Genomic DNA, 57,671 nt, shown 5'->3' with positions numbered 1-57,671 from the left:
CGCGCTGCTGCTCCCCGTCACTCTGTGGTACGACGATTCCCCCGTCATGAAGGGCCGCGTCCACCCGCCCGTCGAGGTCCCCGAGACAGGCAACCGGGTCGAGAAGACGTCCGTCATGACACAGGCGCTGGCCGACGCCTTCGCCACCGGTATCGCCGACCACCCGGAGGACTGGCACATGCTGCAGCGTCTGTGGCTCGACGACCTGGAGCCCCGCGCCGGGACGGACCGGGCGGGGGAGTCCCGTTGAGGATCGGCATCGTCTGCCCGTACTCCTGGGACGTGCCGGGCGGCGTCCAGTTCCACATCCGCGATCTGGCGGAGCACCTCATCCGCCTCGGGCACGAGGTCTCCGTCCTCGCCCCGGCCGACGACGAGACCCCGCTCCCGTCGTACGTGGTGTCGGCGGGACGCGCCGTTCCCGTCCCGTACAACGGCTCCGTGGCCCGCCTCAACTTCGGCTTCCTGTCGGCCGCTCGGGTGCGGCGCTGGCTGCACGACGGCACCTTCGACGTCATCCACATCCACGAGCCCGCCTCGCCCTCCCTCGGCCTGCTCACCTGCTGGGCCGCGCAGGGCCCGATCGTCGCGACGTTCCACACGTCCAACCCGCGCTCGCGGGCGATGATCGCCGCGTACCCCATCCTGCAGCCCGCCCTGGAGAAGATCAGCGCGCGCATCGCGGTCAGCGAGTACGCCCGCCGTACCCTCGTCGAACATCTGGGCGGTGACGCGGTCGTCATCCCCAACGGCGTCGACGTCGACTTCTTCGCCGACGCCGAGCCGAGGCCCGAGTGGCAGGGGGAGACGATCGGCTTCATCGGCCGCATCGACGAGCCCCGCAAGGGCCTGCCGGTCCTCATGAAGGCCCTCCCGCAGATCTTCGCCGAGCGCCCGAACGCCCGCCTGCTGGTGGCGGGCCGCGGCGACGAGGAGGAGGCGGTGGCCTCACTCCCCGCCGAACTCCGCTCCCGGGTCGAGTTCCTCGGCATGGTCAGCGACGAGGACAAGGCGCGGCTGCTGCGCAGCGTCGACCTGTACGTGGCGCCGAACACCGGCGGCGAGAGCTTCGGCATCATCCTGGTCGAGGCGATGTCCGCGGGCGCGCCGGTGCTGGCCAGCGACCTGGACGCGTTCGCCCAGGTCCTGGACCAGGGCGCGGCGGGCGACCTCTTCACCAACGAGGACGCGGAGTCCCTCGCCAAGTCGGCGATCCGCCTCCTGTCCGACCCCGAACGCCGCGAGGGCCTGCGCGAACGAGGCAGCGCCCACGTACGCCGCTTCGACTGGACGACGGTAGGCGCGGACATCCTCGCGGTCTACGAAACGGTGACGGACGGCGCGGCGTCGGTCGCGGAGGACGACAGGGCGGGCCTGCGGGCGAGGTTCGGGCTGGCGCAGAGGGGCTGAGGGGGCTTCGACGGCCGGCTTGGTTTTTCAGCCCGTCCGGCGTTTGAGGACGAGCGCGCAGCGCGACTGCGGTGCGGAGGTGCGGGGTACGTGTCCCAGCCCGTCCGGCGTTTGAGGACGAGCGCGCAGCGCGATGGGCGGTACGGGGGCGGGTGGGCGCACCATGTCAGCCCGTCCGGCGCTTGAGGACACGCGCGGAGCGCGCCAGGGGGCTCGGGGGCGAGGCCCCCGAAGACGGCACCTTGGACCACCGCGCCCCGAGACTCCCCAAGGCGCCCCCGCCCGCTAACGCGCCCCCGCCCGATACCCTTGCCGCCCGTGACCTCGACACTGATCTGGATCGCCGCCGCCCTCTTCGCGATCGGCCTCTACCTGAGCTGGACCGCCGGCCGGCTCGACCGCCTGCACGCCCGCATCGACGCGGCCCGCGCCGCCCTCGACGCGCAACTGCTGCGCCGCGCCTCGGTCGCCCAGGAACTGGCCACCTCCGGCGTCCTCGACCCCGCCGCGTCGATCGTGCTCTACGAGGCGGCGCACGCGGCCCGGCAGTCCGAGGAGGAGCACCGCGAGGTCGCCGAGAGCGAGCTCAGCCAGGCGTTGCGGGCCATCTTCGGCGAGGTCCAGCAGGTCGAGGCCGTACGCGATGCGCCGGGCGGCGACGAGGCGGCCACCGAGCTCGCCGCGGCCGTCCGCAGGGTCCCGATGGCCCGCCGCTTCCACAACGATGCCGTACGCGCCGCCCGCGCCCTGCGCCGCCACCGCACGGTGCGCTGGTTCCGGCTCGCCGGCCACGCACCGTTCCCGCTGGCCTTCGAGATGGACGACGAACCCCCGGTGGCCCTGGCCGACCGCGCGGGCGGCTGACCCGGCGGCCCCCACCCGTACCCCCTCCACGCCCCTGACCTGCCACATCACAAAAAAATGAGCCACCGGTGACCCATTGGCCCTTGCTGTGGCCTGGTGGCCGGGCGTTTCCTCGTGGACGTAGCAGCCGTCTCCGTCGAGTGAGGTCAACCCCGTGTCCAGCACCCCCGCCAGCAGCAACCAGACGCCCGAGACCGGCACCGCACGCGTGAAGCGCGGCATGGCCGAGCAGCTCAAGGGCGGCGTGATCATGGACGTCGTCAACGCCGAGCAGGCGAAGACAGCCGAGGACGCCGGCGCGGTCGCCGTCATGGCGCTGGAGCGGGTGCCCGCCGACATCCGCAAGGACGGCGGCGTGGCCCGGATGTCCGACCCGAACATGATCGAAGAGATCATCGAGGCCGTCTCGATCCCGGTCATGGCCAAGTCCCGCATCGGCCACTTCGTCGAGGCCCAGGTCCTGCAGTCCCTCGGCGTCGACTACATCGACGAGTCCGAGGTCCTCACCCCGGCCGACGAGGTCAACCACAGCGACAAGTTCGCCTTCACGACCCCGTTCGTGTGCGGCGCCACCAACCTGGGCGAGGCCCTGCGCCGCATCGCCGAGGGCGCGGCCATGATCCGCTCCAAGGGCGAGGCCGGCACCGGAAACGTCGTCGAGGCCGTCCGCCACCTGCGCCAGATCAAGAACGAGATCGCCCGCCTGCGCGGCTACGACAACAACGAGCTGTACGCCGCCGCCAAGGAGCTCCGCGCCCCCTACGAGCTGGTCAAGGAGACCGCCGAGCTGGGCAAGCTCCCGGTGGTCCTCTTCTCCGCCGGCGGCGTCGCCACCCCCGCCGACGCCGCCCTGATGCGCCAGCTCGGCGCCGAGGGCGTCTTCGTCGGCTCCGGCATCTTCAAGTCCGGCGACCCGGCCGCCCGCGCCGCCGCCATCGTGAAGGCCACCACCTTCTTCGACGACCCGAAGGTCATCGCGGACGCCTCCCGCAACCTCGGCGAGGCCATGGTCGGCATCAACTGCGACACCCTGCCCGAGGCCGAGCGCTACGCGAACCGGGGCTGGTGATGACCGCTCCCGGAGCCACCCCCGTCGTGGGCGTCCTCGCCCTCCAGGGGGACGTACGGGAGCACCTGATCGCCCTGGCCTCGGCGGACGCCGTGGCCAGGCCGGTCCGGCGCCCCGAGGAGCTCGCCGAGGTCGACGGCCTGGTCATCCCCGGCGGCGAGTCCACCACCATCTCCAAACTGGCCACCCTCTTCGGCCTGATGGAGCCCCTTCGCGCGCGCGTGCGTGACGGCATGCCGGTCTACGGCAGCTGCGCGGGCATGATCATGCTCGCCGACAAGATCCTCGACCCGCGCTCGGGCCAGGAGACGGTGGGCGGCATCGACATGATCGTGCGGCGCAACGCCTTCGGGCGGCAGAACGAGTCCTTCGAGGCGGCCGTCGACGTCTCGGGCGTCGAGGGCGCCCCCGTGGAGGGCGTCTTCATCCGCGCGCCCTGGGTCGAGTCGGTCGGCGCCCGGGTCGAGGTGCTCGCCGAGCACGAGGGCCACATCGTCGCCGTGCGCCAGGGCAACGCGCTCGCCACGTCGTTCCACCCCGAACTGACGGGTGACCATCGCGTCCACGCGCTGTTCGTGGAGATGGCGCGGGGGAACGCGCGCGCGGGATCCTTGTAGGATCTCCGGGGACCGTCCCGGGGCCTTAAGGTCTGGGAGAGTTCTTACTGGTTGTTGGGTAACGCGAAGGAGACAGGCAGATGTCCGGCCACTCTAAATGGGCTACGACGAAGCACAAGAAGGCCGTGATCGACGCCAAGCGCGGCAAGCTCTTCGCGAAGATGATCAAGAACATCGAGGTCGCGGCCCGCACCGGCGGCGCCGACGTCTCGGGTAACCCGACCCTCTTCGACGCCATCCAGAAGGCCAAGAAGAGCTCGGTCCCGAACAAGAACATCGACTCCGCGGTCAAGCGCGGCGCCGGTCTCGAGGCCGGTGGCGCCGACTACGAGACGATCATGTACGAGGGTTACGGCCCGAACGGCGTCGCGGTGCTCATCGAGTGCCTCACCGACAACCGCAACCGTGCCGCGTCCGACGTCCGCGTCGCCATGACCCGCAACGGCGGCTCGATGGCCGACCCGGGCTCCGTCTCGTACCTGTTCCACCGCAAGGGCGTCGTGATCGTGCCCAAGGGCGAGCTGGGCGAGGACGACGTGCTCGGCGCCGTCCTGGACGCGGGCGCCGAAGAGGTCAACGACCTCGGCGACACCTTCGAGGTGCTCAGCGAGGCCACCGACCTGGTCGCGGTCCGCACCGCCCTCCAGGAAGCCGGCATCGACTACGACTCGGCCGACGCCAACTTCGTCCCGACCATGCAGGTCGAGCTGGACGAAGAGGGCGCCCGCAAGATCTTCAAGCTGATCGACGCCCTGGAGGACAGCGACGACGTGCAGAACGTCTTCGCCAACTTCGACGTCTCCGACGAGGTCATGGCGAAGGTCGACGCGTAGGCGCTCCGCACAGACCTGCGCCCCGTGCGGGGTGCGAACGGGCCGACGGGACACACCCCCGTCGGCCCGTCGCGTTGTCAGAGGGACCCGATAGCCTGCACGGACAGGCGATGGGAGGGGCTAACGTGCGCGTGCTGGGGGTCGACCCGGGACTCACCCGGTGCGGTGTCGGGGTGGTCGAAGGAGTGGCGGGCAGGCCGCTCGCGATGCGCGGCGTCGGCGTCGTCCGCACGCCCGCCGACGCCGAGTTGGGCCATCGGCTCGTCGCCATCGAGCAGGGCATCGAGCAGTGGCTCGACGAGCACCGGCCCGAAGTCGTCGCCGTGGAGCGCGTGTTCAGCCAGCACAACGTCCGTACGGTGATGGGCACCGCCCAGGCCAGCGCCGTCGCCATGCTCTGCGCCTCGCGCCGCGGCATCCCCGTCGCCCTGCACACCCCCAGCGAGGTCAAGGCCGCCGTCACCGGCAGCGGCCGCGCCGACAAGGCCCAGGTGGGCGCGATGGTCACCCGCCTCCTGCGGCTCGACGCGCCGCCCAAGCCCGCCGACGCCGCGGACGCCCTGGCCCTGGCCATCTGCCACATCTGGCGCGCCCCCGCACAGAGCCGTCTGCAGCAGGCGGTCGCCCAGAACCGCCTCCAGCAGGCCGTGGCCCGGCACGCCGCACAGACCGCCGGAACCACCCCCGCGCCGACCACCCCCACCCGGAACCCCAGGGCCACGGCCCCGACAGCACAGAAAGGCCGTACCCCATGATCGCCTTCGTCAGCGGCCCGGTCGCCGCCCTCGCCCCCGATGCGGCGGTGCTCGAAGTGGGCGGCATCGGCATGGCCGTCCAGTGCACGCCGAACACGCTCTCCACGCTCCGCGTCGGCCAGCAGGCCAAGCTCGCCACCTCCCTGGTCGTCCGCGAGGACTCCCTCACGCTCTACGGCTTCGCGGACGACGACGAGCGCCAGACCTTCGAGCTGCTGCAGACCGCGAGCGGCGTCGGCCCGCGCCTGGCCCAGGCCATGCTTGCCGTGCACAGCCCGGACGCCCTGCGCCGCGCGGTCTCCACCGGTGACGAGAAGGCGCTCACCGCCGTCCCCGGCATCGGCAAGAAGGGCGCCCAGAAGCTCCTCCTGGAGTACAAGGACCGCCTCGGCGAGCCCCTCGGCACCGGCGGCCCCGCCATCGGCACCGCCGTCACCTCCGGCTGGCGCGACCAGCTGCACGCCGCCCTGATCGGCCTCGGGTACGCCACGCGCGAGGCCGACGAGGCCGTCGCCGCCGTCACCCCGCAGGCCGAGGCCACCGAAGGCACCCCGCAGGTCGGCCAGCTCCTCAAGGCCGCGCTCCAGACCCTGAACCGCACCCGCTAGCCCCGGGCACGCACACCCGCCAGCCCCTAGAACCGCATCGCGAGGCACACCGCATGAACTGGGACGACACGACCGACGACGCCGACGCCACGGCCGACCGGCTCGTCGGGCCCGCCGCGGAGCGGCTGGTGGAATCCGTCGCCGACGGCGAGGACCAGGCGGTCGAGGCCGCCCTGCGCCCCAAGGACCTGGGCGAGTTCATCGGGCAGGAGAAGGTCCGCGAACAGCTCGACCTCGTCCTGCGCGCGGCCCGCGCGCGCGGCGCCACCGCCGACCACGTGCTGCTCTCCGGCGCGCCCGGCCTCGGCAAGACGACCCTCTCGATGATCATCGCCGCCGAGATGGGCGCCCCGATCCGCATTACCAGCGGCCCCGCCATCCAGCACGCGGGCGACCTCGCCGCGATCCTCTCCTCCCTCCAGGAGGGCGAGGTCCTCTTCCTCGACGAGATCCACCGGATGTCGCGGCCCGCCGAGGAGATGCTCTACATGGCGATGGAGGACTTCCGCGTCGACGTCATCGTGGGCAAGGGCCCCGGCGCCACCGCCATCCCCCTGGAGCTGCCGCCCTTCACCCTGGTCGGCGCCACCACGCGCGCGGGCCTGCTGCCCCCGCCGCTGCGCGACCGCTTCGGCTTCACCGCCCACATGGAGTTCTACGAACCGGCCGAGCTGGAGCGGGTCGTGCACCGCTCCGCCCAGCTGCTCGATGTGGAGATCGACCCCGACGGCGCCGCCGAGATCGCGGGCCGCTCGCGCGGCACGCCCCGTATCGCCAACCGTCTGCTGCGCCGCGTCCGGGACTACGCCCAGGTCAAGGCCGACGGATCGATCGACAGGGACATCGCGGGCGCGGCCCTCGCGGTCTACGAGGTCGACGGGCGCGGCCTGGACCGCCTCGACCGCGCCGTCCTGGAGGCCCTGCTCAAACTGTTCGGCGGCGGGCCCGTCGGTCTGTCGACGCTCGCGGTCGCGGTGGGGGAGGAGCGCGAGACGGTCGAGGAGGTGGCGGAGCCCTTCCTCGTACGGGAAGGACTGCTCGCCCGCACCCCGCGCGGCCGCGTCGGCACCCCCGCGGCGTGGGCGCACCTCGGCCTCGTCCCCCCGCGTCAGGCGGGCGGAAAGGGACAACAGGACCTGTTCGGGACGTGATAAGGACGGTAGGGCACCGCGGGCGAGAGGCAACGGCGCGGAGAGTCGACCCCTCAGGAACTGCGGTGCCATGCTGAGCGTTGTTCGTTAGGTGCGGACTCGCTTAGACTCCGCCGATGCCGCCCTTGCGGGTGGCGTACCCACCCCCATCCCCATGGCCGCTTACCTGCGCGGTCTGCGAAGGAAACTCCGTCCCGTGAATATCGTGACCCTCCTCCCCTTCATCGTGCTCATCGGGGCCATGTTCCTGATGACCCGGTCTGCCAAGAAGAAGCAGCAGGCCGCCGCGCAGATGCGTAACGAAATGCATCCCGGCACCGGCATCCGCACGATCGGGGGCATGTACGCCACCGTCAAGGAGGTTCACGACGAAGCCGTCCTCCTTGAGGTGGCCCCCGGTGTCCACGCCGTTTACGCGAAGAACTCGATCGGTGCCGTCCTCGACGACGACGAGTACAACCGCATCGTGCACGGCACCGAGGACGACCTGAAAGAGGACACCCCCGTCGTTCCGGACGACGCCTCTTCCCTGACCGAGACCGACGAGCCCGCCGACGCTTCCGACGACTCGCCCATCGACCTCGGCAAGAAGGACGCGGCCGCCGGGGCCGACGACGCGGAGCCGAAGAAGACCGACGGCGAGTCCGACGCGAAGTAGTCACGACCGGGGCCCGTGGGGCGCGCCGCTCGCGCTCCTCGGGCCCCGGATCACGTGCATTTCGCGCCGAATCTCGACACCACTTCATGGCCGCCCGCCCGGACCTCCGACGCTTACGGGGGAAGACCGGACGCCGGGCGGTTGGACAGGGAGAACGAGAAGGTGGCAGCACCGAAGAAGGGCCGAAGGCAGAGCGCCCCGGGCAAGCCGGGACGCTCTCTGGTCTTCATCCTGATCGCCCTCGTGGCGCTGACCGGGGGAATGTTCCTCTCCGGGCACACCACGCCGCGCCTGGGCATCGACCTCGCCGGCGGCACGAGCATCACGCTCGAGGCCAAGAACGAGCCGGGCCAGAAGGACGCGATCAACCCGACCAACATGAACACCGCGGTTGACATCATCAACAACCGCGTCAACGGTCTGGGTGTCTCCGAGGCCGAGGTTCAGACCCAGGGCGACAAGAACATCATCGTCAACATCCCCAAGGGTTCGAACGAGAAGCAGGCGCGCGAGCAGGTCGGCACGACCGCTCAGCTCTACTTCCGTCCGGTGATCACGCAGGCCCCCGGCCAGCCCCAGCCCGACCCCTCCGCCAGCCCCTCGTCCGGTACGGACAAGGAGAAGGGCAAGGACAAGGGCAAGGACGAGGCCACCGACAAGGCCACGGACAAGGCGAACTCCCCGTCCGGCGACCCGTCGCCGCAGGGCCGCGCCGTCAGCGAGGCCCTGAAGGCCGACCCGACGCCGTCGGACAAGGCCAAGGACGGCCAGGACGGCAAGAAGAACGACAAGGCGCCGACGCCGGACCCGGCCACCGCCAAGCTGCAGGAGAAGTTCACCAAGCTCGACTGCACGGACAAGAAGGCCCGCGCCGAGGCCGGCCGCGGCGTGAAGCCCTCCGACCCGACGGTCGCCTGCGGCAAGAGCCCCGACGGCAAGACGTGGGACAAGTTCATCCTCGCCCCCGCCGAGCTGAACGGTAAGGACGTCGACGACGCCAAGGCGGCCATCAGGCAGGAGACCGGTGCCTGGGTCGTCAACATGGAGTTCACGAAGGGTGGCTCCAAGAAGTTCTCCGAGGTCACCAGCAAGATCAAGACGCAGCAGCCGCCGCAGAACCAGTTCGCGATCGTCCTCGACGGCGAAGTGGCCTCGGCGCCCAGCGTCAGCACGACCCTGAACAGCAACGCCGAGATCTCCGGCAGCTTCGACCAGGAGTCGGCGAAGGACCTCGCCAACATCCTGTCGTACGGCGCCCTGCCCCTCACCTTCCACGAGCAGAGCGTCACGACGGTCAGCCCCGCCCTCGGCGGCGAGCAGCTCCAGGCCGGCCTCATCGCGGGCGCCATCGGCCTCGCGCTCGTCATCATCTACCTGGTGGCGTACTACCGCGGCCTGTCGCTCATCGCCATCGCGAGCCTCCTGGTCTCCGCGGCGCTGACGTACACGATCATGACGCTGCTCGGCCCGACCATTAAGTTCGCGCTGAACCTGCCCGCGGTGTGTGGTGCGATCGTCGCCATCGGCATCACGGCGGACTCGTTCATCGTGTTCTTCGAACGCATCCGTGACGAGATCCGCGAGGGCCGCACGCTGCGTCCCGCCGTCGAGCGGGCCTGGCCGCGCGCCCGGCGCACCATCCTGGTCTCCGACTTCGTGTCGTTCCTCGCCGCCGCCGTGCTCTTCGTCGTCACGGTCGGCAAGGTGCAGGGCTTCGCGTTCACGCTCGGCCTGACCACCCTGCTCGACGTCGTGGTGGTCTTCTTCTTCACCAAGCCGCTGATGACGCTCATGGCGCGCAAGAAGTTCTTCGCGAGCGGCCACAAGTGGTCCGGCCTCGACCCGAAGCGGCTCGGCGCCAAGCCCCCGCTGCGCCGGTCCCGCCGCACCGCTCCCCCCGCCGGCCCTGTCGACCCGAAGGAGGCGTGAGATGTCGAAGCTCGGCAATCTCGGCGCCAGGCTCTACCGCGGTGAGGTCGGCTACGACTTCGTCGGCAAGCGCAAGATCTGGTACGGCATCTCGATACTGATCACCATCACGGCCATCGTCGGCCTGGCGGTGCGCGGCCTGAACATGGGCATCGAGTTCGAGGGTGGCGCCGTCTTCAACACCCCGAAGACCAGCGTCTCGGTGGCGCAGGCCGAGGAGTCGGCGGAGAAGGCGTCCGGTCACGACGCGATCGTCCAGAAGCTGGGCGGCGACAAGCTCCGCATCCAGATCGCGGGCGTGGACATCAAGAAGTCCGACCAGATCAAGCGGGCGCTGGCCGAGGACCTGGACGTGAAGGCCGGCGACATCGACGCCGACCTGGTGGGCCCCAGCTGGGGCGAGCAGATCGCCAACAAGGCCTGGCAGGGCCTGGCGATCTTCATGGTCCTGGTGGTGATCTACCTGGCCATCGCCTTCGAGTGGCGCATGGCCCTGGCGGCGCTCATCGCGCTCATCCACGACATCACCATCACCGTGGGTGTGTACGCACTGGTCGGCTTCGAGGTCACCCCCGGCACGGTGATCGGTCTGCTGACCATCCTCGGTTATTCGCTCTACGACACGGTCGTGGTCTTCGACAGCTTGAAGGAGCAGTCGAAGGACATCACCAAGCAGACCCGGTGGACGTACAGCGAACTCGCCAACCGCAGCATCAACGGCACCCTGGTGCGCTCCATCAACACCACGGTCGTCGCGCTGCTCCCGGTGGCGGGCCTGCTCTTCATCGGTGGCGGCGTGCTCGGCGCCGGCATGCTCAACGACATCTCGCTGTCGCTGTTCGTCGGCCTCGCGGCCGGTGCGTACTCCTCGATCTTCATCGCCACGCCGCTCGTCGCCGACTTCAAGGAGCGCGAGCCGCAGATGAAGGCCCTCAAGAAGCGGGTGCTCGCCAAGCGCGCGGCGGCCGCGGCCAAGGGCGAGTCGGCGGAGGCGCCGGAGTCCGCCGCTGACGAGTACGCGCGGGACGAGGAGCTCGGTGACGCCGCTCCGGCGGTCGTCGGGCCCCGTACGCAGCCGCCGTCCCGCAACCGCGGCAAGGGCCGCCCCTCGGGGAAGCGCCGATGACCGAGCTCGCAGACGTCACGGAGCTGCTCGTCAGCCGCATCCGTGACGTGCCGGACTACCCCAAGCCGGGCGTGATGTTCAAGGACATCACCCCGCTCCTTGCGGACCCGGCCGCGTTCTCGGCGCTCACGGACACGCTGACCGACCTCAGCGTGCGGCACGGCGCCACGAAGATCGTCGGTCTGGAGGCCCGGGGCTTCATCCTCGGCGCCCCGGTCGCGGTCCGCGCCGGGCTCGGCTTCGTCCCCGTACGCAAGGCGGGCAAGCTGCCCGGAGCGACGCTCAAGCAGGCCTACGACCTGGAGTACGGCAGCGCCGAGATCGAGGTGCACGCCGAGGACCTGGCCGCGGGCGACCGCGTCATGGTCATCGACGACGTCCTCGCCACCGGCGGCACCGCGGCGGCCTCGGTGGAGCTCATCCGCCGCTCGGGCGCCGAGGTGGCCGGGGTCGCGGTTCTCATGGAGCTCGGTTTCCTCGACGGCCGGCAGCGGCTCGAGCCCGCCCTCGCCGGGGCGCCGCTGGAGGCGCTGATCACCGTCTGAGACGGCTCGCGGCACGACGCGACGGGCGCCCCGGTACCTGCCGGGGCGCCCGTCGCCGTTTCGGCCGGTTCCCGCTCTGGACCCGGCCCACGCGGGGACCCGGACCGCGACGGGCACCGCACCGGGCGGACCGACGGACGCCGGCGGCGGTGACCGCGGGAATCCACCGATCGTCCCGCACGTTTCTCCAGTACAGAGGCGTCCCACCGGCCGAAGGCGACCCTGCGGCCCAGGATCGATACCATGGGTTCTTCGGGGCCTGACCGGGGGACCCGGATCGCGCACAGGGAGCGCTCTTGCCAGACGAGTCCCAGCCACTCACCGCCGCCAAGGCCGCGCAGAAGGCCCAGCAGGCCTCGGCGGGCACCGGCGCGTCCGCGAACAAGGCAGACGGCGCGCAGGCCGGCACGTCCGCGCAGCGCGCCAAGGGAGAGGTCTCCCGGGGCGACAAACCGGCCGAGCAGCCCCGCCCGAAGCCGCCCGCCGACCACCATCCGACGGCCCCCGCCGTCCGGCCCGCCACCGGCCAGCCCGCGCGCTCGGGCTCCTCCAACCGCGTGCGGGCCCGCCTCGCCCGGCTCGGCGTCCAGCGCTCCAACCCGTACAACCCGGTCCTGGAGCCCCTGCTGCGCATAGTGCGGAGCAACGACCCCAAGATCGAGACGGCGACGCTGCGCCAGATCGAGCGGGCCTACCAGGTCGCCGAGCGCTGGCACCGCGGCCAGAAGCGCAAGAGCGGCGACCCGTACATCACGCACCCGCTCGCCGTGACGACCATCCTCGCCGAGCTCGGCATGGACCCGGCCACCCTGATGGCCGGGCTCCTGCACGACACCGTCGAGGACACCGAGTACGGCCTGGACACCCTCAAGCGCGACTTCGGCGACCAGGTCGCCCTGCTCGTCGACGGCGTCACCAAGCTGGACAAGGTCAAGTTCGGCGAGGCCGCGCAGGCCGAGACCGTGCGCAAGATGGTCGTCGCCATGGCCAAGGACCCGCGCGTCCTGGTCATCAAGCTCGCCGACCGCCTGCACAACATGCGCACCATGCGCTACCTCAAGCGCGAGAAGCAGGAGAAGAAGGCCCGCGAGACCCTGGAGATCTACGCTCCGCTGGCGCACCGCCTGGGCATGAACACCATCAAGTGGGAGCTGGAGGACCTCGCCTTCGCGATCCTCTACCCCAAGATGTACGACGAGATCGTGCGCCTGGTCGCCGAGCGCGCCCCCAAGCGCGACGAGTACCTGGCCATAGTGACCGACGAGGTCCAGGCCGACCTGCGCGCCGCCCGCATCAAGGCCACCGTCACCGGACGCCCCAAGCACTACTACAGCGTCTACCAGAAGATGATCGTCCGCGGCCGCGACTTCGCGGAGATCTACGACCTGGTGGGCATCCGCGTCCTGGTCGACACGGTCCGCGACTGCTACGCCGCCCTCGGCACCGTGCACGCGCGATGGAACCCGGTCCCCGGCCGGTTCAAGGACTACATCGCGATGCCGAAGTTCAACATGTACCAGTCGCTGCACACGACGGTCATCGGCCCCAACGGCAAGCCCGTCGAGCTGCAGATCCGCACCTTCGACATGCACCGCCGCGCCGAGTACGGCATCGCCGCGCACTGGAAGTACAAGCAGGAGGCCGTCGCCGGCGCCTCCAAGGTGCGCACCGACGTGCCGAAGAAGACCGGCAAGGACGACCACCTCAACGACATGGCGTGGCTGCGCCAGCTGCTCGACTGGCAGAAGGAGACCGAAGACCCCAGCGAGTTCCTCGAATCGCTGCGCTTCGACCTCTCGCGCAACGAGGTCTTCGTCTTCACGCCCAAGGGCGACGTCATAGCGCTGCCCGCGGGCGCGACCCCGGTCGACTTCTCGTACGCGGTGCACACCGAGGTCGGCCACCGCACCATAGGCGCACGGGTCAACGGCCGCCTCGTACCGCTCGAATCCACCCTGGACAACGGCGACTTGGTGGAGGTCTTCACCTCCAAGGCGGCCGGCGCGGGCCCCTCCCGCGACTGGCTCGGCTTCGTCAAGTCGCCCCGGGCGCGCAACAAGATCCGCGCGTGGTTCTCCAAGGAGCGCCGCGACGAGGCGATCGAGCAGGGCAAGGACGCCATCGCGCGGGCCATGCGCAAGCAGAACCTGCCGATCCAGCGCATCCTCACCGGCGACTCCCTGGTCACCCTCGCGCACGAGATGCGCTACCCCGACATCTCCTCGCTCTACGCGGCGATCGGCGAGGGCCACGTCACCGCGCAGTCCGTCGTGCAGAAGCTCGTGCAGGCCCTGGGCGGCGAGGAGGCCGCCAACGAGGACATCGCCGAGAGCGCGCCGCCCTCGCGCGGGCGCAGCAAGCGCCGCTCCAACGCCGACCCGGGCGTCGTGGTCAAGGGCGTCGAGGACGTGTGGGTCAAGCTGGCCCGCTGCTGCACGCCCGTCCCCGGCGACCCCATCATCGGCTTCGTCACCCGCGGCAGCGGCGTATCGGTGCACCGCAGCGACTGCGTCAACGTGGACTCGCTCTCGCGTGAGCCCGAGCGGATCCTGGAGGTCGAGTGGGCGCCCACCCAGTCCTCGGTCTTCCTGGTCGCCATCCAGGTCGAGGCCCTGGACCGCTCGCGGCTGCTCTCCGACGTCACGCGCATCCTCTCGGACCAGCACGTGAACATCCTGTCGGCGGCCGTCCAGACCTCCCGCGACCGCGTCGCCACCTCCCGCTTCACCTTCGAGATGGGCGACCCCAAGCACCTGGGGCACGTCCTCAAGGCGGTCAGGGGGGTGGAGGGCGTCTACGACGTCTACCGGGTCACCTCGACGCGCAGGCCCTGAGGCCGACGCGCGGACCCTGCCGCCCGTCACACATGGGTCCGCCCCCGACGCTTCGCGCCGGGGGCGGACCCATGTGCCGTGCGGGCCGTGTCAGCCGCCGAACTCGTGCAGACCCTTGAGGGCCTGGTCGAGGAGCGCCTGGCGGCCGTCGAGCTCCTTCTGGAGCTTGTCGGCCTTGGCGTCGTTGCCCGCGGCGCGAGCCTTCTCGATCTGCTCCGTCAGCTTGTCCACCGCCGCCTGCAGCTGCCCCGTCAGGCCCGCGGCCCGAGCCCGTGCCTCCGGGTTCGTCCGGCGCCACTCGGCCTCCTCGGACTCCTGCAGCGCCCGCTCCACGGCGTGCATCCGGCCCTCGACCTTCGGGCGGGCGTCCCGCGGGACGTGGCCGATGGCCTCCCAGCGCTCGTTGATGGAACGGAACGCGGCACGGGCCGCCTTCAGATCCGTCACCGGGACGAGCTTCTCGGCCTCGTCGGCCAGCTCCTCCTTGAGCTTGAGGTTCTCGCCCTGCTCCGCGTCGCGCTCGGCGAAGACCGAGCTGCGCGCCGCGAAGAACACGTCCTGGGCGCCGCGGAAGCGGTTCCACAGGTCGTCCTCGTGCTCGCGCTGGGCGCGGCCCGCGGCCTTCCAGTCGGCCATCAGCTCGCGGTAACGCGCCGCCGTCGGACCCCAGTCCGTCGACTTCGACAGCGCCTCGGCCTCGCCGACCAGCTTCTCCTTGGCCTTGCGGGCGTCCTCGCGCTGCGCGTCGAGGGACGCGAAGTGCGCCTTGCGCCGCTTGGAGAACGCCGAGCGGGCGTGCGAGAAGCGGTGCCACAACTCGTCGTCCGACTTGCGGTCGAGCCGCGGCAGACCCTTCCAGGTGTCCACCAGGGCCCGCAGCCGCTCGCCGGCCGCCCGCCACTGCTCGCTCTGGGCCAGCTCCTCGGCCTCGGTGACCAGGGCCTCCTTCGCGTGCCGCGCCTCGTCGGACTGCTTGGCCTTCTGGACCTTGCGCTCCTCGCGGCGCGACTCGACGCTCTCCACGAGCTTGTCGAGCCGCTTGCCCAGGGCGTCCAGATCGCCGACCGCGTGCGCCTCGTCGACCTGCTGGCGCAGATGGCCGATGGCGGTCATGGCGTCCTTGGCGGACAGGTCGGTCGTCTTCACCCGGCGCTCGAGAAGTCCGATTTCGACGACCAGACCGTCGTACTTGCGCTCGAAATAGGCGAGGGCCTCGTCCGGAGATCCTGCCTGCCACGAACCGACCACTCGCTCGCCGCCGTCGGCCGTACGCACGTACACGGTCCCCGTCTCGTCGACGCGGCCCCACGGGTCGCTGCTCACAGCGCCTCCTCCACATGATGCCTGCGCAGGGCCTTCGGGCCCCCGGCATCGTCCACAGTTTCGTCACCGCCAACATAGGCGACCGGCGGGGCGGCTGTCCGCATCCCGCGCGTTTGAAGTTTGCCCACCGGGCCTCAGGATTTGGTGACGGTGGCCTTGTCCACGACGACCGTCGCGTTGGGTGCGCCGTCGCCCCGACCACTGCTCTCGCCGGCGGCCGCGATCTTCTTCAGGACCTTCATCCCGGAATCGGAAATGGTCCCGAACGGTGTGTAGTCGGGCGGCAGCTGACTGTCCTGGTAGACCAGGAAGAACTGGCTGCCGCCGGTGTTCCGGCCCTTCTTCTTCGCGGCGTCGTACTGGTTCGCCATGGCGACCGTGCCCGCCGGATACACGTTGTCCTTCAGGCGCTTGTCCTTGAGGTTCTCGTCCGGGATCGAGTAGCCGGGGCCGCCCTCGCCGGTGCCCTTGGGGTCACCGCACTGCAGGACGTAGATGCCGCCGGTGGTCAGGCGGTGGCACTTGGTGTGGTCGAGGTAGCCCTTGTTCACCAGGAAGTCGAACGAGTTGACGGTGTGCGGGGCCTTCGCCGCGTCCAGATCGAGGCCGATGTCGCCGCACGTCGTCGCGAGGTTCATCCGGTACTTTGCCGACTTGTCGATGGTGAGCGCCGGCTCCTTCTTGAAGCTCAGCGGCTTCACGGCGCCGGGCGCCGCCTTCTTGCAGGGATCCTTCGGCTGCGCGGCCGCGTCGTCCTTCGCCGCCTCGTCGCCGTCGAAGGCGCCCGCCGCGTACGACACCGCGGCACCGGCCACGACCACCGCGAGCGCCCCCGCGATCACCGCGTTGCGCATCCGGGCCCGGCGCCGCGCGGCCTCCCGCCGCTCCTGCTGGCGCGCGAACTTCTCCCGGGCGAGCTGCCGCCGCCGCTGCTCGTTGCTGACCACCGGGTCTCTCCCCTTGTCCTGGGACCCATTCCGGGACCACCTGAATGTGCCCCGTACCGTATATGGGTTACCTGTGGAATCGGCAGCGCCGGTAGGCTCTGATCTGCCGCGTTCTCCCGCCGGGGGCCGCGGTTCCCCCGCCGGACGACGAACGAAGGACGATCGTGCTCATTGCCGGGTTCCCCGCCGGGGCCTGGGGCACCAACTGCTATGTGGTCGCCCCCGCCGCAGGCGAGGAGTGCGTGATCATCGACCCGGGCCACCAGGCCGCCCAGGGAGTCGAGGACGCACTCGAGAAGCATCGGCTCAAGCCCGTCGCGGTCATCCTCACCCACGGCCACATCGACCATGTCGCCTCGGTCGTCCCGGTGTGCGGAGCGCACGACGTCCCCGCGTGGATCCACCCCTCGGACCGGTACATGATGAGCGACCCCGAGAAGGCGCTCGGCCGCTCCATCGGGATGCCGCTGATGGGCGAGCTGACCGTGGGGGAGCCCGACGACCTGCGGGAGCTGTCCGACGGCGCCGACCTGAAGCTGGCGGGCCTCGACTTCTCCGTCGCGCACGCGCCGGGCCATACGAAGGGGTCGGTGACCTTCCGGATGCCCGAGACGTCCGAGGTCCCCTCGGTCTTCTTCTCGGGCGATCTGCTCTTCGCCGGCTCCATCGGACGCACCGACCTGCCCGGCGGCAGCCACACCGAGATCCTCGAGTCACTGGGCCGCGTGTGCCTGCCGCTCGACGACTCGACCGTGGTGCTGTCCGGCCACGGCCCCCAGACATCCATCGGCCAGGAGCGCGCCACCAACCCGTATCTGCGGCAGGTGGCCGCCGGCTTGGGCGCGGACGACATGTCCGCCCCGCGACGAGGAATGTGACGAGAGAAATTCCGTGAGCACCTTCAAGGCCCCCAAGGGCACCTACGACCTGCTGCCGCCCGACTCCGCGAAGTTCCTCGCGGTGCGCGAGGCCATCGCGGCGCCGCTGCGTGACTCCGGCTACGGCTACATCGAGACGCCCGGGTTCGAGAACGTCGAGCTCTTCGCCCGCGGTGTCGGTGAGTCCACCGACATCGTCACCAAGGAGATGTACGCCTTCACCACCAAGGGCGGCGACGAACTCGCGCTGCGCCCCGAAGGCACCGCCTCCGTGCTGCGCGCCGCCCTGGAGGGCAACCTCCACAAGGCCGGCAACCTCCCGGTCAAGCTCTGGTACTCGGGCTCGTACTACCGCTACGAGCGCCCCCAGAAGGGCCGCTACCGCCACTTCTCCCAGGTGGGCGCCGAGGCCATCGGTGCCGAGGACCCGGCGCTCGACGCGGAGCTGATCATCCTGGCCGACCAGGCGTACCGCGCCCTGGGCCTGCGCAACTTCCGCATCCTGCTCAACTCGCTGGGCGACAAGGAGTGCCGTCCCCTCTACCGGGCCGCGCTGCAGGAGTTCCTGCGCGGGCTCGACCTGGACGAGGAGACACGTCGACGTGTCGACATCAACCCGCTCCGCGTCCTCGACGACAAGCGTCCCGACGTCCAGAAGCAGCTGGTGGGCGCGCCCTCGCTGCGCGACCACCTCTGCGACGCCTGCAAGGCGTACCACGAGGAGGTCCGCGAGCTGATCACGGCGGCGGGCGTCGTCTTCGAGGACGACGAGAAGCTGGTCCGCGGCCTGGACTACTACACGCGCACCACCTTCGAGTTCGTCCACGACGGCCTCGGCTCGCAGTCCGCGGTGGGCGGCGGCGGCCGCTACGACGGTCTGTCCGAGATGATCGGCGGCCCCTCGCTGCCCTCGGTCGGCTGGGCGCTCGGCGTGGACCGCACGGTGCTGGCCCTGGAGGCGGAGGGCGTCGAGCTCGAACTCCCCGCGTCCACCAGCGTGTTCGCGGTGCCGCTCGGCGAGGAGGCGCGCCGCGTCCTGTTCGCCAAGGTGACGGAGTTGCGCAAGGCCGGCGTCGCGGCGGACTTCAGCTTCGGCGGCAAGGGCCTCAAGGGCGCGATGAAGAACGCGAACCGCAGCGGCGCGCGCTTCACCGTCGTCGCGGGCGAGCGCGACCTCGCCGAGGGCGTCGTCCAGCTCAAGGACATGGAGTCCGGGGAGCAGGACGCGGTCGCGGTGGACGACCTCGTGGCGACGCTGAAGGCGAAGCTGGGCAAGTAGAAGGGCCTCTGCGGCGCTTGGGGAGCGGGGCCGTCCGGGGCAGAGGCCCCGGCACCTCGCTCCAGGGCCTCGCGATCTCGCTCCGGGGGGGCGGGGCTCAGTCCAAGAGGCCGAGGCGCAGAGCAGTCGTCACCGCTGCGGTGCGGTCGTCGACGTCCAACTTGCCGAAGGCGCGCAGCAGATGCGTCTTCACCGTGGATTCGGCGACGTACAGCCGACGCCCGATCTCCGCGTTCGTACAGCCCTCGGCGACGAGCCGCAGCACGGCCGTCTCCCGCCCGGAGAGCCGCGGCCGCTCGGGCCGGGCGCGCAACTGGTCCACCAGGCGCGCCGCGACCGACGGCGCGAGGACGGTCTCGCCCCGCGCGGCGGCCCGCACGGCGTCGGCCAGTTCACCGCGGGCCAGGTCCTTGAGCAGATAGCCCGCGGCGCCCGCCTCCACGGCACGCAGGATGTCGCGGTCGGTCTCGTACGTCGTGAGCACGATGACCCGGCACGCGAGCCCCGCGGCGGCCATCCGCTCGATGGAGTCGACGCCGCCCCCGCCGGGCATCCGCAGGTCCATCAGGACGATGTCGGGGCGCAGTTCGGCCACCAGCGCCTCCGCGCACGGGCCGCTCGACGCCTCCCCGACGACCGCGAGACCGGGCTCGGCGCTGAGCATGGCGCGCAGCCCCTCGCGTACGACGGGATGGTCGTCGGAGAGCACGACACGGATCACGGGGCGCTCCTCTCCGGTACGGGGGCGGGGACGGGCAGCACCACGGCGACCGTCGTACCCTCCCGGGGGCCGCTGGTCACCTCGGCGGTGCCGCCGACCTCGGCGACGCGGGCCCGCAGCCCCCGCAGCCCGTAGCCGGGCGGTGCGCACCCGGGATCGAAACCACTGCCCTCGTCCCGCACCACCAGCGTCAGCGAGCCCTCCCCGTACGCCAGTGTGACGTGCGCCGCGGCGCCGGAACCGGCGTGCTTGCGCACGTTGGCCAGAGCCTCCTGGCAGGAGCGCAGGGCGACGACTTCGAGGCCGGCCGGCAGGGGCCGCGCCTCGCCTGTGACGGCGACATCGGCCCCGTGCCGTGCGGCGAGCCGGCGCAGCGCCTCGGGCAGCGGGCCGCCGTCCAGATCGGCGGGGGCGCCCCCGGCGACCAGGGCTCGTGCCTCGGCGAGGTTCTGCCGTGCGGTGGCCTCCATCAGGGCGAGGTGACGGCGGACGGCGGGCATGTTCCGGTCCAGCTCCGCGTCGACGGCCTGGACGAGCATGAGGACGCTGGCGAAGCCCTGCGCGAGGGTGTCGTGGATCTCCCGGGACATGCGCTCGCGCTCGGCGAGGGCGCCGCGCTCGGCGGAGAGCCGGGCGACTTCCGCACGGCTGGTCCGCAACTTGGCGATCAGACCGGCGCGTTCGGCGCTCTGCTCGATGACGCGCAGCGTCCAGACGCCGACGGCCACCGAGAAGACCAGGGTGACCGCGGCGAAGAGGACGTTGTAGAAGACGTCCTGCGACGTCGGCCGCCACAGCACCGCCCAGAGCGTCACCGGCACGAGGTTGACGACGACGATCGCGACCAGCGCGGGGCGCGTGCGCAGCGCCATGAAGCACTGGGGGATGAGCGCGAAGGCCATCAGCCGGGTCTCACCGACCAGGGTGCCGGGCGGCAGGAACAGCAGGATCGTGCCCGCGACGTAGAGGTGCGCCCGCCGGGCGTCGCTGCCCTCGCTCATCAGGACCGGCCGTCCGACGCCGATGTACCAGGGCACGAGCAGCAGGAGCAGCGCGGCGGTGACCCCGCGGACGGGCCGGTCCGCGTCCGCCGTGCCGAGGACGAAGGCGAGCGTGGCCAGCCAGACCACGGCGAAGTAGGTGTCCCAGAGCCGGAAAGTCCGGTTCCAGACGTCGGAGTTCACGCCGCCGGAGTCCACGCTCTCCGGCGTGGCCTCTGCCGTGCCGCCCGCCACGTCGTCCGTCATGCCGTCAACCCTCCCGCCGAACCGAACACATCGGGACCCCCGTACGTGCCTCCTTATGTCCATCGAACGGTGGACACACAGGAGCGTGCGGCACAATGTGCGTGCCCGCGGCCACCACAAGCGACGGAACGGCGTGATGAGCAAAACGATGTCAGCGAAGGACGACGCCCTGGACGACCGGGACCGTTCGGGCGCTTCCGGTGCCGTCGGCGGCAGCCGCGCGCTCGCCCTGCTCCTGGTGATCACCGGCGCCGCCGGCCTGCTCGCCTCCTGGGTCATCACCCTCGACAAGTTCGAGCTCCTGAAGGACCCGAATTTCCAGCCGGGCTGCAGCATCAACCCCGTCGTCGCCTGCGGCAGCATCATGAAGAGCGAGCAGGCGGAGGCCTTCGGCTTCCCGAACCCGATGCTCGGCCTGGTCGCCTACGGGATCGTGATCTGCGTCGGCATGAGCCTCCTCGCCGGCGCCCGCTTCCCCCGCTGGTACTGGCTCACGTTCAACGCGGGCATGCTCTTCGGCGTCGGCTTCTGCACCTGGCTGATGATCCAGTCGCTCTACCACATCAACGCGCTCTGCCTCTGGTGCACGCTCGCCTGGGTCATCACGCTCGTGATGTTCTGGTACGTCACCTCGTCCAACATCCGCGCCGGATTCCTGCCCGCCCCCGCCTGGGCCAGGAGCTTCCTCGCGGACTTCACCTGGGCCCTCCCCGTGATGCACACCGGCGTCATCGCGATGCTGATCCTCACGCGCTGGGGCGCCGACCTCTGGGCCTGAGAGCCTGGGCCCGGGCAGGCTCCGAGCGGGTGGAACCGGCTCCCCGCGGGATTGTCAGTGGGGTGACATAGGGTTCTTGACGTGGAGCCCGACCTGTTCACCGCCGCAGCCGAAGACCGCCAGGAGAAGGACCCGTCCAGCAGTCCCCTGGCCGTCCGGATGCGCCCCCGCACCCTCGACGAAGTCGTCGGCCAGCAGCATCTGCTCAAGCCGGGCTCGCCCCTGCGCCGCCTGGTCGGCGAGGGCGGAGGAGGTCCCGCGGGACCCTCCTCGGTATTCCTGTGGGGCCCGCCCGGCATCGGCAAGACCACCTTGGCGTACGTCGTCTCCAAGGCGACGAACAAGCGCTTCGTCGAGCTCTCCGCGATCACCGCGGGCGTCAAGGAGGTGCGCGCCGTCATCGACGGGGCGCGCCGGGCGATGGGCGGCCACGGCAAGGAGACCGTCCTCTTCCTCGACGAGATCCACCGCTTCAGCAAGGCCCAGCAGGACTCCCTGCTGCCCGCCGTGGAGAACCGCTGGGTCACGCTGATCGCGGCGACCACCGAGAACCCGTACTTCTCGATCATCTCCCCGCTGCTCTCGCGCTCCCTGCTGCTCACCCTCGAACCGCTCACCGACGACGACCTGCGCGGCCTGCTCCGCCGGGCGCTCGCCGACGAGCGGGGGCTCGGCGGCGCCGTCGAGCTGCCCGAGGAGGCCGAGGACCACCTGCTGCGCATCGCGGGCGGCGACGCCCGGCGTGCCCTCACCGCCCTGGAGGCGGGCGCGGGCTCCGCCCTCGCCCAGGGCGAGAAGACGATCACCCTCCAGACCCTGGAGGAGTCCGTCGACCGGGCCGCCGTGAAGTACGACCGGGACGGCGACCAGCACTACGACGTGGCGAGCGCGCTCATCAAGTCCATCCGCGGCTCGGACGTCGACGCGGCCCTGCACTACCTGGCCCGCATGATCGAGGCGGGCGAGGACCCCCGCTTCATCGCCCGGCGCCTGATGATCTCCGCGAGCGAGGACATCGGCCTCGCCGACCCGACCGCCCTGCCCACCGCGGTCGCTGCCGCCCAGGCTGTCGCGATGATCGGCTTCCCGGAGGCCGCGCTCACCCTCAGCCACGCCACGATCGCCCTCGCCCTCGCCCCGAAGTCGAACGCCGCGACGATCGCCATCCAGCAGGCCCAGGCCGACGTCCGCGGCGGCCTCGCCGGCCCCGTCCCGCCCCACCTGCGCGACGGCCACTACAAGGGCGCGGCCAAGCTCGGCCACGCCCAGGGGTACGTGTATCCGCACGACGTCCCCGGCGGCATCGCCGCCCAGCAGTACGCACCGGACACCATCGAGGGCAAGCGCTACTACCAGCCCACGCGGTACGGCGCCGAGGCGCGGTACGCCGACGTGGTCGACCGGGTCCGCGCCCGCCTCAAGGGCGAGCAGCCCGAGACGTAGCCCGCCGCCGGGGGCCGGGTGGGGGCACCCCCGGCGACCCGGTACACTTGCCCGAAGCGCTGCGTCCCGTGCCGGTCCCGTACCGGCGCCACCAGATCGGGACATCCAGCCGGAACCCCACCGCCGCGAGGCACCGGGGATCCAGGAGCGTCGCGCACCGTCGAAGGTGTCGCGGGCAGCCCACCACCATCTCGTACTCCGGGAATCGGTCGGTGGGCCACTCGCGTGCTGCACATAGTGCCCAGACCAGGGAGCGGCTGCCTGGCGAGCCCCTGGCTCGCAAGGTTTCCCAGGCTGCGGATGCGACCTCCCCTAACCACTGGTGAAGCCGAATTCACAAGAAACAGAGAGGTTGGTTCATGCCGAACCAGTCCCGCCCCAAGGTCAAGAAGTCGCGTGCCCTCGGCATCGCGCTGACCCCGAAGGCCGTCAAGTACTTCGAGGCCCGCCCCTACCCGCCGGGCGAGCACGGCCGTGGGCGCAAGCAGAACTCGGACTACAAGGTCCGTCTGCTCGAGAAGCAGCGTCTGCGCGCGCAGTACGACCTGTCCGAGCGCCAGCTCGTCCGTGCCTACGAGCGCGCGTCCAAGACGCAGCTCAAGACCGGTGAGGCCCTGGTCATCGAGCTGGAGCGTCGTCTCGACGCCCTGGTCCTGCGTTCGGGCATCGCCCGCACGATCTACCAGGCCCGCCAGATGGTCGTGCACGGCCACATCGAGGTCAACGGTGGCAAGGTCGACAAGCCGTCGTACCGCGTCCGTCCCGACGACGTCGTGATGGTCCGCGAGCGCAGCCGCGAGAAGCCGCTGTTCCAGGTCGCCCGCGAGGGTGGCTTCGCCGCCGACGGCGAGACCCCGCGCTACCTCCAGGTGAACCTGAAGGCCCTGGCCTTCCGCCTGGACCGCGACCCGAACCGCAAGGAGATCCCCGTGATCTGCGACGAGCAGCTCGTCGTCGAGTACTACGCCCGCTGACCCGGACGTAGCTCACCCTGCTTCAGCCCGTCGCCTCCCCGCCCCTCAGGGCGGGGCAGGCGGCGGGTTCGGTCGTTTCCGGGGCCGGTGCGCAGCGCCCGCGCCACCGCCGCGTCCAGCTCCAGGCCCGCGCCCGCCCGTACGCACTCCTCGTACCGCTCGTCGCCGAGCGCCGCGCGGGCCCGCTTCTCGCACAGCGCGTGCGGGCCGCCGAAATGGGCCGAGCCGAACAGCGGCAGACCCACCGAGGGCCACACCCGGGCCGCCGCCCCCTGCAGCACCGCGGCCTCTGCGGGATCGCCCTCCGTCACGGTGAACAGCGCGAGCAGTTCGAGGGAGAGGACCGTGCCCAGCAGATCGTGGAAGCGGTGGTCGAGATCGAGCGCGTCGGCGAGCAGCTCGCGCGCCGTCTGCGCCTCACCGCGGGTCCAGGCCGCGTAACCGAGGACGTAGAGGGCGTACGCGAGGGCCCAGCGCTCCCCGTGGTCCTCGCAGACGAGGCGCACGTGCTCACACAGCTCCACCGCGGCGCCGAGTTCGCCGCGGAAGGCCAGCGCCATGGCGAGCTCGGCCTGCCCCATCAGGACGTTGCTGTTCAGCTCGCCGATCGTGCGGTAGCGGTCGAGCGCCGAGCGCAGCAGTGTCTCGGCGCGCGGCAGGTCGTCCGTCACCAGGGCCAGACAGCCGATGCGGTGCTCCGCGTACGCCGCGGCGACCGCGCTGCCAGAATGCTCCGCGCCCTCCCGGCACTCGTGCAGCGCGGCGAGCGCCGCGACCGCGTCGCCCTGCAGCACCGCCACATAACCGAGCACCCACAGCGCCTTGAGCCGCGAGTCGTCGTGGCCGCCGTCGAGTTCGAGGGCCCGGTCGAGCCAGTGCCTGCCCTCCGCGAGCCGCCCGCACCCCACCCAGTAGAACCAGAGCGTGCCCGCGAGGTACTGCCCGAGGTGGGCCTCGTCCGGCTCGGTCAGGCAGAACTCCAACGCGGCCCGCAGATTGGGCAGTTCCGCGTCGATGAGGGCGGCGACCTCGGGCTGGCGCGGCGAGAACCAGTCCAGCTCGCACCAGGTGGCGAGCCCCATGTACCAGTCGCGGTGCCTGCGCCGCATCCGCTCGCTCTCGCCGGCCGCCGCCAGCCAGTCGGCGCCGTACGCCCTGACCGTGTCGAGCATGCGGTAGCGCACCCCCGCGGGCCACTCCTCGCGGGTCAGCACGGACTGCGCGAGGAGTTCGTCGAGTACGTCGAGCACCTCCTCGGCGCGCAGGCCGTCCCCGGCGCAGATGTACTCGGCCGCCTCCAAGTCGAACTGGCCCGCGAACACGGTGAGCCGCGACCACAGCAGCCGCTCCCGCGGCGCGCACAGCTCGTGGCTCCAGCCGATGGCGGTGCGCAGCGTCTGATGGCGCGGCGGCGCCTCGCGCCGCACGCCGGTGAGCACCCGGAACCGGTCGTCGAGCCGGGTGAGCAGCTGTGCGGGGGAGAGCGCCCGCAGCCGGCCCGCGGCCAGCTCCACGGCGAGCGGGATCCCCTCCAGGCGGCGGCACAGCTCCATGACGTCCGCGCGGTTGCCGTCGTCGACGACGAAGCCCGGCAGGCCGGCCGCCGCCCGCTCGGTGAAGAGCGCCGCCGCGTCCGGCCCCGGCAGCGGTGCGAGCGGCAGGAGCCGTTCGCCTCCGGTCTCCAGCGGCCTGCGCCCCACGGCGAGCACCCGCAGCCCGGGGGAGTGCGTCAGGAGCTCGCGCACCAGACAGGCGCAGGCGTCGACGAGGTGCTCGAAACCGTCGACGACGAGGAGGAGTTCCCGCTCCGCGAGGTGTCCGAGCAGCACCTGTCGCGGCGGCCGGCGCGTGTGGTCGGTGAGCTCCAGGGCCTCGGCGACCGCGTGCTCCAGGAGGTCCGGATCGCGCAGCGTCGTGAGGTCCACCAGCCAGGCGCCGTCGCGCAGCCGGGTGCGGGCGGCGGCCCGCAGGGCGAGGCGCGACTTGCCGACCCCGCCGACCCCGGTCACGGTGACGAGCCGCCCGGCCTCCAACGCCGTGGCCAGCTCGGCGAGTTCGGTGTCGCGCCCGACGAAGGAGTTCAGTTCCAGGGGAAGATTCCCGGGCGGAAGTGGTCGCATGGGGTACGGAGCGTACTCATTCGTATGCGGTCCGTACAATCACTTCGCGCAACTCCTGTGACGGCGAAGGGGAATGCGGTACGGAGCGGCGCCCCCGGCGCGATAGGGTCGGAGGACGACTTTTCGATGTTCGGGTACGAAGTCAGGTACGAAGTTCAGGGACGAGATTCAGGGAGCGGTGCCAAGTGTCCGGTGGAGAGGTTGCCGGGGTCCTGGTGGCCGTCTTCTGGGCGATCCTGGTCTCCTTCCTCGCGGTGGCACTGGCGAGGCTGGCCCAGACGCTCAGGGCGACCACCAAGCTCGTCGCGGACGTGACCGAGCAGGCGGTCCCCCTCCTGGCCGACGCCTCCACCGCGGTGCGCTCCGCGCAGACCCAGATCGACCGCGTCGACGCCATCGCCTCCGACGTCCAGGAGGTCACGTCGAACGCGTCGGCGCTGTCCACCACGGTCGCCTCGACCTTCGGCGGCCCCCTGGTGAAGGTGGCCGCGTTCGGCTACGGCGTGCGCCGGGCCATCAGCCGCAAGGCGCCGCCCGAGGCGAAGGAAATGCCCAGCAAGCAGCCCCGTCGTACGGTGATCGTGGGTCGCACCGTCCCGTCCGCGCGGCGGACCAAGCGGGCCAACCGGAGTAAGAGGGACTGACGCAGCGATGTTCCGCCGTACGTTCTGGTTCACCGCGGGCGCAGCCGCCGGCGTATGGGCCACCACCAAGGTCAACCGGAAGCTCAAGCAGCTGACCCCCGAGAGCCTCGCCGCGCAGGCCGCGAACAAGGCGATCGAGACGGGCCACCGCCTGAAGGGCTTCGCGCTCGACATCCGCGACGGCATGGCCGAGCGCGAGGCGGAGCTCGGCGAGGCGCTGGGTCTGCAGGACCACCCCGACGCCGAGCTCCCCGCACCGCGACGTTTCGCGGTCATCGAGAACCACAGCAGCAACAAGTACGACACGAAGAAGACGCAGTACGTCGAGAACCCGGCGCACTCGTACAACCGGAATGAGGACCACTGATGGAGTCGGCTGAAATCCGCCGCCGCTGGCTGAGCTTCTTCGAGGAGCGCGGGCACGCCGTCGTCCCTTCGGCGTCGCTCATCGCGGACGACCCGACTCTGCTGCTCGTCCCCGCCGGCATGGTGCCCTTCAAGCCCTACTTCCTGGGTGAGGTCAAGCCGCCCGCGCCGCGCGTCACCAGCGTGCAGAAGTGCGTGCGCACGCCCGACATCGAAGAGGTCGGCAAGACCACCCGGCACGGCACGTTCTTCCAGATGTGCGGCAACTTCTCCTTCGGTGACTACTTCAAGGAGGGCGCCATCACGCTCTCCTGGGAGCTGCTGACCAGCCCCGTCGACAAGGGCGGCTTCGGCCTCGACCCCGAGCGCCTGTGGATCACGGTCTACCTCGACGACGACGAGGCCGAGCAGATCTGGCGCGAGAAGGTCGGCGTCCCGGCCGAGCGCATCCAGCGCCTGGGCAAGAAGGACAACTTCTGGTCCATGGGCGTGCCCGGTCCCTGCGGCCCGTGCTCCGAGATCAACTACGACCGTGGCCCGGAGTTCGGCGAAGAGGGCGGCCCCGCCGTCAACGACGAGCGCTACGTGGAGATCTGGAACCTGGTCTTCATGCAGTACGAGCGGGGCGCGGGCGACGGCAAGGAGGACTTCCCGATCCTCGGCGAGCTCCCGTCGAAGAACATCGACACGGGCCTCGGCCTGGAGCGCCTCGCCATGATCCTGCAGGGCGTACAGAACATGTACGAGACGGACACCCTGCGCGTCGTCATGGACAAGGCCACCGAGCTCACCGGCGTGCGCTACGGCGCCGAGCACGGCTCGGACGTCTCGCTGCGCGTGGTCGCCGACCACATCCGCACGTCCACCATGCTCATCGGCGACGGTGTCACCCCCGGCAACGAAGGCCGTGGCTACGTCCTGCGCCGCATCATGCGCCGCGCCATCCGCAACATGCGGCTGCTCGGCGCGACCGGCCCGGTCGTCCTCGATCTGATCGGCGTCGTGATCGACACGATGGGTCAGCAGTACCCGGAGCTCGTCACCGACCGCAAGCGCATCGAGACCGTCGCCCTCGCCGAGGAGAACGCCTTCCTCAAGGCCCTCAAGGGCGGCACCAACATCCTCGACACCGCCGTCACCGAGACCAAGGCCGCCGGCGGCCAGGTCCTCTCCGGCGACAAGGCGTTCCTGCTGCACGACACGTGGGGCTTCCCCATCGACCTCACCCTGGAGATGGCGGCCGAGCAGGGCCTCTCCGTGGACGAGGACGGCTTCCGGCGCCTGATGAAGGAGCAGCGGGACCGCGCCAAGGCCGACGCCCGGGCCAAGAAGACCGGCCACGCCGACCTGCACGCCTACCGCGAGATCGCCGACGCCTCCGGCGCCACCGACTTCACCGGCTACTCCCTCACGGAGAACGAGGCGCAGATCGTCGGCCTGCTGGTCAACGGCGTCACCTCGCCGGCCGCCACCGAGGGCGACGAGGTCGAGATCGTCCTCGACCGCACCCCCTTCTACGCGGAGGGCGGCGGCCAGATCGGTGACACCGGCCGCATCCGCCTGGACAGCGGCGCGATCGTCGAGATCCGCGACGTGCAGAAGCCGGTGCCCGGCGTGCACGTGCACAAGGGTGTCGTCCAGGTCGGCGAGATCACCGTCGGCGCCCCGGTCTGGGCGTCGATCGACGCCCACCGCCGCCGCGCCATCGCCCGCGCCCACTCCGCCACCCACCTGACCCACCAGGCGCTGCGCGACGCGCTCGGCCCGACGGCCGCCCAGGCCGGTTCCGAGAACCAGCCCGGCCGCTTCCGCTTCGACTTCGGTTCGCCGTCCGCCGTGCCCACGGCCGTGATGACGGACGTCGAGCAGAAGATCAACGAGGTCCTCGCGCACGAGCTGGACGTGCAGGCCGAGGTCATGTCGATCGACGAGGCGAAGAAGCAGGGCGCCATCGCCGAGTTCGGCGAGAAGTACGGCGAGCGGGTCCGCGTCGTCACCATCGGCGACTTCTCCAAGGAGCTGTGCGGCGGCACGCACGTGCACAACACCGCCCAGCTGGGCCTGGTGAAGCTGCTCGGCGAGTCCTCCATCGGCTCCGGGGTGCGCCGCATCGAGGCGCTGGTCGGTGTGGACGCGTACAACTTCCTCGCCAAGGAGCACACGGTCGTCGCCCAGCTCCAGGAGCTGGTCAAGGGGCGTTCCGAGGAGCTCCCCGAGAAGATCTCCGGCATGCTCGCCAAGCTGAAGGACGCCGAGAAGGAGATCGAGAAGTTCCGCGCGGAGAAGGTGCTCCAGGCCGCCGCCGGTCTGGTCGACTCCGCCAAGGACGTCCGCGGCGTCGCCGTCGTCACCGGCCAGGTGCCGGACGGCACGGGCGCCGACGACCTGCGCAGGTTGGTCCTCGACGTGCGCGGCCGCATCCCCGGCGACCGCCCCGCCGTCGTCGCGCTCTTCGCCACGGCGAACGGCCGCCCGCTGACGGTCATCGCCACCAACGAAGCCGCCCGTGAGCGCGGCCTCAAGGCGGGCGAGCTGGTCCGTACCGCGGCCAAGACCCTCGGCGGCGGTGGCGGCGGCAAGCCGGACGTCGCCCAGGGCGGCGGTCAGAACGCGGCCGCCGTGCCCGAGGCCATCGCCGCGGTCGAGCGCCTCGTCACCGAGACGGCCTGATGACCGAGGCCGCACCGGGCATGCGCAGAGGCCGGCGGCTGGCCGTCGACGTCGGTGACGCCCGGATCGGGGTCGCCTCGTGCGACCCCGACGGGATCCTCGCCACGCCGGTGGAGACCGTGCCGGGCCGGGACGTCCCCGCCGCCCAGCGCCGGTTGAAGAAGCTCGTCGAGGAGTACGAACCGATCGAGATCGTCGTCGGCCTCCCTCGCTCCCTGAACGGGGGCGAGGGCCCGGCGGCCGCCAAGATCCGCGTCTTCACCCAGGAGCTCGCCCGCATGGTCGCCCCCATTTCGGTGAGGCTGGTGGACGAGAGGATGACCACAGTGACGGCCAGTCAGGGACTGCGCGCCTCCGGTGTGAAGTCCAAAAAGGGCAGGTCCGTGATCGATCAGGCGGCCGCGGTCATCATTCTTCAGCAGGCCCTGGAGTCCGAACGGGCGTCAGGCAAAGCTCCCGGCGAGGGCGTCGAAGTGGTCATCTGATCGCGATACGGTAACGTTCCGCGCGATGCGGCGGTGTTCGAACAGCTGCCGCACAGCATCAAGAGGCGGAACGGTTGCCCGGCCATCCAGACGGCTGCCCCGCCTCGCGGCATGTAGGGGATCGATGACTGAGTATGGCCGGGGCCCAGGCTCCGAACCGTGGGATCCGGAGGACCCGTTGTACGGGGACAGCGGATGGGGAGGACAGGCGCCCGCGAGCGGCACGTCCACCTACGGCGGCCAGGGGCAGTACCACCCGCAGCAGCCGCACCAGCATCAGCCGCCGCACCAGTCGAGTTACGGCGGTGACTGGAGCACCGGCCAGCAGCAGACCTACGACCAGCAGTCGTACGGCGGGCAGCAGCAGTTCCACGGCGACCCCGGCCAGGGCTACTCCGGTGAACCGGGCCAGGGGGACCACGGCGATCCCGGTCAGGGGTACGGCGGCGGTGCCGACCAGGGCTACAACGGTGGCTGGGACACCGGTGGCCAGGGTCAGGTCCCCTACGGCGGCGATCCGATGGACCCGTACGCCGGCCAGCAGAGCGGCTACGGCGCGGAGAACCACGACTACTACTCGACGCCCGACGCCTACGCGCCGCCGGAGCCGCCGACCCGTCGCCGTCCCGCGGCCCCCGAGTCCGAGGCCGAGAGGCAGGACTGGGACCCGGGCCCCGACCAGGGCGAGCACGCGTTCTTCGCGGGTGGCGGGGACGACGAGGACGACGACGGTCCCGGCCGGCGCGGCGGCCGCGGTGACCGGCGCGGCGGCCGTGGCGGAAAGAAGTCCAAGAAGCACCGCAGCGGCTGCGCCTGTCTGGTCGTCACGATGGTCTTCGGCGGCGGCCTGGCGGGCGTCGGCTACTTCGGCTACCAGTTCTACCAGGATCGTTTCGGCACGGCCCCGGACTACGCGGGCGAGGGTTCCGGATCGGCCACCGTCGACATCCCGAAGGACTCCGGCGGTTACGCGATCGGGCAGAAGCTGAAGGAAGCCGGCGTCGTCAAAAGCGTGGACGCGTTCGTCTCCGCGCAGGGGAAGCATCCGCAGGGCCAGACCATTCAGGCGGGTGTTTACACCCTCAAGAAACACATGTCCGCGGCGAGCGCCGTCGAATTGATGCTCAGCCCGAAGAGCCGCAACAACCTCGTCATTCCCGAGGGCATGCGGAACGCCTCGGTCTACAAAATGATCGACAAGCGTCTCCACCTGGACAAGGGCACCACGGAGAACGTCGCCAAGACACAATGGAAGAGCCTCGGACTTCCCTCCTGGGCGAATACGAACAAGGACATCAAGGACCCCCTGGAAGGATTCCTCTATCCCTCCAGCTATCCGGTCGCCAAGGGCCAGAAGCCCGCGGACGTCCTCAAGAAGATGGTCGCCCAGGCGAGCGAGAAGTACGACGAAATGGGCCTCAAGTCGAAGGCCGCGGAACTCCACCTCAAGGACCCGCTGCAGGTCCTCACGGTGGCCAGCCTCGTCCAGGCCGAAGGCAAGTACAAGCACGACTTCGAGAAGGTCGCCACCGTCGTCTACAACCGTCTGAAGCCCAACAACACCGAGACGTACGGCCTGTTGGACTTCGACTCGACGGTCAACTACCTCCGCGGCGAGTCCAAGCTGGGCACCGGCACGGTCGACGAACTCCGCAAGCTCAACGACCCGTACAACACGTACAAGATCAAGGGTCTGCCGCCCGGGCCGATCAGCAACCCGGGTGAGGTGGCGCTGAATTCGGCGCTGCAACCCGCCAAGGGCAACTGGTACTACTTCGTCTCCATCGACGACAAGACGCTGTTCGCCGAGACCAACGAAGAACAGAACCGGAACCGCGAGAAATACCTGAAGGGACAATGAGCGCGCAGAAGCGACGAGCCGCGGTCCTCGGCTCACCGATCGCCCATTCCCTCTCCCCGGTGCTGCACCGCGCGGCATACGAGGAGCTGGGGCTGAGCGACTGGTCCTACGACCGATTCGAGATCGACGAGGCGGCGCTGCCCGGATTCGTCGGGGAGCTCGGTCCGGAATGGGCGGGGCTATCGCTGACGATGCCGTTGAAGCGGGCGATCATTCCGCTGCTCGACGAGATCAGCGGGACCGCCGCGTCCGTCGAGGCCGTGAACACCGTGGTGTTCACGGAGGATGGCCGGAAGGTCGGTGACAACACCGACGTGCCCGGCATGGTCGCCGCGCTCCGCGAACGCGGCATCGAGCAGGTCGAGTCCGCCGCGATCCTCGGCGCGGGCGCCACCGCCTCGTCGGCGCTCGCCGCCCTGGCGCGGATCTGCACCGGCGAGGTCGTCGCGTACGTACGCAGCGACGCCCGCGCCGCGGAGATGCGGCAGTGGGGCGAGCGGCTCGACGTGGAGGTCAGGACCGAGGACTGGGAGGACGCGCGCGAGGCGCTGGACGCCCCCCTGGTGATCGCCACGACCCCGGCGGGCGCCACCGACGCGCTGTCCGCCCTGGTCCCCGAGCGCCCCGCCACCCTCTTCGACGTGCTGTACGACCCGTGGCCCACCGAGCTCGCGGCCCGCTGGTCGGCGTACGGCGGCGCCGTCGTCAGCGGCCTCGACCTGCTCGTGCACCAGGCGGTGCTGCAGGTCGAGCAGATGACGGGATGCGCCCCGGCGCCGCTCGGCGTGATGCGCAAGGCCGGGGAGCACGCGCTCGCCGCACGCTGAGCGCCGGGTCGCGCGCCGGTCGCGGCACGGTCGAGGCCGTGGTCACAGGCGTCCGCCAGATGGACCGGACGCCGGATCGCGTCCCGGGTCGTGGGAGGATCAGGGGTGGCGGGCCAGGGCCGCGCACCCGGCCGCGCCGTCGAAGACCGCAGTTCGAGGCGCGAGCATGAGGAGCATCCGTTGAGCAGGTTGCGTTGGCTGACCGCGGGGGAGTCGCACGGACCCGCGCTTGTCGCGACGTTGGAGGGTCTTCCCGCCGGCGTGCCGGTCACGACGGAGATGGTGGCCGACCATCTGGCGCGGCGGCGGCTGGGCTATGGCCGTGGTGCGCGGATGAAGTTCGAGCGTGACGAGGTCACGTTCCTGGGTGGTGTGCGGCATGGTCTGAGCATGGGCTCGCCGATCGCGGTCATGGTGGGGAACACGGAGTGGCCCAAGTGGGAGCAGGTCATGGCGGCCGACCCGGTCGACCCCGACGTGCTGGCCGACCTGGCCCGCAACGCCCCGCTGACCCGTCCGCGTCCCGGTCACGCCGACCTGGCGGGCATGCAGAAGTACGGCTTCGACGAGGCCCGTCCGATCCTGGAGCGTGCCTCGGCGCGTGAGACGGCGGCGCGCGTGGCGCTGGGCGCCGTCGCCCGGTCGTACCTGAAGGAGACGGCCGGGATCGAGATCGTCTCCCACGTCACGGAGCTGGCCGCGGCCAAGGCGCCCTACGGGGTGTACCCGACGCCGGCCGACGTCGAGAAGCTGGACGCGGATCCGGTGCGCTGCCTGGACGCCGACGCGTCGAAGGCGATGGTCGCGGAGATCGACCAGGCCCACAAGGACGGCGACACCCTGGGCGGTGTGGTCGAGGTCCTCGCCTACGGCGTACCGGTGGGCCTCGGCTCGCACGTGCACTGGGACCGGCGTCTGGACGCGCGGCTCGCCGCCGCGCTCATGGGCATCCAGGCCATCAAGGGCGTCGAGGTCGGCGATGGCTTCGACCTCGCGCGAGTGCCCGGGTCGAAGGCGCACGACGAGATCGTCACCACGGACGACGGCATCAGGCGCACCTCCGGCCGCTCCGGTGGTACCGAGGGCGGCCTGACCACCGGCGAGCTGCTGCGCGTACGCGCCGCGATGAAGCCCATCGCGACCGTGCCGCGCGCCCTGGCCACCATCGATGTGGCCACCGGCGAGGCCGCCAAGGCGCACCACCAGCGCTCCGATGTATGCGCCGTGCCGGCCGCCGGGATCGTCGCCGAGGCGATGGTCGCGCTGGTCCTCGCGGATGCGGTCGCGGAGAAGTTCGGTGGCGACAGTGTTCCCGAGACGCGCCGCAACGTGCGGTCCTACCTCGACAACCTGCAGATCCGGTGACCGGCACCGCTTCCGGCGGCCCCCGCGTCGTCCTGGTGGGTCCGATGGGCGTGGGCAAGACGACGGTCGGTGAGCTGCTCGCCGACCGCCTCGGGACCACGTTCCGGGACACCGACGCCGACGTCGTGGCCGCGCAGGGCCGGGAGATCTCCGACATCTTCTTCGACGAGGGCGAGCCGTACTTCCGCGCGCTGGAGAAGGCCGCCGTCGCGACGGCCCTCGCCGAGCACGACGGGGTCCTCGCCCTCGGCGGCGGCGCCGTCCTCGACGAGTCGACGCGCGAACTGCTCGTCGGACACCCCGTCGTCTGTCTCTCGATGGACGTCGAGGAAGCGGTCAAGCGGACCGGTCTCAACCAGGCCCGCCCGCTCCTCGCCGTCAACCCCCGCAAGACGTGGCGCGAGCTGATGGACGCCCGCCGGCATCTGTACGCGGAAGTCGCCCGCGCGGTCGTCGCCACCGACGGCCGCACCCCCGATGAGGTCGCGCAAGCGGTCCTCGACGCACTGGAGTTGAAGGAAGCATGACGACGGAGCAGACCCCCACCCGTATCCACGTCGGCGGCACCGCCGGCTCGGATCCGTACGAGGTCCTGGTCGGTCGGCAGCTCCTCGGCGAGCTGCCCGGCCTCATCGGCGACCAGGTCAAGCGCGTCGCCGTGATCCACCCCGAGGCGCTCGCCGAGACCGGTGAGGCGCTCCGCCAGGACCTCGCCGACCAGGGGTACGAGGCGGTCGCCATCCAAGTGCCGAACGCCGAGGAGGCCAAGACGGCGGAGGTCGCCGCGTACTGCTGGAAGGCGCTCGGCCAGTCCGGCTTCACGCGCAGCGACGTGATCGTCGGCGTCGGCGGCGGTGCCTCCACCGACCTCGCCGGGTTCGTGGCCGCGACCTGGCTGCGCGGGGTGCGGTGGATCGCCGTGCCGACCACGGTGCTCGGCATGGTGGACGCGGCGGTCGGCGGCAAGACCGGCATCAACACCGCCGAGGGCAAGAACCTCGTCGGGTCCTTCCACCCGCCGGCCGGTGTCCTGTGCGACCTCGCGGCGCTCGAATCGCTCCCGGTGAACGACTACGTCTCCGGGCTCGCGGAGATCATCAAGGCCGGCTTCATCGCCGACCCGGCGATCCTCGAACTCATCGAGGCGGACCCGCAGGCGGCCCGTACGCCCGCGGGCCCGCACACCGCCGAGCTCATCGAGCGCTCCATCAGGGTCAAGGCCGAGGTCGTCTCCGGCGACCTGAAGGAGGCGGGCCTGCGCGAGATCCTCAACTACGGGCACACCCTCGCGCACGCCATCGAGAAGAACGAGCGCTACAAGTGGCGGCACGGCGCCGCGGTCTCCGTGGGCATGCTCTTCGCGGCCGAACTCGGCCGTCTGGCGGGCCGTCTCGACGACGCCACCGCGGACCGGCACCGCACCGTCCTCGAATCGGTCGGCCTGCCCCTGACGTACCGCTACGACCAGTGGCCCAAGCTCCTGGAGACCATGAAGGTCGACAAGAAGTCCCGCGGCGACCTGCTGCGCTTCATCGTCCTCGACGGCCTCGGCAAGCCGACCGTCCTGGAGGGACCCGACCCGGCCGTGCTGCTCGCCGCGTACGGCGAAGTGGGCCAGTAGTCCCCATAGGGCACGTTTTACGTGGTCGCGGAATCCGGCCACGGGCACGTCTCGGCCTCCCCGGCCGTTCACACAACGGCGGCCGGGGACGGTACCGTTCGGTAACGGGCGGCTCGGCTGCCGCCCGACCAGCGTCAGTCGCACGAGACGGAGTGGCACCGGATGCAGCACGCAGTGGGATCTCCGCTGCCGCCGCCCCACCAGCCGGGGCACGGACCGGCCTCCGGCTGGTCGCCGGCCGCACACCACCCGAGCGCTCCACACCCCGGAGCGTCGGCCCACCCGGTGGTCCCTCCCGGGTTCACGGGCGCCGCCGGACAGCACGTCCCCGGACCACCTGCGCCAGGACAGGCGCCGCACGCCGCGCACGCGCAGGGGCAGCCCCCGATGCCGCCGGCCTCCGTGGCGCCCCAGCCCCCGCAGCACGGCCCTGGCCCCGGCCCCGTGCCCCCGCCGCCGGAGAGCACGGGCCACGTCCAGCTGCCGCCGGGCGGCCCCGTCGCGATGCCGAGCCCACCGCAGGGCGCGGCCCCCGCCGACACCGGCGCCACCACGCTCGCCGTGCTGCTCATCGGCCCGGCCGGAGCGGGCAAGACGAGCGTCGCCAAGTACTGGGCCGAGCACCGGTGCGTGCCGACGGCCCACATCAGCCTCGACGACGTACGGGAATGGGTGCGCTCGGGGTTCGCCGACCCCCAGTCGGGGTGGAACGACCACTCCGAGGCGCAGTACCGCCTGGCCCGCCGCACCTGCGGCTTCGCCGCGCGCAACTTCCTGGCCAACGGCATCTCCTGCATCCTCGACGACGCGGTCTTCCCCGACCGCCCGGTCGTCGGCCTCGGCGGCTGGAAGCGGCACGTGGGCCCCGGCCTGCTGCCCGTGGTCCTGCTCCCCGGCCTGGAGGTCGTCCTGGAGCGCAACGCCGAGCGCAGCGGCAACCGCCGCCTGACCGACGAGGAAGTGGCCCGCATCCACGGCCGCATGGCGGGTTGGTACGGCTCGGGTCTGCCCATCATCGACAACTCCCAGCTGGACGTCCCCGCCACGGCCCGCGTCCTCGACGAGGTCCTGGCCCGCGCCATCGCGAGCCCCCCGAAGTGGTAGTCCGGACCATCGGCCACGGTTGAGGCACCACTTCCGCAAACCACCTTCACACGTCGGTCACCGGGTCTACGGTCATGCCCCTGGAATGAGCCCGGGGGGCATGACATGACCAATCCGTACGGCACTCCACCCGCTCCACCCACTCCGTCGAACGGCGCCCGGCCCGCCCCGAGGTGGGCCCGGAAGCGCTATCTGCTCCCTGCCCTCGCTCTCGCCCTGTTCCTGGGCATCGGCATGGGCGCGGCCGGGGGAGACCCGGACGGCGAGGCGAAGGCGGGGGCCGCTCCGACCGTCACGAGCACGGCGACTGTCACCGCCACCGCGACCGCGACACCGAAGGCTGCGCCCGCGCCCACCCGCACGGTCCGCTCGACCAGGACGGTCAAGTCGACCGTCACGGTCACGGCGCCCCCGGCGGGCGGCGGGGACGGTGACACACGCGCGGACGACGGCGGCTCGGGCGGTTCCGGGTCCGGCGGGGGCGGAGGCGGCGGCTCCGTGTCCTACGCGAACTGCTCCGAGGCCCGCGCCGCAGGCGCCGCCCCAATCCACCGCGGCGAGCCCGGCTACGGCAGGCACCTCGACCGGGACGGCGACGGGACCGGCTGCGACAGCTGAGTGCCGCGTGCGGGCCGGCGCGGGCCCGGTGGCGGTGACCGCCCGGTCGGACGCGCCCGCCGGGCCGTGCGGCCGTCGCGCTCGTAGGCTCGGGCCATGTCAGAGGTGTACGCGGTCCGCAGGGAGCGGGTCAGGGAGCGCTGTGCCGCCGGTGGCGGCGCCGCGGCGTTGGTCTCCCGGCCCGCCAACGTCCGCTATCTCACCGGTGCCGCGCCCGCCGGCGCCGTACTCCTCGTCGGCAAGGACGAGGACGTACTGCTGTGCGGACGCCCGCCCGGTGACCAGGAGTGCGAGGGGCGGCCCGACGAGGCGCTGCGGGTGCAGCCGCTGCTCACACCGGGCGCCGACCCGGCCGTCGCCGGTGCGGGCGTGGCGGCGGCCCAGGGGGCCGAGACGCTGGCCGTCGAGGAGCACCACCTGACCGTCGCCCGGCACCGCGCGCTGGCCTCGGTCGCGCCGCGGATGCGGCTGACGGACCTCGGGACGGCGGTCGAGCAGCTGCGCCTGGTCAAGGACACGGACGAGCTCTCCTGTCTGCGGATCGCCGCCGAGATCGCCGACCAGGCCCTGAGCGAGCTGCTGGAATCCATTCTCGTGGGGCGTACGGAACGGCATCTCGCGCTGGAGCTGGAGCGACGGCTCATCGACCACGGCGCGGACGGCCCCGCGTTCCCGACCTCGGTCGGCACCGGCCCGAACTCCGGCAAGGGCGGCCACCGGCCCTCGGACCGCCGGGTGGAGGAGGGGGACTTCCTCTCCGTCTGCCTGGGGGCGAGCTACCGCGGATACCGCTGTGAGATCGGCCGTACGTTCGTCATCGGCACCTCGCCCGCCGACTGGCAGATCGAGCTGTACGACCTCGTCTTCGCCGCCCAACGGGCGGGCCGTGAGGCGCTTCTGCCGGGTGCCGCCTGCCGTGATGTGGACCGCGCGGCACGGCAGGTGCTGGACTCCGCGGGTTATGCGGAAGGGCTCCCTCCGGCCACCGGACATGGGGTCGGGCTCGAAATCGACGAGGACCCGCAGTTGGCGCCCGCGGCCATGGGTAAACTGGACGCCTGCGTGCCGGTCACCGTCGAGCCGGGGGTTCACCTCCCGGGCAGGGGTGGTGTCCGGATCGATGACACGCTCGTCGTGCGCCCCGAGGCGGACGGCGGACCCGAGCTACTCACCATCACGACCAAGGAGCTGCTCGCGCTCTAGCTTTCGGCTGTGCGCGTGCCCCGGGGTCGTCCACGTCAGTCCAGGAGATTCCGCAACCGTGGCTTCCACGAACGACCTCAAGAACGGCCTGGTGCTCAAGCTCGAAGGCGGCCAGCTCTGGTCCGTCGTCGAGTTCCAGCACGTCAAGCCCGGCAAGGGCCCGGCCTTCGTGCGCACCAAGCTCAAGAACGTGCTCTCCGGCAAGGTCGTCGACAAGACGTTCAACGCCGGCGTCAAGGTCGACACGGCCACGATCGACAAGCGCGACATGCAGTTCTCCTACATGGACGGCGACTACTTCGTCTTCATGGACATGGAGACGTACGACCAGCTGCACGTCGACCGCAAGGCCGTCGGCGACGCCGCCAACTTCCTGATCGAGGGCTTCACCGCCTCCGTCGCGCAGCACGAGGGCGAGGTGCTCTACGTGGAGCTGCCGGCCGCCGTCGAGCTCACCATCCAGGAGACCGAGCCGGGCGTCCAGGGCGACCGCTCCACCGGTGGCACCAAGCCCGCCACCCTGGAGACCGGCCACCAGATCCAGGTCCCGCTCTTCATCACCACGGGCGAGAAGATCAAGGTCGACACCCGTGACAGCGGCTACCTCGGCCGGGTGAACAGCTAACCGTGGCTGCTCGTAACACGGCCCGCAAGCGCGCCTTCCAGATCCTCTTCGAGGCAGACCAGCGCGGTACCGACGTCCTGACGGTCCTCGCGGACTGGGTGCGCCACTCGCGGTCCGACACCCGGCAGCCGCCGGTGAGCGAGTACACGATGGAGCTCGTCGAGGGATACGCGGAGCATGAGCGCCGCATCGACGAACTCATCGCCCAGTACGCCGTCGGGTGGACCCTGGACCGCATGCCGGTCGTCGACCGCAACATCCTGCGTCTCGGTGCCTACGAGCTCGTCTGGGTCGACGGGACGCCGGACGCCGTGGTGCTCGACGAGGCGGTCCAGCTCGCCAAGGAGTTCTCCACGGACGAGTCGCCGTCCTTCGTCAACGGCCTGCTCGGACGCTTCAAGGACCTGAAGCCGTCCCTGCGCCGGGACGAGGCGTAAGGCGTCGTCGTACGTCATCGGAGGGCCCGCAGCAATCCGCTGCGGGCCCTCCGATTTTCTCCGGGGCCACCGCCCGCTCCGCCGGTCGAATGGGCGGCCGGCGAAATGCGCCCGGGAATGCGAAAAGCCGCCGGGGCGGCCGCGCCTTTCGGCTGCGGCCACCCCGGCGGCACGTTTCTTCTGATGTCTTCCGCGGCGGGATCAGACCTCTTCGTGGGCGACGGCGCGGCGCGCGTCCGCGTCCAGGACGCCCCAGCTGATCAGCTGCTCGGTCAGGACCGAGGGGGACTGGTCGTAGATCACGGCGAGGGTGCGCAGGTCGTCCTGGCGGATCGAGAGCACCTTGCCGTTGTAGTCACCGCGCTGGGACTGGATCGTCGCCGCATAGCGCTGCAGGGGGCCCGCCTTCTCCTGCGGGACGTGCGCGAGACGCTCCAGGTCGAGGACGAGCTTGGGCGGCGGCTCGGCGGCGCCACCAGGAGCGGTACCCGGAAGGAGCTCCTGCACCGGGACGCCGTAGAAGTCCGCCAGCTCGGCGAGGCGCTGCACGGTCACGGCACGGTCGCCGCGCTCGTACGACCCCACGACGACCGCCTTCCAGCGTCCCTGGGACTTCTCCTCGACACCGTGGAGGGAAAGGCCCTGCTGGGTACGGATCGCGCGGAGCTTGGCCCCGAGCTGCTTGGCGTATTCGCTGGACATATAGCTCCCCGGACGCTGCGACAATCATGCGGCTCCGCCGCGTGGCTGGTAACTCACTGTGAGGTTACGCAGCGTTACTTGCCTGCGTCAAGCCGAATGGTCTCTACCGCCCCTTCGGTGGAGCCCGATGACGTGCCGGGTCTCGGGTGCTGGTACCGTGGATGGCGCAATTTCGACGTCCTTTAACGTCCGTCCTGTGAGGCGGAGAAGGAGGTCCGTTTTCATATGGACACGCACGCCCCGAAAGACTCCGCTGTCGCGCGCCCCGTACTCGAAGGGCCGGACATCGCGCGGGTGTTGACCCGCATCGCCCACGAGATCGTCGAGCGCGCCAAAGGCGCCGAAGACGTGGTTCTGCTCGGCATTCCCACCCGCGGCGTCTTCCTCGGCCGCCGGCTCGCCGAGAAGCTCGAGGAGATCACCGGACGCGCCATCCCGGTCGGCTCCCTCGACATCACCATGTACCGCGACGACCTGCGCATGCACCCGCCGCGCGCCCTCGCCCGCACCGAGATCCCCGGCGACGGCATCGACGGCCGCCTGGTCGTCCTCGTCGACGACGTGCTCTTCTCCGGCCGCACCATCCGCGCCGCCCTCGACGCGCTGAACGACATCGGGCGCCCGCGCGCGGTGCAGCTCGCCGTCCTCGTCGACCGCGGCCACCGCGAACTGCCCATCCGTGCCGACTACGTGGGCAAGAACCTCCCCACGTCGCTGCGGGAGACGGTCAAGGTGCAGCTCGCCGAGGAGGACGGCCGCGACGCCGTGCTGCTCGGCGCCAAGCCCGCCTCCGCCTAACCGGCCCCGTTTCCCCTCGTACGGGCCCCGGGGCACACCCCTGCGCGCCCGCGCGCCCGCAGACCTCCACACACCGGAGTACACGCAGATGATGCGACACCTCATCTCGGCCGCCGACCTCTCCCGCGACGACGCCGTCCTCATCCTCGACACGGCCGAGGAGATGGCGCGCGTCGCCGACCGGCCGATCAAGAAGCTGCCCGCCCTGCGCGGCCGCACCGTGGTCAACCTCTTCTTCGAGGACTCGACGCGGACCCGGATCTCCTTCGAGGCCGCCGAGAAGCGTCTCTCCGCCGACGTCATCAACTTCGCCGCCAAGGGCTCATCGGTCTCCAAGGGCGAGTCCCTCAAGGACACCGCGCAGACCCTGGAGGCGATGGGTGTCGACGCCGTCGTCATCCGGCACGGCGCCTCCGGCGCGCCCTACCGCCTGGCGACCTCCGGCTGGATCGACGCCGCCGTCATCAACGCCGGCGACGGCACCCACCAGCACCCCACCCAGGCCCTGCTCGACGCCTTCACCATGCGGCGCCGCCTGATCGGCCCCGACGCCGGGCTCGGCCAGGACCTCGCGGGCCGGCACATCACCCTCGTCGGCGACATCCTGCACAGCCGCGTCGCCCGCTCCAACGTCGACCTGCTGCACACCCTCGGCGCCGAGGTCACCCTCGTCGCCCCGCCCACGCTGGTGCCGGTCGGCGTCGAGCAGTGGCCCTGCGACGTGTCGTACGACCTGGACAGCGTGCTGCCCAAGTCCGACGCCGTGATGATGCTCCGCGTCCAGCGCGAGCGGATGAACGCCGCGTTCTTCCCCACCGAGCGGGAGTACTCGCGCCGCTACGGCCTGGACGGCGAGCGGATGGCGAAGATGCCCGAGCACGCCATCGTCATGCACCCGGGCCCGATGGTCCGCGGCATGGAGATCACCGCCGAGGTCGCCGACTCCGACCGCTGCACGGTCGTCGAGCAGGTCGCCAACGGCGTCTCCATCCGCATGGCCGTCCTCTACCTGCTCCTCGGCGGCAACGAACCCGCCGTCACCCACACCCGCCCCGTCGATTCGGAGACCAAGTAACCATGAGCAAGATCCTGATCCGCGGTGCGAAGGTGCTCGGTGGCGAGGCGCGGGACGTCCTGATCGACGGCGAGACCATCGAGGCGGTCGGCACGGACCTCTCCGCCGAGGGCGCCGATGTCGTCGAGGCCGGCGGCAAGGTCCTCCTGCCGGGCCTCGTCGACCTCCACACCCATCTGCGCGAGCCGGGCCGCGAGGACTCCGAGACCGTCCTGACCGGCACCCGCGCCGCCGCCTCCGGCGGCTTCACCGCCGTCTTCGCCATGGCCAACACCTTCCCGGTCGCCGACACCGCCGGCGTCGTCGAGCAGGTCTACCGGCTCGGCAAGGAGTCCGGCTACTGCGACGTGCAGCCCATCGGCGCCGTCACCGTCGGCCTGGAGGGCAAGAAGCTCGCCGAGCTCGGTGCCATGCACGAGTCCGCCGCCGGGGTGACCGTCTTCTCCGACGACGGCAAGTGCGTCGACGACGCCGTGATCATGCGCCGCGCCCTGGAGTACGTGAAGGCCTTCGGCGGCGTCGTCGCCCAGCACGCGCAGGAGCCCCGCCTCACCGAGGGCGCCCAGATGAACGAGGGCGTCGTCTCCGCGGAGCTGGGCCTCGGCGGCTGGCCGGCCGTCGCCGAGGAGTCGATCATCGCGCGGGACGTACTGCTCGCCGAGCACGTCGGCTCGCGGGTGCACATCTGCCACCTGTCGACCGCCGGCTCCGTGGAGATCGTCCGCTGGGCCAAGTCGCGCGGCATCGACGTCACCGCCGAGGTCACCCCGCACCACCTCCTCCTCACGGATGAGCTGGTCCGCTCGTACAACCCCGTCTACAAGGTCAACCCGCCGCTGCGCACCGAGCGCGACGTCATGGCGCTGCGCGAGGCCCTCGCCGACGGCACCATCGACATCGTCGCCACCGACCACGCCCCGCACCCGCACGAGGACAAGGACTGCGAGTGGGCCGCGGCCGCCATGGGCATGGTCGGCCTGGAGACCGCGCTCTCCGTCGTCCAGCAGACGATGGTCGAGACCGGCCTGCTGACCTGGGAGGCCGTCGCCGACCGGATGTCCTTCAAGCCCGCGCGCATCGGCGGGGCCACCGGCCACGGCCGCCCCGTCTCGGCAGGTGAGCCCGCGAACCTCGTCCTGGTCGACGCCGATTACCGTGGGGCAGTGGACCCCGCGGGCTTCGCCTCGCGCAGCCGCAACACTCCCTACGAGGGCCGTGAGCTGCCGGGCCGCGTCACGCACACGTGGCTCCGGGGTCGGGCCACGCTCGTCGACGGGAAGCTCACGTGACATCACTCCTGGAACTGGCAGCCGAGAAGGAATCGGCGGAAGTGACCGACTGGGCCGCACGGATCGGCTGGGTCGTCGGTCTGCTGCTCTTCATCGCGCTCGTCTACTGGCTGATGCGCGAGGGCTGGAAGTGGCGCGGCACGCTCCAGGGCGACCTGCCCGAGCTGCCTGCCGTGCCGGATGACCCCGGCCCGGCCAGACTGGAACTCAGCGGCCGCTACCACGGCTCCACCACGGCGGGACAGTGGCTCGACCGCATCGTGGCGCACGGCCTGGGCACCCGCAGCCGCGTCGAGCTGACGCTCACCGACGCGGGCCTGGACGTCGTACGCCCCGGCGCGCACGACTTCTTCATCCCGGCCGCACAGCTGCGCGAGGCCCGCCTCGACAAGGGCATCGCCGGAAAGGTCCTCACCGAGGGCGGTCTGCTGATCGTCACGTGGGAACACGGCGGCAAGCTCCTCGACTCCGGCTTCCGCTCGGACCACGCGGCCGAGCAGGCGGAATGGGTCGAGACGCTCAACAACATGATCGACACGAACAGCACTACGGAAGGCACCGCACGATGACGACCTCCAATCAGGGGAGCCCCTCGAAGAGGACACAGGTGCTTTCCGCCGTACTCGTCCTGGAGGACGGCCGCGTCTTCCGCGGGCGTGCCTACGGGGCCGTGGGGGAGACCTTCGGCGAAGCGGTGTTCTCCACCGGCATGACCGGCTACCAGGAGACCCTCACCGACCCCTCGTACGACCGCCAGATCGTGGTCGCCACCGCCCCGCAGATCGGCAACACGGGCTGGAACGACGAGGACGACGAGTCGGCCCGCATCTGGGTCAGCGGTTACGTGGTCCGCGACCCCGCCCGCATCCCCTCCAACTGGCGCTCCGCACGCTCGCTCGACGACGAGCTGGCGCGCCAGGGCGTCGTCGGCATCTCCGGCATCGACACCCGTGCCCTCACCCGCCACCTGCGCGAGCGCGGCTCCATGCGCTCCGGCATCTTCTCCGGCGAGACGCTCCCCTCCGACGCCGAGCTCGTCGAGCGCGTCAAGGCGCAGCCCTCGATGAAGGGCCTGAGCCTGTACGAGGAGGTCGCCACCAAGGAGGCCTACGTCGTCCCGGCGGTCGGCGAGAAGAAGCTCACCGTCGCCGCCATCGACCTCGGCATCAAGGGCATGACCCCGCACCGCATGGCCGAGCGCGGCATCGAGGTGCACGTGCTGCCCGCCACCGCCACCGAGGAGGAGGTGTACGCCGTCGCCCCCGACGGTGTCTTCTTCTCCAACGGCCCCGGCGACCCGGCCACCGCCGAGGGACCGGTCGCGCTGATGACCGCCGTGCTGAAGCGCAGGACCCCGCTCTTCGGCATCTGCTTCGGCAACCAGATCCTCGGCCGCGCCCTCGGCTTCGGCACGTACAAGCTGAAGTACGGCCACCGCGGCATCAACCAGCCGGTGCAGGACCGCACCACCGGCAAGGTCGAAGTCACCGCGCACAACCACGGGTTCGCCGTGGACGCGCCGCTCGACAAGGTCAGCGACACCCCCTTCGGCCGCGCCGAGGTCTCCCACGTCTGCCTGAACGACCAGGTCGTCGAGGGCCTCCAGCTGCTCGACCAGCCGGCCTTCTCCGTCCAGTACCACCCCGAGGCGGCCGCGGGCCCGCACGACGCCGCGTACCTGTTCGACCGCTTCACGTCTTTGATGAACACCGCTTCGATGGAGGGCCAGCGTGCCTAAGCGCACCGATATCCAGTCCGTCCTGGTCATCGGCTCCGGCCCGATCGTCATCGGCCAGGCCGCCGAGTTCGACTACTCCGGCACCCAGGCGTGCCGCGTCCTCAAGTCCGAGGGCCTGCGCGTCATCCTCGTCAACTCCAACCCGGCGACGATCATGACCGACCCGGAGATCGCCGACGCCACGTACGTCGAGCCGATCACCCCGGAGTTCGTCGAGAAGATCATCGCCAAGGAGCGCCCCGACGCGCTCCTGCCCACCCTGGGCGGCCAGACGGCCCTCAACACGGCCATCTCCATGCACGAGCAGGGTGTGCTCGAGAAGTACGGCGTGGAGCTCATCGGCGCCAACGTCGAGGCCATCAACAAGGGCGAGGACCGCGACCTCTTCAAGGGCGTCGTCGAAGAGGTCAACAAGAAGATCGGGCACGGCGAGTCCGCCCGCTCCTACATCTGCCACTCCATGGACGACGTCCTCAAGGGCGTCGACGAGCTCGGCGGCTACCCCGTCGTCGTGCGCCCCTCCTTCACCATGGGCGGCGCGGGCTCCGGCTTCGCGCACAACGAGGAGGAGCTGCGCCGCATCGCCGGCCAGGGTCTCACCCTCTCGCCGACCACCGAGGTGCTCCTGGAGGAGTCCATCCTCGGCTGGAAGGAGTACGAGCTGGAGCTGATGCGCGACAAGAACGACAACGTCGTGGTCGTCTGCTCCATCGAGAACTTCGACCCGATGGGCGTGCACACCGGCGACTCGATCACCGTCGCCCCCTCGATGACGCTCACCGACCGCGAGTACCAGACCCTGCGCGACGTCGGCATCGCGATCATCCGCGAGGTCGGCGTCGACACCGGCGGCTGCAACATCCAGTTCGCGGTGAACCCCGAGGACGGCCGGGTCATCGTCATCGAGATGAACCCGCGCGTGTCCCGGTCCTCCGCGCTCGCCTCCAAGGCCACCGGCTTCCCGATCGCGAAGATCGCCGCCAAGCTGGCCGTCGGCTACACGCTGGACGAGATCCCGAACGACATCACCGAGAAGACGCCGGCCTCCTTCGAGCCGACCCTCGACTACGTCGTGGTCAAGGCCCCGCGCTTCGCCTTCGAGAAATTCCCCTCGGCGGACTCGACCCTGACGACCACCATGAAGTCGGTCGGCGAGGCCATGGCCATCGGCCGCAACTTCACCGAGGCGCTGCAGAAGGCGCTGCGCTCGCTGGAGAAGAAGGGCTCGCAGTTCACCTTCGTCGGCGAGCCCGGCGACAAGACCGAGCTGCTCGCGGAGGCGATCCGGCCGACCGACGGCCGCATCAACTCCGTCATGCAGGCGATCCGGGCCGGCGCCACCCCCGAGGAGGTCTTCGACGCCACGAAGATCGACCCGTGGTTCGTCGATCAGCTCTTCCTCATCAAGGAGACCGCCGACGAGCTGGCCGCCGTCGAGCGCCTGGACGCCGCCCTGCTCGCCGAGGCCAAGCGGCACGGCTTCTCCGACGCCCAGATCGCCGAGATCCGCGGCCTGCGCGAGGACGTCGTGCGCGAGGTCCGCCAGGCCCTCGGCGTCCGCCCGGTCTACAAGACGGTCGACACCTGCGCCGCCGAGTTCGCCGCGAAGACCCCGTACTTCTACTCCTCGTACGACGAGGAGAGCGAGGTCGCCCAGCGCGAGAAGCCCGCGGTGATCATCCTGGGCTCCGGCCCGAACCGCATCGGCCAGGGCATCGAGTTCGACTACTCCTGCGTCCACGCCTCCTTCGCGCTGAGCGAGGCGGGCTACGAGACCGTGATGGTCAACTGCAACCCCGAGACCGTCTCCACGGACTACGACACCTCCGACCGGCTCTACTTCGAGCCGCTCACCCTGGAGGACGTCCTGGAGATCGTGCACGCCGAGGCGCAGGCCGGGCCGATCGCGGGCGTCATCGTCCAGCTCGGCGGCCAGACCCCGCTGGGCCTGGCGCAGGCGCTCAAGGACAACGGCGTGCCCGTCGTCGGCACCTCCCCGGAGGCCATCCACGCCGCCGAGGACCGCGGCGCCTTCGGCCGCGTGCTCGCCGAGGCCGGCCTCCCGGCGCCGAAGCACGGCACCGCCACCACCTTCGCCGAGGCCAAGGCCATCGCCGACGAGATCGGCTACCCGGTCCTGGTCCGCCCCTCGTACGTGCTCGGCGGGCGCGGCATGGAGATCGTGTACGACGAGACCCGGCTCTCCGCGTACATCGAGGAGTCGACCGAGATCAGCCCCTCGCGGCCGGTCCTCGTCGACCGCTTCCTCGACGACGCCATCGAGATCGACGTCGACGCGCTCTACGACGGCGAGGAGCTCTACCTCGGCGGCGTGATGGAGCACATCGAGGAGGCCGGCATCCACTCCGGCGACTCGGCGTGCGCCCTGCCCCCGATCACCCTCGGCGGCCACGACATCAAGCGGCTGCGCGCCTCCACGGAGGGCATCGCCAAGGGCGTCGGCGTACGCGGCCTCATCAACATCCAGTTCGCGATGGCGGGTGACATCCTCTACGTCCTGGAGGCCAACCCGCGCGCCTCGCGCACCGTCCCCTTCACCTCGAAGGCGACCGCGGTGCCGCTGGCCAAGGCCGCCGCGCGCATCTCGCTCGGCGCGACCGTCGCCGAACTGCGCGCCGAGGGCCTGCTCCCGGCCGTCGGCGACGGCGGCACGCTCCCGATGGACGCGCCGATCTCCGTCAAGGAGGCCGTCATGCCGTGGTCGCGCTTCCGCGACATCCACGGCCGCGGCGTCGACACCGTCCTCGGCCCGGAGATGCGCTCCACCGGCGAAGTCATGGGCATCGACTCGGTGTTCGGCACCGCGTACGCCAAGTCGCAGGCCGGCGCCTACGGTCCGCTGCCGACCAAGGGCCGCGCCTTCATCTCCGTCGCCAACCGCGACAAGCGCTCGATGATCTTCCCCGCGCGTGAACTGGTCGCGCACGGCTTCGAGTTGCTCGCCACGTCCGGCACAGCCGAGGTGCTCAAGCGCAACGGCCTGCACGCCACGGTGGTGCGCAAGCAGTCCGAGGGCGAGGGCCCGAACGGCGAGAAGACCATCGTCCAGCTCATCCACGACGGCGGCGTCGACCTCATCGTCAACACCCCCTACGGCACCGGCGGCCGCCTCGACGGCTACGAGATCCGCACGGCCGCCGTGTCGCGCTCGGTGCCGTGCCTGACCACGGTCCAGGCGCTCGCCGCCGCCGTCCAGGGCATCGACGCGCTGGGCCGCGGGGACGTGGGCGTCCGATCGCTCCAGGAACACGCGGAACACCTGACCGCGACCCGCGACTAGCAGCCCACAAGGGGGACACCGAAAACGGTGTCCCCCTTCTGGTGAGCACACCTGAGGATCTCCGAGGACCCACCATGTACAAACTCTTCTTCCGCCTCGTCTTCCGGCGGATGGACCCGGAACAGGCCCACTACCTGGCCTTCCGCTGGATCCGCCTCGCGGCCCGCGTCCCGGTGCTCCGCACCTTCGTCGCCGCCGTCCTGGCGCCGCGCCACAAGGAGCTGCGCACCGAGGCCCTCGGGCTGCGGATGCACGGCCCCTTCGGGCTCGCGGCCGGCTTCGACAAGAACGCCGTCGCGATCGACGGCATGTCGATGCTCGGCTTCGACCACATCGAGATCGGCACCGTCACGGGTGAGCCGCAGCCCGGCAACCCCAAGAAGCGGCTCTTCCGCCTCGTACCGGACCGCGCGCTGATCAACCGCATGGGCTTCAACAACGAGGGCTCCGCGGCCGTGGCCGCCCGCCTGGGGGCCCGCGAGGCCGTCTTCAGGACGGTCGTCGGCGTGAACATCGGCAAGACCAAGGTCGTCCCCGAGGAGGAGGCCGCCGCCGACTACGTGAAGTCGACCGAGCGGCTCGCCCGGCACGCCGACTATCTCGTGGTCAACGTCTCCTCGCCGAACACCCCGGGACTGCGCAACCTGCAGGCCACCGAGTCGCTCCGACCGCTCCTGACCGCCGTGCGCGAGGCCGCCGACCGCAGCGTCGAGGGCCGCCGGGTCCCGCTGCTCGTCAAGATCGCCCCGGACCTGGCCGACGAGGACGTCGACGCGGTCGCCGACCTCGCCGTCGAGCTCGGCCTGGACGGCATCATCGCCACCAACACCACCATCGCGCGCGAGGGCCTCGGCCTGACCTCCGACCCGGGCCTCGTCAAGGAGGCCGGCGGTCTGTCCGGCGCCCCCCTCAAGGACCGCTCCCTGGAGGTCCTGCGCCGCCTCTACGCGCGCGTGGGCGACCGGATCACCCTCGTGGGCGTCGGCGGCATCGAGAACGCCGAGGACGCCTGGCAGCGCATCCTCGCGGGCGCCACCCTGGTCCAGGGCTACAGCGCCTTCATCTACGAGGGCCCCTTCTGGGGCCGCGCCATCCACAAGGGCCTCGCCGCGCGCCTGCGCAACAGCCCGTACGCCACCCTCGCCGACGCGGTCGGCGCCGACGTGAGGAAGCCCGCATGAGTCCCCTCGAGCCCTTCGGTACGCGCCTGCGCCAGGCCATGGACGAGCGCGGCCCGCTCTGCGTCGGCATCGACCCGCATGCCTCGCTGCTCTCCGCGTGGGGCCTGAACGACGACGTGGCGGGCCTGGAGCGGTTCACGCGGACCGTCGTGGAGGCGCTGGCCGGGACCGTCGCGGTGTTCAAGCCGCAGAGCGCCTTCTTCGAGCGCTTCGGTTCGCGCGGCATCGCCGTCCTGGAGAAGGCGGTCGAGGAGGTCCGCGCGGCGGGCGCCCTGGTCGTCATGGACGCCAAGCGCGGCGACATCGGCTCGACCATGGCCGCGTACGCCGAGACCTTCCTGCGCAAGGACTCGCCCCTGTTCAGCGACGCGCTCACCGTCTCGCCCTACCTGGGATACGGCTCCCTGCAGCCGGCCGTCGACCTCGCGCGCGAGAACGGCGCCGGACTCTTCGTGCTCGCCCTCACCTCCAACCCCGAGGGCGCCGAGGTGCAGCACGCGGTCCGCGCGGACGGCCGCACGGTCGCGGCCACCGTCCTCGGCCACCTCGCCGCGGAGAACGCCGGGCAGACGCCGCTGGGCTCCTTCGGCGCGGTCGTCGGCGCGACGCTGGGCGACCTGTCCTCGTACGACCTCGGGATCAACGGTCCGCTGCTCGCCCCCGGCATCGGGGCGCAGGGCGCGACGCCCGCGGACCTCCCCGGCGTCTTCGGCGCTGCCGTGCGCAACGTGGTGCCGAACGTCAGCCGCGGCGTGCTCCGCCACGGACCCGACGTCACGGGCCTGCGCGACTCCGCGGAGCGCTTCGCGGACGAGATCAGGGCGGCGGTCGAAGCGGCCTGAGCGGGGCGACGGACCCCGCGCGCGCACTCCGTCGACGGCCCGCCGACAGTTCACCGGCCCAAATCCGGGGAGAAATGCCCGATATGTACGGCTCGACAGAGGCTGACCAGGACTTTTCGTCTGTTCTCGCTGACTCCGGCGGCCATGCCCGCTAGTCTCCGTCGAGTGGGGGAACCCCCCACACCCTGTAGTTAGTGGGGGGACGACGGGCAAGCGCGTTGCACGTTGCTCCCCAGGTGTGGGGCGACTAGGTTCCTCACCGGTCCGTATCCGACAGTTCGACATCCGAGGTGACGTAGGCGTGGCTCTTCCGCCCCTTACCCCTGAACAGCGCGCAGCCGCGCTCGAAAAGGCCGCCGCGGCTCGCCGGGAGCGGGCCGAGGTCAAGAATCGACTCAAGCACTCCGGCGCCTCGCTTCACGAGGTCATCAAGCAGGGTCAGGAGAACGATGTCATCGGCAAGATGAAGGTCTCCGCCCTCCTGGAGTCGCTGCCTGGCGTGGGCAAGGTCCGCGCCAAGCAGATCATGGAGCGTCTTGGCATCTCCGAGAGCCGCCGTGTGCGCGGTCTCGGCTCCAACCAGATCGCGTCGCTCGAGCGAGAGTTCGGTGGCGGTGCCGCCGGCTGACGTTCTCGGGCATTCCTGAGGGCTGATGTTCTCGGGCACTCCTGAGAACCTGGATAATCGCTGCATGGCTGCAACACCCCGGGGGACGTCCCCCGTACCCCCGGACGTACGTCCGCGGCTGACCGTGCTCTCCGGCCCCTCCGGGGTCGGCAAGAGCACGGTCGTCGCTCATATGCGCAAGGAACACCCAGAGGTCTGGCTCTCGGTCTCGGCCACCACCCGCAAGCCGCGGCCCGGTGAGAAGCACGGAGTCCAGTACTTCTTCGTCTCCGACGACGAGATGGACAAGCTCATCGCCAACGGCGAGCTGCTCGAGTGGGCCGAGTTCGCGGGCAACCGCTACGGCACCCCGCGCCGCGCCGTGCTCGACCGCCTGGAGGCCGGCGAGCCCGTCCTCCTGGAGATCGATCTGCAGGGCGCGCGCCTGGTGCGCGAGTCGATGCCCGAGGCGCAGCTGGTCTTCCTCGCCCCGCCGAGCTGGGAGGAGCTGGTCCGCCGGCTCACCGGCCGGGGGACCGAGGCGCCGGACGTGATCGAGCGCAGGCTCGCCGCCGCCAAGGTGGAGCTGGCCGCCGAGGCCGAGTTCGACACCACCCTGGTCAACACCTCCGTCGAGGACGTGGCGCGTGAGCTGCTAGCCTTGATGAAAGTTCTTTAGCTCCACACCCGTGTCCTGACTCCGGTCTCGACATCACTTGACCCATCGGAAGGCGAAGAGTGTCCTCTTCCATCACCGCGCCCGAGGGCATCATCAACCCGCCGATTGATGAGCTGCTCGAAGCCACCGACTCGAAGTACAGCCTCGTGATCTACGCCGCCAAGCGCGCGCGCCAGATCAACGCGTACTACTCGCAGCTCGGTGAGGGCCTCCTGGAGTACGTCGGCCCCCTGGTGGACACCCACGTCCACGAGAAGCCGCTCTCGATCGCGCTCCGCGAGATCAACGCCGGCCTGCTGACCTCCGAGGCCATCGAGGGCCCGGCCCAGTAAGCGGTTCGTACGTTCACCACAGGCCCGGCAGCACGGCTGCCGGGCCTGTGGTGTGTCATGGAGTCGTACGCATCCGAGTGCGGATCCGAGTGCGGGGAGACGAAGGCAGTGGCCGAGAAGCCGAAGGTAGTCCTGGGGGTCAGCGGTGGCATCGCCGCCTACAAGGCGTGCGAGCTGCTGCGCCGGCTGACCGAGTCGGGCCATGACGTACGCGTCGTGCCGACCGCGTCGGCGCTGCACTTCGTGGGCGCGGCGACCTGGTCCGCGCTCTCCGGCCACCCCGTCTCGCCCGAGGTCTGGTCCGACGTCCACGAGGTCCCGCACGTCCGCATCGGGCAGCACGCCGACCTCGTCATCGTCGCCCCCGCCACCGCCGACATGCTCGCCAAGGCGGCCCACGGCCTCGCGGACGACCTGCTCACCAACACGCTCCTGACGGCCCGATGTCCGGTCCTCTTCGCCCCGGCCATGCACACCGAGATGTGGGAGCACCCCGCCACCCAGGAGAACGTGGCCACCCTGCGCCGCCGCGGCGCACTGGTCATCGAGCCCGCCGTCGGCCGCCTCACCGGCGTGGACACCGGCAAGGGCCGCTTCCCCGACCCCGCCGAGATCTTCGAGGTCGTACGACGCGTCCTCGCGCGCCCGGACCAGACCCGCGACCTCACCGGACGGCACGTCGTGGTCAGCGCCGGCGGCACCCGTGAGCCCCTCGACCCGGTCCGCTTCCTGGGCAACCGCTCCTCGGGCAAGCAGGGCTACGCGCTCGCCCGCAGCGCGGCCGCCCGCGGGGCCCGGGTCACACTCGTCGCGGCCAACGCCGCGCTGCCCGACCCGGCCGGCGTCGACGTCGTACCGGTCGGCACAGCTCTCCAGCTGCGCGAGGCCGTCCTGAAGGCCGCGGCCGACGCCGACGCGGTCGTCATGGCGGCCGCCGTGGCCGACTTCCGCCCCGAGACGTACGCGACGGGGAAGATCAAGAAGAAGGACGGCCAGGAACCGGCGCCCATCGCGCTGGTCCGCAACCCTGACGTCCTCGCCGAGATCGCGGGGGAGCGGCCCCGTGACGGGCAGGTGGTCGTCGGCTTCGCCGCCGAGACGGACGACGTGCTGGCCAACGGCCGCGCCAAGCTCGCCCGCAAGGGCTGCGACCTGCTGGTCGTCAACGAGGTCGGAGAGCGCAAGACGTTCGGCTCGGAGGAGAACGAGGCGGTCGTGCTCGGGGCGGACGGCAGCGAGACGGCGGTCCCGTACGGCCCCAAGGAGGCGCTCGCGGACACGGTGTGGGACCTGGTGGCGGAGCGGCTCTCCTGACCCGCCCCGCCCGCGCCTGCGCTCCTCACGGCCTGCGTCTCACCATCCGGACGGTTGGCCGCGCGTTTTGACCGATCCTCGGACACCGCTTTCGCCTGTTGGCGGAACTTGGCCACATTTCCGCGCGTCTCTTGACTGTGTCTCCGTGCGCGGTGCTCAATGTCATCTTCGCCCCGTAGGCCGCCTCAAACCCGGGAAAATCGGGTACGGCGCCCCGCGGCGGAGACCGATCGTCGTACCGCGCAAAGCAGTGCCGCAGGTCACAGGGCTCCCAAGTGGCGAGACATGTGGTCCGGCGGCCGAGTGTGACCGATAAACTGGTCTCGGACGACGCCGGGCGCAGCTCCCGGCCGTCCGCCCATGATCAGCCAGCAGCCGCTGCAACCACAGGGAGCGATGTGTCCCGGCGCCTCTTCACCTCGGAGTCTGTGACCGAGGGTCACCCCGACAAGATCGCTGACCAGATCAGCGACACGATTCTCGACGCGCTTCTGCGGGAGGACCCGTCCTCCCGGGTCGCCGTGGAAACGCTGATCACCACCGGCCTCGTCCACGTGGCCGGCGAGGTCACGACGAAGGCGTACGCGCCGATCGCGCAGCTCGTGCGCGACAAGATCCTCGAGATCGGCTACGACTCCTCGAAGAAGGGCTTCGACGGCGCCTCCTGCGGCGTCTCGGTGTCCATCGGCTCGCAGTCCCCCGACATCGCGCAGGGCGTCGACACGGCGTACGAGAAGCGCGTTGAGGGCGACGAGGACGAGCTGGACAAGCAGGGCGCGGGCGACCAGGGCCTGATGTTCGGCTACGCCTGCGACGAGACCCCGGAGCTCATGCCGCTCCCGATCCACCTCGCGCACCGCCTCTCGCGCCGCCTCTCCGAGGTGCGCAAGAACGGCACCATCCCCTACCTGCGCCCCGACGGCAAGACCCAGGTCACCATCGAGTACGACGGCGACAAGGCCGTCCGTCTCGACACGGTCGTCGTCTCCTCGCAGCACGCGAGCGACATCGACCTGGACTCGCTCCTCGCGCCCGACATCCGCGAGTTCGTCGTGGAGCCCGAGCTGAAGGCGCTCGTCGAGGACGGCATCAAGCTGGACACCGACGGCTACCGTCTCCTGGTCAACCCGACAGGCCGCTTCGAGATCGGCGGCCCGATGGGCGACGCCGGCCTGACCGGCCGCAAGATCATCATCGACACGTACGGCGGCATGGCCCGCCACGGCGGCGGCGCCTTCTCGGGCAAGGACCCGTCCAAGGTCGACCGCTCCGCGGCGTACGCGATGCGCTGGGTCGCCAAGAACGTCGTCGCGGCCGGCCTCGCGGCCCGCTGCGAGGTCCAGGTGGCGTACGCCATCGGCAAGGCCGAGCCGGTGGGCCTCTTCGTGGAGACCTTCGGCACGGCCACGGTCGACACGGACAAGATCGAGACGGCCATCGCCGAGGTCTTCGACCTCCGCCCGGCCGCGATCATCCGCGACCTCGACCTGCTCCGCCCGATCTACTCGCAGACCGCGGCGTACGGCCACTTCGGCCGGGCGATCCCCGACTTCACGTGGGAGCGCACGGACCGCGTGGACGCGCTGCGGAGGGCGGCGGGGCTGTAGTTCCGGCTCTTCCAGGCTCTGTCGAGGCCCGGTACCCCTTCGGGGGTGCCGGGCCTTCGCGTGCTTGCCGCCGTGTCAGTGCGGTCTGGTAGGAATGCAGCTGTGAGCAGGGAGAACGAAGAGGGTGGGGCGGGGGGTGCCGAGGGGGCGGAGCAGCTTGCGCTCATTCGGGAGTCGGTGCGGGGGGCCAAGGTGCCGCGGGCCAAGCCGCGGACCTGGCGGGGGGCCGCGCTGGCCAAGGAGTTGCCCGTGGCGCGGGTGCTCGTCGACAAGGGTGTGCTGCACCTCGACCGGTACTTCGACTACGCCGTGCCCGAGGAACTCGACGCGGTGGCCCAGCCGGGGGTCCGGGTCCGGGTGCGGTTCGGCGCCGGGGCGCGGAACGTGCGCGAGGGGCGGCGCGAAGGCGGCGGGCTGATCGACGGGTTCGTCGTCGAGCGGCGGGCCGAGAGCGACTACAGCGGGCCGCTGGCCGCGCTCGCCCAGGTCGTGTCCCCGGAGCCGGTGCTCGACGCAGGCCTCCTCGACCTCGCCCGGGCCGTCGCCGACCGGTACGCGGGCAGCCTCGCCGACGTCCTGCAGCTGGCGATCCCGCCCCGGCACGCGCGCGCCGAGGCACGGCAGTCGCCCGCTCCGCCGGCCCCGCCGCGGCCGCCCGAGCCGGGCAGCTGGCGGCGGTACGGGCACGGGCCGGAGTTCCTCGAGGCGCTGGCCTCCGGCGGTGCGCCGCGCGCCGTGTGGACCGCGTTGCCGGGGCCGCAGTGGGCCGAGGAGATCGCCCGTGCCGTCCAGGCCACGCTCGCCTCGGGGCGCGGCGCCCTCGTCGTCATACCGACCGGGCGGCCCGCCGCGCGCGTGGACGCCGCGCTCACCGACCTGCTCGGCGAGGGGCAGCACGCGCTGCTGACCGCCGACGCCGGGCAGGAGCGGCGCTATCAGGAGTGGCTCTCGGTCCGGCGCGGCGCCGTGCGGGCCGTCGTCGGGACCCGCGCCGCCATGTTCGCGCCCGTACGGGACCTCGGTCTCGTCGTCGTCTGGGACGACGGGGACTCCCACCACAGTGACGACAACGCGCCCTTCCCGCATGTGCGGGAGGTGCTGGAGCTGCGCGCCTCGCGGGACAAGTGCGGGTTCCTGCTGGGTGGCTGGAGCTGCACGGTGGAGGCGGCGCAGCTCGTCGAGAGCGGTTGGGCCGCGCCGCTGGTCGCCGACCGCGAGCAGGTGCGGGGCGCCGCGCCGTTGGTGCGGACCGTGGGCGACGGCGACCTCGCCCGGGACGAGGCGGCGCGCGCGGCCCGGCTGCCGACGCTGGCCTGGCAGGTGGCGCGGGAGGGGCTCAAGCACGGGCCCGTCCTGGTGCAGGTGCCGCGGCGCGGCTATGTGCCGCGGCTTGCCTGCGAGCGGTGCCGCGAGCCCGCGCGGTGCCGTCGTTGCGCCGGGCCGCTGGAGGCGCAGGACGGCGGGTCCGCCCTGCGGTGCGGCTGGTGCGGGGTCGAGGAGGCCCAGTGGCACTGCGAGTCGTGCGGGGCGTTCCGGCTGCGCGCCCAGGTGGTGGGCGCCCGCAGGACGGCCGAGGAGCTGGGGCGGGCGTTCCCGGCGGTGCCGGTGCGCACGTCGGGGCGCGAACAGGTCCTCGACACGGTGCCGGGGACGCCGGCGCTGGTGGTGAGCACGCCGGGGGCGGAGCCCGTCGCCGACGGCGGTTACGCGGCCGCCCTGCTGCTCGACGGGTGGGCCATGCTGGGGCGGCCCGACCTGCGCGCGGGGGAGGACGCGCTGCGCCGGTGGATCGCGGCCTCCTCGCTGGTCAGGCCGCAGGGCGCGGGCGGCACGGTCGTGGTCGTCGCCGAGCCGACGCTGCGGCCCGTACAGGCTTTGGTGCGGTGGGACCCTGTGGGTCACGCGGTACGGGAGCTCGCCGAGCGGGCCGAGCTGGGGTTCCCGCCGGTGTCGCGGATGGCGTCGGTGTCCGGGACGCCCGAGGCCCTCGCGGAGTTCCTGTCGGGCGCCGAACTGCCGGGGGACGCCGCGGTGTTGGGACCGGTTCCGGTACGAGAGTCAGGCCCCGTACCCGCCCGGCGGGGCGGCGGTGCGGCGGCGGGGGAGCCGGCCGAGCGGGTGTTGATCCGGGTGCCGCCGGGGAGCGGTTTCGCGCTCGCGGCCTCGTTGAAGGCGGCGCAGGCCGCGCGGATGGCCCGGGGCGCGAAGGGGGCGAAGGAGTCCGGCGGCGAGCCGGTACGGATCCGGGTCGACCCGCCGGACATCGGCTGA

At 71.2% G+C, this 57,671-nt stretch carries 53 protein-coding genes (1 of these 53 cut by a window edge); 47 read left to right on the top strand and 6 right to left on the bottom strand.

From position 1 onward, the window contains the following. The 14 genes from ACZ6CV_RS30460 to ACZ6CV_RS30395 all read left to right on the top strand — a co-directional run. Positions 1–250: the final stretch of a phosphatidylinositol mannoside acyltransferase gene (locus tag ACZ6CV_RS30460; protein WP_355819057.1), read on the top strand. Its footprint begins 671 nt before the window's first position; only the last 250 of its 921 coding nucleotides appear in the window; the start codon falls outside the window, past its left edge; it ends in the stop codon at positions 248–250. After that, complete coding sequence (locus tag ACZ6CV_RS30455; RefSeq protein ID WP_469254184.1) at positions 247–1,410, top strand: glycosyltransferase family 4 protein; 1,164 nt, start codon at positions 247–249, stop codon at positions 1,408–1,410. The genes ACZ6CV_RS30460 and ACZ6CV_RS30455 overlap by 4 nt, the downstream gene beginning before the upstream one ends. 318 nt (positions 1,411–1,728) lie before the next feature. Further along, entirely contained in the window at positions 1,729–2,274 is a 546-nt protein-coding gene (locus ACZ6CV_RS30450) for a LemA family protein (RefSeq protein ID WP_469254183.1), read from the top strand. Between the two features lie 154 nt (positions 2,275–2,428). Beyond that, entirely contained in the window at positions 2,429–3,343 is a 915-nt protein-coding gene (gene pdxS / locus ACZ6CV_RS30445; protein WP_469254181.1) for a pyridoxal 5'-phosphate synthase lyase subunit PdxS, read from the top strand. Next, positions 3,343–3,960 (top strand): pyridoxal 5'-phosphate synthase glutaminase subunit PdxT, encoded by a 618-nt coding sequence (gene pdxT, locus ACZ6CV_RS30440; RefSeq protein ID WP_469254179.1) that lies wholly within the window; start codon positions 3,343–3,345, stop codon positions 3,958–3,960. Before pdxS ends, pdxT begins: the two co-directional genes overlap by 1 nt. Before the next feature lie 80 nt (positions 3,961–4,040). Continuing rightward, positions 4,041–4,793 (top strand): YebC/PmpR family DNA-binding transcriptional regulator, encoded by a 753-nt coding sequence (locus ACZ6CV_RS30435; RefSeq protein WP_469254177.1) that lies wholly within the window; start codon positions 4,041–4,043, stop codon positions 4,791–4,793. Between the two features lie 125 nt (positions 4,794–4,918). Beyond that, positions 4,919–5,548 (top strand): crossover junction endodeoxyribonuclease RuvC, encoded by a 630-nt coding sequence (gene ruvC, locus ACZ6CV_RS30430; protein WP_469254176.1) that lies wholly within the window; start codon positions 4,919–4,921, stop codon positions 5,546–5,548. Further along, positions 5,545–6,156, top strand: a complete 612-nt coding sequence (gene ruvA, locus ACZ6CV_RS30425) for a Holliday junction branch migration protein RuvA (protein ID WP_362371580.1) — start codon at positions 5,545–5,547, stop codon at positions 6,154–6,156. Before ruvC ends, ruvA begins: the two co-directional genes overlap by 4 nt. A 53-nt stretch (positions 6,157–6,209) precedes the next feature. Further along, the gene (gene ruvB, locus ACZ6CV_RS30420) at positions 6,210–7,307 is read left to right on the top strand and encodes a Holliday junction branch migration DNA helicase RuvB (RefSeq protein ID WP_469254174.1); all 1,098 of its coding nucleotides are present in this window, start codon (positions 6,210–6,212) and stop codon (positions 7,305–7,307) included. A gap of 196 nt (positions 7,308–7,503) precedes the next feature. Then, complete coding sequence (gene yajC, locus ACZ6CV_RS30415; RefSeq protein WP_469254172.1) at positions 7,504–7,965, top strand: preprotein translocase subunit YajC; 462 nt, start codon at positions 7,504–7,506, stop codon at positions 7,963–7,965. Between the two features lie 162 nt (positions 7,966–8,127). Then, positions 8,128–9,894, top strand: a complete 1,767-nt coding sequence (secD, locus tag ACZ6CV_RS30410) for a protein translocase subunit SecD (RefSeq protein ID WP_469254170.1) — start codon at positions 8,128–8,130, stop codon at positions 9,892–9,894. 1 nt (position 9,895) lies between these two features. Beyond that, on the top strand, positions 9,896–11,020 hold the full coding sequence (secF, locus tag ACZ6CV_RS30405) for a protein translocase subunit SecF (protein WP_469254169.1): 1,125 nt from the start codon (positions 9,896–9,898) through the stop codon (positions 11,018–11,020). After that, positions 11,017–11,565, top strand: coding sequence for an adenine phosphoribosyltransferase (locus tag ACZ6CV_RS30400; protein ID WP_469254167.1), 549 nt, complete (start codon positions 11,017–11,019; stop codon positions 11,563–11,565). The genes secF and ACZ6CV_RS30400 overlap by 4 nt, the downstream gene beginning before the upstream one ends. A gap of 296 nt (positions 11,566–11,861) precedes the next feature. Further along, on the top strand, positions 11,862–14,399 hold the full coding sequence (locus ACZ6CV_RS30395) for a RelA/SpoT family protein (protein ID WP_469254165.1): 2,538 nt from the start codon (positions 11,862–11,864) through the stop codon (positions 14,397–14,399). Positions 14,400–14,489: 90 nt separating this feature from the next. Here the strand turns inward: ACZ6CV_RS30395 and ACZ6CV_RS30390 are convergent, their stop codons facing one another. Both ACZ6CV_RS30390 and ACZ6CV_RS30385 read right to left on the bottom strand, forming a co-directional pair. Further along, on the bottom strand, positions 14,490–15,722 hold the full coding sequence (locus tag ACZ6CV_RS30390; protein ID WP_469254163.1) for a DUF349 domain-containing protein: 1,233 nt from the start codon (positions 15,720–15,722) through the stop codon (positions 14,490–14,492). A gap of 134 nt (positions 15,723–15,856) precedes the next feature. Further along, the gene (locus tag ACZ6CV_RS30385; RefSeq protein ID WP_469254161.1) at positions 15,857–16,669 is read right to left on the bottom strand and encodes a peptidylprolyl isomerase; all 813 of its coding nucleotides are present in this window, start codon (positions 16,667–16,669) and stop codon (positions 15,857–15,859) included. A gap of 164 nt (positions 16,670–16,833) precedes the next feature. On the opposite strand from ACZ6CV_RS30385, the gene ACZ6CV_RS30380 reads away from it, so the two are divergent. Both ACZ6CV_RS30380 and hisS read left to right on the top strand, forming a co-directional pair. Further along, entirely contained in the window at positions 16,834–17,547 is a 714-nt protein-coding gene (locus ACZ6CV_RS30380; RefSeq protein WP_469254159.1) for an MBL fold metallo-hydrolase, read from the top strand. Positions 17,548–17,560: 13 nt separating this feature from the next. Beyond that, positions 17,561–18,826 (top strand): histidine--tRNA ligase, encoded by a 1,266-nt coding sequence (gene hisS, locus ACZ6CV_RS30375; protein ID WP_469254157.1) that lies wholly within the window; start codon positions 17,561–17,563, stop codon positions 18,824–18,826. A gap of 97 nt (positions 18,827–18,923) precedes the next feature. Here the strand turns inward: hisS and ACZ6CV_RS30370 are convergent, their stop codons facing one another. Both ACZ6CV_RS30370 and ACZ6CV_RS30365 read right to left on the bottom strand, forming a co-directional pair. Then, positions 18,924–19,547 carry a response regulator gene (locus ACZ6CV_RS30370; protein WP_469254156.1) on the bottom strand — a complete coding sequence of 208 codons (624 nt, stop codon included), beginning with the start codon at positions 19,545–19,547 and terminating at the stop codon, positions 18,924–18,926. Next, entirely contained in the window at positions 19,544–20,794 is a 1,251-nt protein-coding gene (locus ACZ6CV_RS30365) for a sensor histidine kinase (protein WP_469254155.1), read from the bottom strand. The genes ACZ6CV_RS30370 and ACZ6CV_RS30365 overlap by 4 nt, the downstream gene beginning before the upstream one ends. Before the next feature lie 148 nt (positions 20,795–20,942). Here ACZ6CV_RS30365 and ACZ6CV_RS30360 point away from each other — a divergent pair, with 148 nt between their 5' ends. The 3 genes from ACZ6CV_RS30360 (at position 20,943) to rpsD (ending at position 23,989) form a co-directional block, all read left to right on the top strand. After that, positions 20,943–21,572, top strand: a complete 630-nt coding sequence (locus tag ACZ6CV_RS30360; RefSeq protein WP_469254154.1) for a vitamin K epoxide reductase family protein — start codon at positions 20,943–20,945, stop codon at positions 21,570–21,572. Between the two features lie 81 nt (positions 21,573–21,653). Then, complete coding sequence (locus ACZ6CV_RS30355; protein WP_469254153.1) at positions 21,654–23,015, top strand: replication-associated recombination protein A; 1,362 nt, start codon at positions 21,654–21,656, stop codon at positions 23,013–23,015. A 359-nt stretch (positions 23,016–23,374) separates the two neighbouring features. Next, positions 23,375–23,989 carry a 30S ribosomal protein S4 gene (gene rpsD, locus ACZ6CV_RS30350; RefSeq protein ID WP_355818996.1) on the top strand — a complete coding sequence of 205 codons (615 nt, stop codon included), beginning with the start codon at positions 23,375–23,377 and terminating at the stop codon, positions 23,987–23,989. Here the strand turns inward: rpsD and ACZ6CV_RS30345 are convergent. Further along, positions 23,977–26,109, bottom strand: coding sequence for an ATP-binding protein (locus tag ACZ6CV_RS30345; protein WP_469254152.1), 2,133 nt, complete (start codon positions 26,107–26,109; stop codon positions 23,977–23,979). The genes rpsD and ACZ6CV_RS30345 overlap by 13 nt on opposite strands. A 185-nt stretch (positions 26,110–26,294) precedes the next feature. Here ACZ6CV_RS30345 and ACZ6CV_RS30340 point away from each other — a divergent pair, with 185 nt between their 5' ends. From ACZ6CV_RS30340 to nusB, 14 genes are all read left to right on the top strand, one after another. Further along, positions 26,295–26,753 (top strand): DUF948 domain-containing protein, encoded by a 459-nt coding sequence (locus tag ACZ6CV_RS30340; RefSeq protein ID WP_362371614.1) that lies wholly within the window; start codon positions 26,295–26,297, stop codon positions 26,751–26,753. A gap of 7 nt (positions 26,754–26,760) precedes the next feature. Next, positions 26,761–27,120, top strand: a complete 360-nt coding sequence (locus ACZ6CV_RS30335) for a DUF6167 family protein (RefSeq protein ID WP_469254146.1) — start codon at positions 26,761–26,763, stop codon at positions 27,118–27,120. Then, positions 27,120–29,789, top strand: coding sequence for an alanine--tRNA ligase (alaS, locus tag ACZ6CV_RS30330; RefSeq protein WP_469254144.1), 2,670 nt, complete (start codon positions 27,120–27,122; stop codon positions 29,787–29,789). Before ACZ6CV_RS30335 ends, alaS begins: the two co-directional genes overlap by 1 nt. Continuing rightward, positions 29,789–30,274: a Holliday junction resolvase RuvX gene (gene ruvX, locus ACZ6CV_RS30325; protein ID WP_469254142.1), complete on the top strand. Its 486-nt coding sequence runs from the start codon at positions 29,789–29,791 to the stop codon at positions 30,272–30,274. Before alaS ends, ruvX begins: the two co-directional genes overlap by 1 nt. A 124-nt stretch (positions 30,275–30,398) precedes the next feature. After that, positions 30,399–32,135 (top strand): endolytic transglycosylase MltG, encoded by a 1,737-nt coding sequence (mltG, locus tag ACZ6CV_RS30320; protein WP_469254140.1) that lies wholly within the window; start codon positions 30,399–30,401, stop codon positions 32,133–32,135. Next, positions 32,132–32,962, top strand: a complete 831-nt coding sequence (locus ACZ6CV_RS30315) for a shikimate dehydrogenase (RefSeq protein WP_469254139.1) — start codon at positions 32,132–32,134, stop codon at positions 32,960–32,962. The genes mltG and ACZ6CV_RS30315 overlap by 4 nt, the downstream gene beginning before the upstream one ends. A 180-nt stretch (positions 32,963–33,142) precedes the next feature. Further along, on the top strand, positions 33,143–34,327 hold the full coding sequence (gene aroC, locus ACZ6CV_RS30310; RefSeq protein ID WP_469254138.1) for a chorismate synthase: 1,185 nt from the start codon (positions 33,143–33,145) through the stop codon (positions 34,325–34,327). A 44-nt stretch (positions 34,328–34,371) separates the two neighbouring features. Next, positions 34,372–34,854 (top strand): shikimate kinase, encoded by a 483-nt coding sequence (locus tag ACZ6CV_RS30305; protein ID WP_469254210.1) that lies wholly within the window; start codon positions 34,372–34,374, stop codon positions 34,852–34,854. Beyond that, entirely contained in the window at positions 34,851–35,948 is a 1,098-nt protein-coding gene (gene aroB / locus ACZ6CV_RS30300) for a 3-dehydroquinate synthase (protein WP_362371630.1), read from the top strand. Before ACZ6CV_RS30305 ends, aroB begins: the two co-directional genes overlap by 4 nt. 162 nt (positions 35,949–36,110) lie before the next feature. After that, positions 36,111–37,052 (top strand): Pro-rich N-terminal domain-containing protein, encoded by a 942-nt coding sequence (locus ACZ6CV_RS30295; RefSeq protein WP_469254136.1) that lies wholly within the window; start codon positions 36,111–36,113, stop codon positions 37,050–37,052. A 105-nt stretch (positions 37,053–37,157) separates the two neighbouring features. Further along, positions 37,158–37,670 carry an excalibur calcium-binding domain-containing protein gene (locus ACZ6CV_RS30290; RefSeq protein WP_469254134.1) on the top strand — a complete coding sequence of 171 codons (513 nt, stop codon included), beginning with the start codon at positions 37,158–37,160 and terminating at the stop codon, positions 37,668–37,670. Positions 37,671–37,766: 96 nt separating this feature from the next. Next, positions 37,767–38,873: an aminopeptidase P family protein gene (locus ACZ6CV_RS30285; RefSeq protein ID WP_469254133.1), complete on the top strand. Its 1,107-nt coding sequence runs from the start codon at positions 37,767–37,769 to the stop codon at positions 38,871–38,873. A gap of 58 nt (positions 38,874–38,931) precedes the next feature. Further along, the gene (efp, locus tag ACZ6CV_RS30280; protein WP_469254131.1) at positions 38,932–39,498 is read left to right on the top strand and encodes an elongation factor P; all 567 of its coding nucleotides are present in this window, start codon (positions 38,932–38,934) and stop codon (positions 39,496–39,498) included. Positions 39,499–39,500: 2 nt separating this feature from the next. Further along, on the top strand, positions 39,501–39,935 hold the full coding sequence (gene nusB / locus ACZ6CV_RS30275; protein ID WP_361168907.1) for a transcription antitermination factor NusB: 435 nt from the start codon (positions 39,501–39,503) through the stop codon (positions 39,933–39,935). 201 nt (positions 39,936–40,136) lie between these two features. Here the strand turns inward: nusB and bldD are convergent, their stop codons facing one another. Continuing rightward, on the bottom strand, positions 40,137–40,637 hold the full coding sequence (bldD, locus tag ACZ6CV_RS30270) for a transcriptional regulator BldD (RefSeq protein WP_030787240.1): 501 nt from the start codon (positions 40,635–40,637) through the stop codon (positions 40,137–40,139). 225 nt (positions 40,638–40,862) lie between these two features. Between bldD and pyrR the strand changes: the two genes are divergently transcribed. From pyrR to ACZ6CV_RS30200, 14 genes are all read left to right on the top strand, one after another. Then, entirely contained in the window at positions 40,863–41,435 is a 573-nt protein-coding gene (gene pyrR, locus ACZ6CV_RS30265; protein WP_469254129.1) for a bifunctional pyr operon transcriptional regulator/uracil phosphoribosyltransferase PyrR, read from the top strand. A gap of 88 nt (positions 41,436–41,523) precedes the next feature. After that, on the top strand, positions 41,524–42,510 hold the full coding sequence (locus ACZ6CV_RS30260) for an aspartate carbamoyltransferase catalytic subunit (protein ID WP_362371648.1): 987 nt from the start codon (positions 41,524–41,526) through the stop codon (positions 42,508–42,510). Positions 42,511–42,512: 2 nt separating this feature from the next. Further along, positions 42,513–43,799: a dihydroorotase gene (locus ACZ6CV_RS30255; protein ID WP_469254128.1), complete on the top strand. Its 1,287-nt coding sequence runs from the start codon at positions 42,513–42,515 to the stop codon at positions 43,797–43,799. Then, positions 43,796–44,368, top strand: a complete 573-nt coding sequence (locus ACZ6CV_RS30250) for a PH-like domain-containing protein (RefSeq protein WP_469254126.1) — start codon at positions 43,796–43,798, stop codon at positions 44,366–44,368. Before ACZ6CV_RS30255 ends, ACZ6CV_RS30250 begins: the two co-directional genes overlap by 4 nt. Further along, positions 44,365–45,537: a glutamine-hydrolyzing carbamoyl-phosphate synthase small subunit gene (carA, locus tag ACZ6CV_RS30245; protein ID WP_469254125.1), complete on the top strand. Its 1,173-nt coding sequence runs from the start codon at positions 44,365–44,367 to the stop codon at positions 45,535–45,537. Before ACZ6CV_RS30250 ends, carA begins: the two co-directional genes overlap by 4 nt. Continuing rightward, complete coding sequence (gene carB / locus ACZ6CV_RS30240) at positions 45,530–48,838, top strand: carbamoyl-phosphate synthase large subunit (protein WP_469254124.1); 3,309 nt, start codon at positions 45,530–45,532, stop codon at positions 48,836–48,838. The genes carA and carB overlap by 8 nt, the downstream gene beginning before the upstream one ends. 74 nt (positions 48,839–48,912) lie before the next feature. Then, a complete protein-coding gene (locus tag ACZ6CV_RS30235) occupies positions 48,913–50,019 on the top strand; it encodes a quinone-dependent dihydroorotate dehydrogenase (protein WP_469254123.1) in 1,107 nt (368 codons plus the stop codon). After that, positions 50,016–50,861, top strand: coding sequence for an orotidine-5'-phosphate decarboxylase (gene pyrF / locus ACZ6CV_RS30230; protein ID WP_469254121.1), 846 nt, complete (start codon positions 50,016–50,018; stop codon positions 50,859–50,861). The genes ACZ6CV_RS30235 and pyrF overlap by 4 nt, the downstream gene beginning before the upstream one ends. A gap of 301 nt (positions 50,862–51,162) precedes the next feature. Next, positions 51,163–51,489, top strand: a complete 327-nt coding sequence (locus ACZ6CV_RS30225; RefSeq protein WP_055564204.1) for an integration host factor — start codon at positions 51,163–51,165, stop codon at positions 51,487–51,489. Positions 51,490–51,553: 64 nt separating this feature from the next. Then, complete coding sequence (gene gmk / locus ACZ6CV_RS30220) at positions 51,554–52,147, top strand: guanylate kinase (RefSeq protein WP_355818942.1); 594 nt, start codon at positions 51,554–51,556, stop codon at positions 52,145–52,147. A gap of 59 nt (positions 52,148–52,206) precedes the next feature. After that, positions 52,207–52,479 carry a DNA-directed RNA polymerase subunit omega gene (gene rpoZ, locus ACZ6CV_RS30215; protein ID WP_005319902.1) on the top strand — a complete coding sequence of 91 codons (273 nt, stop codon included), beginning with the start codon at positions 52,207–52,209 and terminating at the stop codon, positions 52,477–52,479. Positions 52,480–52,536: 57 nt separating this feature from the next. Further along, positions 52,537–53,793, top strand: coding sequence for a bifunctional phosphopantothenoylcysteine decarboxylase/phosphopantothenate--cysteine ligase CoaBC (gene coaBC / locus ACZ6CV_RS30210; protein ID WP_469254119.1), 1,257 nt, complete (start codon positions 52,537–52,539; stop codon positions 53,791–53,793). Between the two features lie 398 nt (positions 53,794–54,191). Continuing rightward, entirely contained in the window at positions 54,192–55,400 is a 1,209-nt protein-coding gene (gene metK / locus ACZ6CV_RS30205) for a methionine adenosyltransferase (protein WP_355818937.1), read from the top strand. A gap of 102 nt (positions 55,401–55,502) precedes the next feature. Beyond that, positions 55,503–57,671 (top strand): primosomal protein N', encoded by a 2,169-nt coding sequence (locus ACZ6CV_RS30200; RefSeq protein ID WP_469254117.1) that lies wholly within the window; start codon positions 55,503–55,505, stop codon positions 57,669–57,671.

The organism is Streptomyces sp. NPDC041713 (assembly GCF_055591085.1).
This window is presented reverse-complemented; position numbering and strand designations above follow the sequence as displayed.

Bases quoted from the DNA above. Each gene is read 5' to 3' on its own strand.
- alaS (WP_469254144.1), top strand. From the start codon at position 27,120: ATGGAGTCGGCTGAAATCCGCCGCCGCTGGCTGAGCTTCTTCGAGGAG.
- coaBC (WP_469254119.1), top strand. From the start codon at position 52,537: ATGGAGTCGTACGCATCCGAGTGCGGATCCGAGTGCGGGGAGACGAAG.
- ACZ6CV_RS30365 (WP_469254155.1), bottom strand. From the start codon at position 20,794: ATGACGGACGACGTGGCGGGCGGCACGGCAGAGGCCACGCCGGAGAGC.
- ACZ6CV_RS30435 (WP_469254177.1), top strand. From the start codon at position 4,041: ATGTCCGGCCACTCTAAATGGGCTACGACGAAGCACAAGAAGGCCGTG.
- ruvB (WP_469254174.1), top strand. From the start codon at position 6,210: ATGAACTGGGACGACACGACCGACGACGCCGACGCCACGGCCGACCGG.
- ACZ6CV_RS30400 (WP_469254167.1), top strand. From the start codon at position 11,017: ATGACCGAGCTCGCAGACGTCACGGAGCTGCTCGTCAGCCGCATCCGT.
- pdxT (WP_469254179.1), top strand. From the start codon at position 3,343: ATGACCGCTCCCGGAGCCACCCCCGTCGTGGGCGTCCTCGCCCTCCAG.
- ACZ6CV_RS30335 (WP_469254146.1), top strand. From the start codon at position 26,761: ATGTTCCGCCGTACGTTCTGGTTCACCGCGGGCGCAGCCGCCGGCGTA.
- ACZ6CV_RS30290 (WP_469254134.1), top strand. From the start codon at position 37,158: ATGACCAATCCGTACGGCACTCCACCCGCTCCACCCACTCCGTCGAAC.
- pyrF (WP_469254121.1), top strand. From the start codon at position 50,016: ATGAGTCCCCTCGAGCCCTTCGGTACGCGCCTGCGCCAGGCCATGGAC.
- ACZ6CV_RS30360 (WP_469254154.1), top strand. From the start codon at position 20,943: ATGTCAGCGAAGGACGACGCCCTGGACGACCGGGACCGTTCGGGCGCT.
- ACZ6CV_RS30345 (WP_469254152.1), bottom strand. From the start codon at position 26,109: ATGCGACCACTTCCGCCCGGGAATCTTCCCCTGGAACTGAACTCCTTC.
- ruvX (WP_469254142.1), top strand. From the start codon at position 29,789: ATGACCGAGGCCGCACCGGGCATGCGCAGAGGCCGGCGGCTGGCCGTC.
- rpsD (WP_355818996.1), top strand. From the start codon at position 23,375: ATGCCGAACCAGTCCCGCCCCAAGGTCAAGAAGTCGCGTGCCCTCGGC.
- ACZ6CV_RS30305 (WP_469254210.1), top strand. From the start codon at position 34,372: ATGGGCGTGGGCAAGACGACGGTCGGTGAGCTGCTCGCCGACCGCCTC.
- carA (WP_469254125.1), top strand. From the start codon at position 44,365: ATGACGACCTCCAATCAGGGGAGCCCCTCGAAGAGGACACAGGTGCTT.
- ACZ6CV_RS30255 (WP_469254128.1), top strand. From the start codon at position 42,513: ATGAGCAAGATCCTGATCCGCGGTGCGAAGGTGCTCGGTGGCGAGGCG.
- ACZ6CV_RS30285 (WP_469254133.1), top strand. From the start codon at position 37,767: ATGTCAGAGGTGTACGCGGTCCGCAGGGAGCGGGTCAGGGAGCGCTGT.
- secF (WP_469254169.1), top strand. From the start codon at position 9,896: ATGTCGAAGCTCGGCAATCTCGGCGCCAGGCTCTACCGCGGTGAGGTC.
- ACZ6CV_RS30235 (WP_469254123.1), top strand. From the start codon at position 48,913: ATGTACAAACTCTTCTTCCGCCTCGTCTTCCGGCGGATGGACCCGGAA.
- ruvA (WP_362371580.1), top strand. From the start codon at position 5,545: ATGATCGCCTTCGTCAGCGGCCCGGTCGCCGCCCTCGCCCCCGATGCG.
- ACZ6CV_RS30315 (WP_469254139.1), top strand. From the start codon at position 32,132: ATGAGCGCGCAGAAGCGACGAGCCGCGGTCCTCGGCTCACCGATCGCC.
- bldD (WP_030787240.1), bottom strand. From the start codon at position 40,637: ATGTCCAGCGAATACGCCAAGCAGCTCGGGGCCAAGCTCCGCGCGATC.
- gmk (WP_355818942.1), top strand. From the start codon at position 51,554: ATGGCTGCAACACCCCGGGGGACGTCCCCCGTACCCCCGGACGTACGT.
- ACZ6CV_RS30295 (WP_469254136.1), top strand. From the start codon at position 36,111: ATGCAGCACGCAGTGGGATCTCCGCTGCCGCCGCCCCACCAGCCGGGG.
- aroB (WP_362371630.1), top strand. From the start codon at position 34,851: ATGACGACGGAGCAGACCCCCACCCGTATCCACGTCGGCGGCACCGCC.
- pyrR (WP_469254129.1), top strand. From the start codon at position 40,863: ATGGACACGCACGCCCCGAAAGACTCCGCTGTCGCGCGCCCCGTACTC.
- ACZ6CV_RS30260 (WP_362371648.1), top strand. From the start codon at position 41,524: ATGATGCGACACCTCATCTCGGCCGCCGACCTCTCCCGCGACGACGCC.
- mltG (WP_469254140.1), top strand. From the start codon at position 30,399: ATGACTGAGTATGGCCGGGGCCCAGGCTCCGAACCGTGGGATCCGGAG.